Raw genomic sequence first — 57671 nt, forward strand, 5'->3', positions numbered from 1 at the left:
CGTGCCATCGGGATGACTGCACACTTCTGCACCCGAAGTTTAGATAGGAGATAAATTTATGACCCATCGATAGTGTGGGTGACCGGCGCCACAGCGTCAAGCTTTTGCCGGAAATGAGTCGTCATCTAAATTTATGTACTAAATTTAGAGAGATCGTTCTCTCATTCCGACGAACGTCCGAAGAGTTTGGAGTACCCGATGCTGACTGGGACTGCGCCATCAACACAGCTGGTACGCCGGGTCAACGCCAGTGCCGTGCTGAAGGCGATGCGCGGAGCCGGCATCCTCACCGGCACCGAGCTGATGGATGCCACCGGACTCTCGCGTGCCACAGTCATCTCGATCTGCGACGAACTCGTCCGGCTCGGATGGCTTCAGGAACTGGAGAACCAGCGCGGTACCGGAGATTACGTCAAGGGCAGGCCTGCGCGCCGTTTTGTCTTCGACGACGGTGCGGCCAGCGTGCTCGGTATCGACATTGGCGCAAACAAGATCACCACGATCGTGGCCAACATGGCCGGTGCATCGTTGTCCCAGGTCACCATGCCCTTCCGCACCTACAATGTCCCGGCTGACGAGCGCGCCGACGTGTTGGACCGCATCGCGGCTGACGCCTTAAAGAAGGCCGGCGTCCCGGCAGATTCCGTTCTCGCCGTATCCGTGGGAGTGGCCGCCCCCGTCAGCCGCGACGGCGAAGTCCTCACGGCCCAAGAGTTCTGGAAATCCTTCGATGTCCGGCGGATCGTGTCCGAGCGGCACGGCTGGCATGTGCTTCTGGAAAATGACGCCAATCTCGCAGCCCTCGCAGAGCGGTGGCAGGGAACCGCCCAAGGAGTGGACAACCTCGTGGTCATGCTGGCCGGCGATCGCCTGGGGTCGGGCATCCTTGAGTCCGGCCGCCTGCTCCATGGCCAGCTCGGCGGTTTTGGCGAATTGGGATATCTCGACAACGTCGACGGCGTGGGTGACACCTACGGCATCGCCCACTACGCCGCGCTGTGGGGCAGGGAAGCCATGGACAGCAACCCGGAAACGACACTGCGGACACTCTGTGGCGGAGATCCTGATGCCCTGACCGCTGAGATGGTCTTCACGGCGGCCGCGGACGGAGATGGCCCCGCCAAGTCTGCGCTGGAACGCCTTGCACGACGCATGGCACGCGTCATCGGCTCGGTCAGTACCTTGGTCAACCCTGAACTGGTGGTCATAGCGGGCGGTGTGGCAGCTTCGGCCCACGCCTTGATCCCAGGCATTGGGGAGCACATGACGGAGTTCACCTTCACTCCCCCACGCCTGGCAACCTCACCTTTGGGGGACGGCATCGTGTCCCTCGGCGCGATCCGCCACGCCCTTGATTACGTCGAGGAGCATGCCCTGGATCTGTACCCGGCTTCGTTGCCGAAGCACTAAGCTGCCGGCCATGCCCGGGACGGCCGACCCGGTCCCAGCCTGCCGGTCACGGGTTAATCCGGCATCGACATGGTGCGCAGGTCCAACTGCCTCAGGACGCGGTCTGCCACTTCCGGATCGGTTCCCAGCTCGTTGCGGGCAGCCACCACTTCCTGCCGTGCCGCGTCCAGGGCGATGGTCTGCACGGCGATGGACAGCTCCCGTCCCCGCTTCCGCTTTTCGGCAACAGATTCATTCTGCAACGTGCCGTCCAGCAGCTCCGCATGCAGCCGGCGCATCTTTTCCTTGACCAGCGCAACCTTCTCTGCAGGAAGTTCCTTCATCAGGTCATGGTCCTTCAGCGCGGCCACAGCAGCGGACTGGGCGCGCTTGGCCAGGACCTTCGCGGCGTCCTGCTCGTGGGAGCCGTCCTCGGTTGCCTTCAGGACCCGCATGAGCCACGGCAGGGTGAGGCCGGGAAGCACCAGTGTCGCCAGGAGGACGGCACAGGCGATCACCAGGATTTCGTGTCTCGCCGGGAAGTCGCTGCCGTCCGGCAACGTCAACGGAAGAGCCAGCGCAAGGGCCAGGGTGGCCAGGCCGCGCATGCCGCACCACGTCAGGATCAGCACTTCCTTGGGCGAGGTGGGCTGCAGCAGGTTCCTGCGTTTGCGGGCCGTCAAGGCAAGCAAACCCAGCCACAGGAAGCGCACCACGAACACCAGGATGCAGATCACTACGGCCATGCCGATCATCCCGAAAATCGCCGTCCCCTCGTCCCGGATGACGTGGCGGATTTCGAGTCCCACCAGGCCGAAGGCCAGCCCGGTGGCTAGCAGTTCCACCACATCCCAGAAAGCGGTTCTGGTGACCCGCTCGGCGGCGTCCTGCGGCCGCGTATGGCGCTGCAGTTCCAAGGCGGTCACGACGACGGCCACCACGCCTGAGGCGTGCAGCTCTTCGGCAAGGATGTAGGCCGCGAAAGGCACCACCAGGGTGACGGCACTGCGGGCCACCATGGACGTGACCAGCGTGGTGATGAACCTGGTCAGCCAACCCATCGCAATGCCAATCACCACCGCCAACGCGGCTCCGATGACAAACTGCGGGATGACTTCCGGGCCCACTTCCTTCCCGGACATGGTGGCCGCCACGGCAGCCTGGAAGATGACGATGGCTGCTGCGTCGTTGAAGAGCCCTTCACTCTGAAGGACCGTGGTGAGCCGGCGCGGCATCTGGACGCGGCCTGCCACCGACTCAACGGCCACCGGGTCGGGCGGTGCCACCATGGCGCCCAGGGCGATGGCGGCCGGGATCCCGATGCCCGGAATCATGAGCCAGGCAGCACCGGCCACCACAGCCGTGGACACCACCACCAGGGCCACAGCCAACAGGAGGAGGGTCCTCCATCTGACCCGGAAGACAGCCCAGGAACTCTTTTGGGCCGTGGCGAACAGCAGCGGCGGAAGGAAGATCGGCAGGATCAGTTCAGGCGAGATCTCAAACTCGGGAAAGCCGGGAATGAAGGTGAGGGCCACAGCCAGGAGCAGCATCAGGACCGGATACGGCAGCCGGAGCCTGTCCCCCAAGCCCACCGCCACTACCGTTGCGAGCAGCAACCCGACAATGAGCGCCAACTGATCCATTTCCCTGCTTCCCCAGATGTTGTAAGGACCTCCCCCGGGCGACGCCGAAAAAGTTCCCTACCAACATATCCCGGAGCGCCGGATCAGTCCTTCGTCAGGGCGTCAACGACGTCCTCGGTTCCATCCTTGAAAGCGATGGTCCGGTGGATGGTGCCAGGAAGTTCGAGGACGGCCGCGGCGACCAAGGCAACGTTGCCCCGTGAGGTCTGCGTGCCGTTGCCGGGGTTTTCAGGGTCAGTCTGGATCAACCCCGTTGCAGGTTCATCGGTCAGGGTTCCCGGGCCCAGGACGGTCCAGTCAAGGTCGGTGCTGCGCAGGTAGTCGTCTGCGGCCGCTTTCGCCTCTGCATAGGCGAAGAACGGGTTGTCCGAGGGAACGCCGTGGTCCTTCGCGGCGCCGATGTAGGACACCATCACGTAGCGGCCGACGCCGGCTTGGGCTGCGGCATCCATGGACCGGATGGCGGCGTCCCGGTCCACGGCATAGGTGCGGTCCGGGTTGCCCCCGCCGGCTCCGGCGGACCAAACCACTGCGTCGTGGCCCTCGAGCGCCTGGGCGAGGTCCGCCGTCGTCGAGTTTTCCACGTCCAGGACCTGGGCGTTGGCACCGGTTTCCGTGACATCCGGCACATGATCGGGATTTCGGATGAAGGACGTGACATCGTGACCTTCGCCACTGAGGATTCGGGACAGATGCAGGGCCACTTTCCCGTGGCCACCAATGATTGCGATTCGGCTCATGGACCCATTCTGTCCCACGGAATGAAAAAAGACCCCGCAGGCGAAAGCTGCGGGGTCTTGCTCTGTAGCGGTGGGGAGGCTCGATCTCCCGACCTCACGATTATGAGTCGTGCGCTGAATCCTTGTGTTATAGGCGTTGATTCATCATCCGGTAGCCATTTTGTAGCCACTCGGTTTGCGTTGCATCCAGGGTCATGCTTACACAACAGCCTTCCGCAGTCGCGCATCAACTGCCCTCGCGGAAGACTGCGCATCATCGGCGAAGAGTTGGGCGTACACATCGAGGGTGGTTACGGCGGAGCTATGCCCCGCGATCTGCTGAACTACCTTCACGTTGGCTCCGGCACTGATAGCCAGCGTGACAGCGGTACGGCGAAGGTCATGAAAGACCATGTCGGGAAAGGCGGCGTCCAACTCCCTGCATCGCTTCACCGCAGGCTGGAATACTCGACGTGAAAAGTTTGATGATCTTAACTCAGCACCTGACGGCGACGTAAAGACCAAGCTGTCAGAGGCGATCCCCCTGACGTGCTCCTCCAGCGCTTCCGCGACCGAGCCCGGAATAGGCACGGCGCGGGGTTTCCGCCCCTTCGTGGTCTCTCTAAACTCCAGACGCCCATCGACTGGGACGAGGGTTGTTCGCACGACAACCTGTGGATCGGCCCCGAACGTGAGCGCATCAACTCTTAGACCGGACACCTCCGACCACCTCAGTCCCGTTGTTCCAGCAAAAAGGATCAGGAGCCCGTAGGCCTCGTGGGATGCTCCCGTGTAGCGGCCACCCGAAGCCACCTCTTGTGCTAGCAACTGCAGCTGGGTCACCGTAAGGGCGGCCGGTTCCCGAGTGGGCGAAGGAGTGGGCACGTTGTTGATTGTCGCGTTGCGGGCCGGGTTGGTTGCAATGTAGCCGGAATCAACAGCAAATTGAAGCATCCGACCAAGCTGACGATACGCCCGCTGCCGGGCATCGTCAGTGGAGAACGACTTCAACCATTCATTGATTACCGTCAGGGTTACTGTCGCGAGAGTCCGATTCTCGAAATGTCCCCGCAGATGGGTTTCGTAAATCCGCCTGTAGCCTGCCACAGTCACAGGAGATGCGGGGCGTGCACCTCTCGCCCCTACTCGTTCAATGCGCCCCACCCATTCCTCGTAGAGGACGTGGAACCTGATCTTGCCACCCTTGCGGGTGTCCGTAAACGTCCCGCCCGCCTTGGCATTCTTAATCTCCAGATCACGGGCCAGCATTTCGGCCTTCGTCCGGAATGTCTCATACCGGCGCTTCCCATCTACGCGGTAGTCAAGCCGATACTTGCCGTTGGGAAGTTTGGTCCAAGCCATACCCCTACAATAGCCATCAAGTCGCAGGTTCGCGATCAACCATCGACCACACTCAGCCACCAGCACACTAACTCCGAGCCAGGGTCCGTTACACCCTCCGCTTCGTCGACTTTGACCTGTGGACGAGCGATGTACTGGTCCGTCTAATAGAAGAACTGCACGACGTTCTCGGATGATCCCCGGCGTATCTCGAGGGCGCTCCAAGGTCCAAAGCACCTTGATCGCCAGAGCCGCCTTCGCAGCCACATTCCACCGCGCCGCACTAGCGCATGCCCTTTTTCAATAAGGAGTTTGTTTGTCGAACAACAACCACAGCACCGTCGTTACCGTCGATAGGGCCTGGGAGCTGACCCAGTCGGCCTACATGGACCGGCGCACGACCGCGCAGTTCATGGGCGTGAGCGAGAAGTTCTTGGCCACCCATCTGACCGACGGTCCGAAGCACCTGCGCGTCGGCTCGAAGATCCTCTACCGCCTGTCGGATGTTGAGCGTTGGATGCAGCACCAGGAGGTCTCTCGGTAGCGGTCTTGATGAAGTGAAGTCTGATCCGCCTTCGCTCGGCTTCGGCGGAGCCCGGCATTTGCATACGGGCAGGTAGCGAACCCTCCCACCTAATAATGCAGAGGCACCGGTGGATCTCCGTTAGCAGCGTCGATCGCCGGCGCCAGAAGGCAGCAAGCTCACCCGTGCACCAAAACCGTCAGTAATTTCTTGGACACCACCGGGAGGATATCTGGGCAGACCCAAGACCCAGACTAAGTGCAAAATCCGAGACTGCAAGAACGATGCTCACAGCCGTCGGATGTGCTGGAAGCACTACAAACAATGGCAACGCAAACGGGGACATCTGCGATGCAACGCCCCGGATTGTCTCAACCACCAGGACGATGGCGGCAGGAGGATGAACGGACGGTTCTACTGCCGGCAACACGAAGACCTGCACCTCCGCGTGACCGCAGAGGCCGCTGAGCTCAACGTTCGGCGGCTCGGGCATAACCTGACCGGCGACGACAACGGTTGCTGGCTCTGGTACCTCTCCAGGAACGACGGCGGGTATGGCACTTTCATCCCCGAAGGCGCCAACGTTGCCGAGTGGCTTACCCATCGCGTCGTGTGGGACTTACTGATCGGCGGCCACAAGCCTGGCCTTGAGTTGGACCATCGGACCTGCAAACGGCCCAACTGCGCCAACCCACTGCACCTTGAGCCTGTCACACGGAGCGTCAACCAGCGCAGAAAGCGAAACGGCCCCGAGTGGAACTGGAGCAACCCCGACTCTGTCAACAACCTGGGTGTTATCAACTTCGCACAACTTTACGGCTTACCGCTCGGGTCAACGCCAAGGCCAGCAGCAACTCCACCCGTCATCGCCCGACGTCCACCTCGCAACATCCGTGACACGCAGCATTCATAACCAGATCAACCAAAGGAAACGTATGGCGAAATTCTCGGACCCGGAAACGCTGTCGCAGGCGCTCGAACATGGACGGAATATGGAGCACTACAAGAGGCTGGGTCTCTGCAACGGGTGCGCCGGCCAGGCCGCGTGGGGACACCAGAACGGCTTTTCTACCATTCACCCACCCTGCGACCCGTGCCAGCCCATCGTAGATACGTTCCCAATCGACGAGCCAGGGCCCTGGCGCAGCTACGGCCGCAGGCTCGGACGGGAGATGCCCTCCGCAATGCCCTCTCGGAAGCCGTAGAACGCGATTTAAGCGTGGAGGTCTTCAGCCAGCGGCCGCAAACCCCGCCCTCCTTCTAACCACGTTCATTTCCACGTTTTCCGTCTAGTCCGTTCCTGATGCTCCCGATACTCACAACAGGTCACCCCAGCGATTGGGGTGACCTGTTTTTGTCATACCCGGGAAGCAGGGAGAACGACCACGGCGGGCTGGCCAAGATACTCGTAATTGAGAATTAGTCTCAAACACGTACAGCTAGCTGACCGCTATCACGGGCGGGCAGGTGCCCGGAGGATCGAAGGGTATACCCCCACCCCCTTCGATCGCTAAGTAACGGACCAGACGACTCCGCGATGGGCAAATGGGGCAGCTCGAAACGTCTGGCCAGGGGAGCCCCCATCGCGGACGCCGTTCCCTTTTTGCAAAGGTCACAGGCATGTGTGCCAGCGACCTCATTCGGAGGGCAAGATCAACAATATGGCTGTCACTCCAAAGGCCATCCTCATGCCTCCTGCGCTTTGGTTGCTGCGGGCGTACTCTTTGGGCAAAGGGACACGGCGGTGAAAGGGGTGATCAGGACATGCTGCGCGCCGAGCAGGTACTGAGATTCTCAGGCTGGGCGTTGATCACAGTCGGCCTGCTTCTATTGGTGACCGGCGTGCTGAGCCCCTTCTGGGGCTCAGTGTGGGCCGTCAGCATCGCGGCTCTCTCGATTACCGAGTGGACGCTGCGGGACCGTGAGCAAGCCCGGCAGGAGCGGACGCGCCAACTGAACGTTGATTGATCCGACCAGCGGCGGAAGTCATCGGTTGGACTTCAGTACACTCGGCCAAGGTACGCGGCGCCCCCACGGTCGGATCCCTCGGGCGCCCTGGCGCAGGCGTGCTTTCCAGTGAGACTGGCACCCTGAGCCCTTCTACGAGGCAGCGTGAGCCAATATATTGACAACGGCCCGTTGACCGCCTTGCTCGGAGTGGCCGTCACCGGCAGCACCTCATTTTCAGGGCCGAGCAAACTTTCCTCTGAGGGCAGGCGTTTCCGTACTGGAGTGAGGGCGGAGCCGAAAGGCGGGGCCCGTCGCCCGCTACAAGACATCTGTACGCTTATCGTTCCCGGGTGAGAGACGCACGTGAGCTGGACCGCCGCCTTGGCGCCCAGCGATTCGTCCGACCCAGGAGACGCGTACGTATTCAGTTAGGCATTGCGCGCAGAGACGCAGGTGGATCAACTCCGCCTGCAGTGCTGATCAGTTCAGCAAATCAGTAGCGCCTGACGAACAGGTCAAGATTGCGGGAGAAGGATCAGTGCTGCGTCGTTGAGCACGACGTACTCTGCGGCGCGCATCAGTATGTCGGCGTCTTCTAGCAGAAGTCCAAGGCCTTTGTTGCAGGTCTGGCACAGGAGGCCACGGACACAGTGCCCACAGGAAACTGGTCCGGGGCAACATTTGTGATTGTGATCGACTTCGAGGGACGTCCCGTCTGATGGAAGTCGTTCGCAGAGTTTGCAACGCCCGTCTTGTGCAACTAAGAGGGCCGCGTAGTCATCAACGTCCAGGCCGTAGACCGATTTCCGCCTCTTGAGTGCGTGGCATGCGCGGCACACGTAATTGAGGCCATCCGCGGCTGCGGCCGTCCTGGAAAACTCATCTTCTGGCTTCCATTCCTCACAGCCAACGCAGCTTGTTGCCGTTTTCGTCTCGCTCCAGCACGGATTGCCCACGTTTGGATTTCCCCTCCAGGGGGGTTAGTGGCTGGCCGTTCTTGTACTGCCTCCAATGGTGGCGACAGTATCCCTCGCAACCGGGAGCGTCGTTGTACCGGCAACCAGGGTAGAGGCAGGACGCCACCTCGCCGCGCTTGCGAACCACTTTAAGTGGCCTTAGTTCCTTTCCTCGGTACTGCTGCGCGTAGTGACCGTGACATAGGCTGAGGCCCTTGTTCTCGATAGGGCGGCCGCAAGGGCTGTCGTCAGGTCCCGGGCCAATGCATTGGCCATCAGGGGTGTTGACTTTGCGTATCGGCTTGAGGACCCCGTTGTTCTTGATCTGCCTGTCATGCGGCGAGCACAGAAGCGTATCGCGGGCCTCGGACGGGCGACCACACAATTCCCGGCCATCTCGACCGGGGCCGTCGCAGGTACTCGTCAAAGGAGGCAAGCGCGGCGCAATGGGCCCCATAAATCCACGACGCTTCAGTTGATCGTAGTGCGTCTTGCAAACACCGCCATCCTGCCCAGGCTCGCGGAAGTACACCTGCCGCCCGCACAGACCCCCATCCTGACGGGGACCGCCGCAGGTCGACTTCTCTGTCCGCGTCCGAAGCGGCTTGAGGTTCCCTTGCCTCTGTTGCTGGTGGCTATGCGAACGGCACAGTTCTGACGTCTTAGTGTCAGTGGGCCTACCGCAATACTGAAGGCCGTTGCGTCCTGGGCCGATACACGTCCTCGGGACGGAACTTTCGGGCAAGGGCCTTCCAAGGCCAACTCGTTCCAAATCCTTTATTACATCACCTGTGATTACACCACTTGTGATGTTCGCCGGACCTGCGCCGCTATCCTCGGCTGCCACCATCATCGATTTTCCTTACAGACTTGCGTACCTATGTATCACTAGTGGAGCAGACAAGGCTGACATTATTGGTTGGCATTGATTCATGCCCACTCGTCCTCAGCAGTCAACCCCGGAGCAAACGCTCCGCTGGGGAGAACGGCGGGCAGTCGTGGGCGGGCGCACCAGGGAACTACGACTGGGACAAGGTCTATCGCAGGAGGCACTGGCCTTAGAATCAGGGCTCAGCCGAAACATGATCATTGGCATTGAATGGGGGCGGAAGAGCGTCGCCTATGAACGCTTGTGGGATATAGCTGACGTCCTGGGGTGCCCCATCCACGAATTGCTCGAAGAAGCAGAACGGGCGCCAGGCAGCTCTCCGTATCGGGGAGGGCGCCGGGCCATGCAACGACAGCCCGCGGCTGCGGAATAGACCGCTGGCCGGAGATAGCCTCATACCTCCGCGATATTCGCGGGTGAAGCTCCCCACGAAGAAGCACCCCCGGCGGGCAAATCGTGTTTCCAGGCCTCCCTCATACGGGAAGCCTTTGTGCGTGAACTAGAACGGGCTCTTCTCAGTAACATCCGCCAGGGCGTGGTATGAATACATTCGTGAGGCCAAATCAGCAAGAGTACCCGCAGATTCCTTTTCCAGATGGATGGACGCCCCCCGCGCCTCGCCTCCCAAGAGTTTCGCCCTACTCGCTGAAATCACTCAAGCTGACATCCTACGACGATGAAGGGGCCGAGAAGGGAATGACCGCCACAGGCTTCCTCGCGGAGCTCAATCAGTCGGGTGATCTCGTGCTGGTTACCAACTATCACGTTGTGACCTGGCGAGCCCTCGATGGAAGCTACGTCGAAAACTTTGAAAATCGGATACCAGCGACATTACGTATCGAGTTTCCCAACGAGCTTGAAGAAGCCGCCGAAGGCGGTGCCCATTGGGAGATTCCACTGCATCAGGAGACTGTCGATGGCCGGAAGCGAGCTTGGTTTCAGGATGGTTCGTGGTGGATGGAAGGGGATGGCCAGGAAGCTTTGACCGACGTGGCCATATTTCCCATTCCCCGCGAGCGGAAAGACGATCTGCTTACTTATGCATATCGATGGACTCAAGATCAATTCGGTTCACTCTCCATCACAGACGACCTCTTTGTCGTTGGCTACCCCAAGTCCGTAGGGAAATTCGTTTCCTCAACTCCCATTTGGACCCGAGGTTCTGTCGCGAGTGAGCCCCAGGTGGCCCCCGCTGACCGGTTTTTTATTGACAGTCGCACCCGCGGCGGCCAATCGGGGTCGCCTGTCATCGCTTACCAGGCGACTGCCGTTAGCGCGGCCGTTCCGGACGATGATACGGCTGGAGTGGCAGTCTTACATGGCGTGTACAGCGGACGCACGGACAAGGACTCCGATATCGGATCAGTATGGTCCATGGAAGTTGTGGAGCGCATTGCATTCCAAATACCCCTGCAGATGTACACGGCCGGAACAAGCCCATTTGGGAAGACGACGAGTCACCTGTAGGTTCGCGAACGTAGGCGGCCAGGAGTATCGCTCGGATACAACTGGGCTTGCAGATGTCAGGGTTGTGAAAGCAGTGTGGCCTTGGATCCTACGCCGTAGGTTAGCTGCCCTCGGATGATTGTGGAGAGCCAGCTGTGGTCTGGGCCCCCGTCCAGTCAAGTACCTAACAGGCCCCGCTGAAGCCATAGACTTTGATGCGTGACAAATCTTCCAGCGGATGCTGACTCCGACATCAGTCACAGCCAACGAATAATGCTGTCGTTCACCGAAGCGGCCCAAGTCGAAACGGCCCTGGCTCCACTCATAGAACCAGCCGAAAAATCTCGTCTGTGGTTGGACAATGAGCGGGCACCGCTCTACACCGTGTCCGCGTATGCCTTCAATCAAATGAACGTTGCATCAGGCTGTATTGCTTCCCTTGAACAGATGATGGTTCGAGAAACGGAACGCGAAGTAAGTCTCACAGCTAACCCATTCGGCGCATATACGTTGGTCAGAGGTGCCTTTGACGCTGCGGCAACGGCACTATGGCTGCTGGAACCAGAAAGTGGCACCTTGAGGATCAAGCGCAGAATTCAACTGGCGCGAGACGAGGCGGAGAAAAGGGAATCGTTTCTCGAAACGATGGGTAAGCCATCCGATAAAGACGAGCGAAAGGCTCGACTGAAGGATGCTGCGGAGCACGCGCGTTTGGGTAGTTGGAATCCCGAGCAGCATAAGCTCCCGTCCATGACCAGGATTCTCCAACAACTGGAGCGACTGCACGATGGCAGTGCAAACTTTCCTTGGCTTGCCGCATGGCAACTATCCAGCGGGCACACCCATGGCAAGCAATGGGCACAGATTTCCTCGCATGTAGTGCAGGAACTTGAAGGCACGCGAACAGAGTTGGGTGGAACTCATGCCCAACTGGGCCTCCATTACGGCTTATTCGCACTTGTGCTTTCGGAGGCAGTCCAGATGCTTGAAGAAGCGGCCGTCCGCTATGTTGTGTTAGCTGGCGGTCCACCCCAGACGTAAAGCATTTACGCTGATGTACGGCGTTTCTCGGGACACCGGCTCACTTTCAGTTCCCCGCGGACTCATAGAGAGCCCGTCAGCGAAGCCAGGCAGGAGGTCATCGGCGCTCACGGCGTACCAACTGGGCATCAATCATCAAGTGCCTTCATTAGGGCGTCTTGGGCGTCGTTGTAGAACAGAAACGAGACCTTGGTGGCCACCTCGTCGCTTACGTCAAGCAATTGTCGGCGAGCAGACACAGGAAGCAGGAGCGCCGACGCGCCCTTTTCCATTGCATGCTCGGCGAGGGCGGCCGCGTTGAGCACCGTCTCGATGCCACCGCCCAGGGAGAGATTACCGACCGCGATCAGCCCACCACGCACGGAGCGCTGAAGCATGGAGGAGGTGAGCGCGAGAAGGATCGGCAAGCCCAGGCCAGCCCCCGACTTCGCCGCATCCAATGCCCGCACTTGTGCCGTGAGATTGTGTTCGCGAGGATTGCGATCGCCGATCAAAGTGCGTGCTTGGGCTAGCAGGTTCTGCTCCGCGACTTTGAAACTCTCTCGAAGCGGAGCCGGGGCTGCCTGGTTGAGCAGTCCGGATGCCCCGGCACCTGGAGTGTCCGCCGCTTCGATGCGATAGAGGCCAGGCCCGACGCCTCCACCATCCTCGGCGATGGCCCATACCTGACCCGGAGGGAGTGGATCCAGGCCGATTGAATCCGGGCTCGCGAGCTCCGGGGTTGACACGAACTGCTCAACTCCTTCGCCGATCCGATAGCCGAACTGGGTGTTGCGGAACTCGGCCGTACCGATGCGTCGTTGCTGTTCCTTGACACGACGCCGACATTCGAGCGCGATACGGACTGCCCATTCCAGGTCTTCGTCGGGTATCTGCGCTTCGGCATCCGGATAGACCAGCTTCAGTAGACCATCAACTGTCTTGTTGACCGCAGACAGGTCCCGACCGGAGAGAGCATCAGAATAATTCATCCGTCCTTGGACCGATGCCAGCCGCGATTGGTCGCGGAGGCGCGACCAGCACTCGGAGAGAAAGTCGCTTACTAGACCGAAGTGGTGAGTGAAGTAGGACGGGTTGAGTTTCGGGACGTCCCATCCCGGGAGATATGCATGTATTCGGTCCATGAACGCCGTGTCATCCCGCATCTCCGGCGGAAGGGGGGATAGTAGATGGCCGATCCTTTGCTGGTGAGCAACATCCACGTCGAAGTTACCGACAAGAACAATCGATCCATCGGCTCGGATAGACTCCCGGCCGCGGGAGAACTCACCCGATTCCATGTAGCCCTTCATGATGTTGACGCCGTCCTTTTGGTCAAAGGAGACGCCCGAGACTTCGTCAAAGCAGACGACGTCGTACTGAGCAACCAGCCCGCGTTGGCCAGTCGCATTGTTGACGAACATGCGGGCTACAGTCGCTTTGCCACCGCTGATGAGATGGGCGTATGGCGAGACCTGCTGGAACAGGTGCGACTTACCGGTACCGCGCGGTCCCAGCTCAACCATGTTGTAGTTGCGCTGGACGAACGGGACCATTCGCAGCAGGAGAACGTCTTGCTCGCGCTCCGTGAGTTTCTCCGGTTCGAAACCCACAGACCGCAGTAAGAGGTGCTTCCACTGCTCAGTCGTGAAGCGTGAGCGGCCTTCAGCCAAGCGAGTCAGTGAATCACGGGTCGAGAGTTGTATCGGACGAAGTGCCCCGATAGCGAAAGGCTTGCCGTTGTTCTCATCGGCGATGACAGCATCGTAGTAGAGGTCCACCTCGGCGTAGAACCCACCAGTGAGCATGCGTTCATTGTCACGGACTACGGCGTCGTCGATGCGGACGTCCTTGAGACCGAGACTCGGTAACTCTGCCATGTACGCGTTGGATTTCGCGTCCAGCCGTGCTTTGACTATGTCGATGAGTTTTATCGTCATCCGTTCGCGCGCGCGAGACTTGAAAAGCTCCTCCTCCCCGGCCCTAACAGTGCGGTCCGCGAGCAGCCGGCGCACGATCTGCAGTCCTTCCTCAATCTCATCGGGATCCGTGGTGGCGCAATAGCGACCGATGAGGAACTCACCCACGTAGGTCGGTACCGGGTAGGCACCCTTGAACTGCTGAGCAAGGTCCTTGCGGACCACATAGCCCTCAAAAACCGCAGCCGCCAGTTCATCGATTACGTCGAGGACGATTGCTTCGGTCATTCGGAATCTCCCACCGTGGTCTGCCTCTGCGCCATGACAGTCCCCTCCGGCCCGATCAGCACAACGTACGCTGCAGTGCCATCAGCAGCCTGTTCCTCGTCGACGAGCACCTTGATCTCGCCCGGCTCAGACGGTTCCTTCGGGCCACCAACTGTGCTGCCTGGATCGGCTGGTGCAAGCCGAACCTCGGCCACGACATCTGCCTCCGCCGGCTCGAAATCAACTCGACAGCGCTGCCCGGTCCATCGAATTCCCTCGATCTGTACAGGCCCAGTTGCACCCTCTCGGGCGGAAACTTCGATGACCGGGATGACGCACTCCTGCGGGCTTAGTCCGCCGTGTTCGTAGTAGGATCCAGCCTCGAAGGCTGCGGCCCCGGGTGCGCTGATCATGTCGACTGAAGCATCCCAGGTCCACGGGATAATAGGGAAGTTTGGCCGCGCTGCCCCGACCTTCAGTCGGGCGACACGGGGTTTGCGGGCGGCGTCCCCTTCCGTCACTGCGAGGGGTAGTGTCACCTTCAGCGCAGGACCTGCTGGCAGGATGAATCCGTGGTCGGTTACGACGACGACACGTCGCCACCCAGCTGCGAGAAGGTTCTTGGTTCGCTCTGCAATACGATCTAGTTGCTGATCGACCATGTCGGACAGCGCATGTCCGTGATCGTGGCCAAGTGCATCAATGGTGTTGCTCTGGGTCCAACCGATGCCAACGGGATCTCCAGCCTCTGAAGACTTCCAGTCGAGGTATTGGACACCAGCGTCAGCCAGGGCGGCTCGGAAAACTTGCCCCTTTATCGAACGCCCCTGGGCATCTGCCGCATCGAACGCTTCACCTGCCCCGAATGAGGCTGTCACGGGCGCAACGGCCGGCTGGCCCGTCGGGGTAACGGTTGGGAACGCCGCAAGACGCGAAGAGATGGTGGTGTCAAGGGCAGAGAGCCGCTTCGCAAGCCGCTGTGCGAGGTCGAATCGAAGGGCATCAACGAAGACGACGCAAGTACCTGCTTGGGCGTCGAGACCAACTTCACCTTTGTAGCCGGAAGCCGCCGCAGCTTGAAACGCGCGAGCAACTTGTTCCAGCCAGGGGTCGTAAGTGACCTGGAGCGCCTTGCGTACCGCTCCACGGTCTGCCGCGGTCGGGGAGCTAGCGATGGCACGGAGCGCCAAATCATCGACCTTGTATCCATCAGCCACGTACCAAGACAACAGCGAGGGCACGTCGGTCCCTGACGCCCCCGCCGCAGTCAGCTCTACGAGCTCGGCCAACAAGCCTGCCGCACGCGCTAGCGGGGCTTGCCCGAGTTCGCCCCAGACGCTTTCTTCGCGGCCAAAGTGGACAGCGGCGAGCCCCCGCACCGACTCCTGTATCTGATCGGGACCGCTCCCGTCCGCCAGAGCAGCAAGGGACTTTCGGAGGCCATCCTCCTGTTCAAGGTTCCACGACGGCCAAGAGTCTGGATACGGATCGGTGCTGCCGAAGAGATCACCTTGAGGACGGGCCTGATCGAGCGTGGCGGGGATGTTGGGGTAGCGACGAGGGTTGTCTGCAAACCGAGCCCACGCATCGTTCCAAGCCCCTTCCCGAGTCCCAAGGCGTGCGGCCGCGGTGATCACACCATTCTTGGTTGGGTCAAAGTTGTATGTCGTGCGACACACTTCGATGAAGGCGTTCCACCGAGCTCCTTGAAGTGCGTTGCGAGTGCCGTCGGGATCGTCCAACCACTCCAGCAAAGTGCGGACGGTGTCAGACATGACCAGTGAGTGCAATCGTGTGGCATCGAGGCGCCCCACGCGGCGCAGCTCGTCGATGTCCTCGACGAATAGACGTTCGAGCACGCTTGTGAGCGCCGACCTCGTCTTTGCGTCACCAGCAAGATCCAGGCCGCCGCCGCCCTTTGAACCTAGGAAGGAATGTGGGCTCCACGGAGTCTGCCCGTGCGCGGACGGCCACCAGTTCGAGCGGAGTGCCACTTCAACGAGTGGCGACACCGCAGGGTCGGGACTAGTAGCGTCCGAGAGCGAACTTCGACCAAGACCCGGCAGATAGACCACCCAGGGGTTTTTGTCGCTGTAATCTGCCAAATGAGCTGGGAGCTCCACCGATTCTGGAGCTGCAAGGACTGAGCGTATCCAAATCGCGGGTCCTTTAGCTTTCGCGGGGTCGTAGTCGCCAAGCACGAGGATCGGTACGGCCTCCTGAAGAAGGCCGATAACCGGCTCCCACGCACGATCCGGATCGGGCCAGAACACGGCTGTGGGGGCCACACTCGAATCCGCGTTGTACTTTGCTGCATCGCGCAGGGCGTGCGCAACGACGGCGCGCACCACGGTCACAGTTCCACTCCTGCCGACTGACCGGTCCCACGACGCTCCTCCAGCGTCGGATGAAGATCGTTAATGCGCTCCGATCCGTCAGGGTTCGTACCCCGGTCTTTCTTCCAGCTCACTATGACCTTGGACCGCAGCACGCCTGCCGTAATGAAGGGGCGTATGTTGAGGCGCACACCGTCGTCAGGGTCGGGATTCCAGCCGACCGGTTGTTCGTGGATATGCTTCCAGCGCACGTACACATCGTATGGCGGCGAGCCTTCCAATATCAGCCTGAGACGATCCTGTAAGTTCTCGGCGGCGGCAAGACGGGCGTCGGCGCCGGCCCGCCCGGCGTCGGCCTCGTGCCTCTGCCGCTCGATCCACGCACCCAATGTAGTGAATGTGAGTTTCTCAAGCGTCCGGTGGTCGAGCCGGTGGTAATTAACGATGGCCGAAAAGCCATCCTTGCGGCCGTCCCAGACGTGCCATAGGAAGGGGCGGTTGTCGAAGACTTTGACGTGCTGCGCGAAGAAGCCATCGCGCAGCCAATCCTCGAGCCGACCGTTCTGGCCGCCCGCTTCGGTAACGAGCGTCCGTTCTTGGCTACTCGACCACCGATCGCCGTATGCGGCTGACAGCAGATCGCGCAACCTGGTAGCGAGATCAGGTTCGCCGGGAAGCGACTGAAGCGCGGCAATGCCATCGGTGTCAGCGAAGTCGTCGATGTCGTCTGCTTGCTGCTCGGGCCAACGGTAGCCCAGCAGCCTAGCGACGGCGACCTGCAGAGGTTGTGTGGCAGACACGATTTCACCCTTGAAGATCCACTGGGTCGGATCATTGGAATGGGGAGTCGGAAGCGGTCCTGCCTGCTCCGCGACCTTCTGCCACCGTTCGCGGTCATAGGCAATTTTTACCAATGTTGCATTGGTTACGTTCACCTTGTCGTCGATCTCTCGAACGGCTTCCGAATACTCAGGGGAGCACAAGAAATGCCAGATAGCTTTGAGATCCTTTGGATCATGCGGCACCACCGGTGATGCATTCGTATCAAAAAGCTCGCCTGTGTAGAGAGTCACAGGGAGCGTCCTGCTCATGAGACTTACCAAGACTCCAGTCTTGCCCCACGCGCCCCTGCCAACAATCCGGGATCCGCTGCTCTGAGCCATCTCACCTACCCCCTTGTCCCAGGCGACGACGTAGCTGCGGCCGCCATATGGAACGGAGGCGGGCACCGATGACAGGAAACGGCTCCACTTCTTCTGTTCGGAGTCGACGACCTCCCAGAAAAAACGACGGAAGCGCGGGTCGTCGCCCGTCTTTATTCCTTGAAGCCCGTCCGCATAGCGACGGAGCAGCGTGCCCGGCTCGATGTGCGTTAACGTGATTCGGCTGTCAGGATTTTGAAGTTGCACCGCTTGGCTCACGCTGAGCAGCGTGTCGCTGCGCAATACCTTTGCCTTCGCGTCGGCCCCGGCAGTTTCATTCGCCATCAAGCCAAGGAATGAGTGGCCCGCCGGTGGCTTAGAGGTGCTGATGACACTCAGTGCCACTTTCACCACTTCGCCTGAAATCTGTCGGAACGCGCCGGCGCCGAGGCGAGCAACGACCTCGAACCTAGTTTGGCCTAGGAGATGCTCCCGGAGGTCACCATAAGAAGTGAGAAGGAGCCACGCCTGAGGTGACACCACCGCCAGGCTGCCCCCTGGGTAGAGAAATGCAGCACATCTTTCGATGAACGCTGTCGCGAGGTCTGCCTTTGCCCTCGGGTGGTGTGAGTCGATGTAGCCTTGGAGGCGCGAATCCATTGACCCCCGCGTGAGGTATGGAGGATTGGTCGCCACCAGAGTGTACTGTCGCGCCAACAGGGCTGCAGCGTGGACGACGTCTTCCGCCGCGTGACCAAGAACCGTGCGATCCTGCTTCTCCTGCCGAAGGATTTGGCCAAGCGTGCCACGCACGGACTCCCAACTGGCTCCTACGCTCAGATCACGGCCGAAGAGCGTCTCGCCGACGTCAGTTGGGCGGGGCGCGATCAACGATCCGAGCGTGTCGGCGTGTTGAAAGAGGGTGTGCAGGCGTACGAGAACCTTGCGAAGCTCGTCGTCGTCTTTGGCGTAGGCTTCCCATTCAGCCCTTGTCGCTCGCACCGGAACTCCGGAGCACGCGATCTGGGGTGCCGGCAGGTCTCGGAAACCACCCTGTTTCCACGCTTCGAGCGCTATGTTAAACGCTGCAATCTGGGTACACCGAGGATCGAGCTCAAGCCCGTGAAGATTCTCTCGAAGCACAGCGTCCTGCGCGTCTGCTGGCGAAAGACCTTCTTCCTCAGCCCTCATCCGCCAGAGCATGCCGAACATCGCCACGAGGAAGTGTCCGGAACCGCAACACGGGTCCATGACCGTGATCTCCGCAGCCGTGGGCGGCCACTCGCCAAAGGCACCAGCAGCGAGTGTGCCGTCGTCGAGGCGCCGGAGGTACTCCCACGTGTCGACTAGCGGAGAGTGGGGATGTCGGGCAGCCCACCATGCTCCGAGGGAGTTCTCCAGCAGGAAACGGACCATGTAGTTCTCCGTGAACAACTGGGTCACTGGAGACAGGTCCGGGCCGGTGATCTTGGCGCCTGACGAATTGACTCGCTTTTTTTCGGCCGTCTGCCAGAACTGGTAAACCCACCCGAGAGAGTCCTCAGTGACGAGTGCGTCCGCGGGAACGCTGAGGAGAATCCGCTCCAATTCAAGCCGATGCTCGGTAGCGAATCGAATTTGGACTGCCGGATCATCCAACCTGAAGACACCGGGAAGAATCTCCGACGCAAAGCGAGCGGCGACTGACCAACCGTCAGGCTCGCCTAGGTCTCCCGCGAGCTCTGCACAGTCTCCGAGCGTGACGGACGTGTCGCGAAACTCTGGGTGACGGAGTAGGTTGTTTACTTCCAGAAAGCGTGCAAATAGGAGACGATGCCACTGCTCGTAGGCTACCTCGCGGACTAGGTTAGTTAAACTCGCGCCGGTTCGCGCGGTGTCATCGCCAAGTTGTCTTGCCTTCTCGCGGAGGGCCAGCCTTAGAGCGTTATCGTCGTCGCTCAGGTACGCCGGTCGGCTTGGCTCACCCACCGCGAGTTCGTGCAGTGCATCCTCGGCGGCCCTCTCGGCGGCCAATCGGGCTTGCTGCACCGCCGCATCGAGGTGACGACGTTGACCGGCATTGAGAACGTCGCCCATCAGCCCTTCACCACCACTGTGTTGTGGTCTTCGAGAGCCTTAGTGAGGCGTACGCGAAGGTCCGCGAGGTAGTCATCAATCTCGTCAGCGCTGCTAAGGCTAGCCGTAGGAAGAGTGACGGCACCAGCCGTAGGAGCGCTCAGTCGGACTGCCGCCTCGAGTGCCTTCGCTGCTCGGGCAGGTACCGCGTCAAGGACCGCGTCCCACGAGGGGAGCGGTCGCTGCCGAACTGCTTTCAGCACAGCCTGAGCGTCGTTGAGCTGTGGCGCCGCCTCGGGGGCAAGACTGTGCTCTGCTAGTAGTTGCTCCTGTTTGCCCGCCTCGAGTGCCGACCAAAGCGGCTGACAGACTAAACCGCCAACCGCCAGCTGTCGGGCCTGTTCCAAGTCCGCGGCTGCGTGGTGGACAGCGTCACGCACAGCGCCGGCGAGCTCGGTAACGAGCGGGTTGATCTGGTCGGTGTCTGCGAGTAGCTCCCGCGTGGTCTCGAAGGCCCCAAGTCGTGCGCGCGCCTCGGTTGCGCTCTCCAAGTCTCCCGCGGCGTCCGAGAGAGCTCGCGCAGTAGCCAGAGCTTCGAGCCGGGGCGCGCGACGCCGTTCCAGGGTGTCCAAACGCCCAGCGAATTCCACCAGTTCGTCCTTCGCTGCGAGCAACGCGTGTACACGGTCGTTCCCGGTAGTCCTCCGAACTGCCTCAAAGCCAGCAGGAAGAGCGATGTCAGGCAAGGGGGAAGGTCCCGAGAGGATGCTGGCGCGCCGTGCAAGGTCCATGACTGCTTGCTCGGCCGCCGAAACCAGCGTCTCGTTGCTAGCCTGCACCCCGAGCTTGCCTAGGAGACTCCGCGCTGCAATCTTCTCCGCCGCTTTGAGGACCGTCGACTCCCGCCTAAGGTGTACCGTGCCGAGTCGTGTTTGGGACAGGACTTGGCTGCTGGTCGCGTCAGAGCCATTGATCGTGGCCCTTATGAGGCCGTTGTCGAGCAGTACCCCGAGCGCTGCCATGAAGGCGTCACGCGGCCAGCCATAGGGTTCGGACAAGAGCTCCTTCTCTACAGCAGTGGCGGGTGTGCCAGCGCCCCCGATCCTGCCGAGGACCTCCTTCACGACTGCATGCTGCTCCGGGTCGGCGTCGTGACCGACTGCCTTGAGTGCGTCTGCGCCTGAACCCTTCTTGATTCGGTCGAGGACGTGCGGCCAGCGGGCGTCGTCGGCGACGTCGAACTTGCTAAACAGCCGGGTTGCCGCAGACATTGCGCCATTCTCAAAACGGTCGCGCAGGGCGATGCCCGCAGGGGCGGACCCACCTCCAAGCAAGACACCAGCCTTGCTGAGGATGTCTCGGACGTGTTCTCGGGACTGCGCTCGGGCGTGAGAGTGACGGGACTCCATCGCACGCCGAGCCTGTTTGCCCTCGTCGTCCTGCGGGAAGCCCTGCTGGTCGAGCGTTCGCTGAGCAGCCAACTGGCTACGCAAGGCAGAGGCAAATGCTGTGGCCTGAACCCTGGGCAAATGAACCAGTAAGATCGGAGAGCCAGAGCCGAGGCCTCGGGCGAGGTCCTCAAACTGCTTCGGGGTGGTACCGTCGTCCCACTCGGATCGCAGCCATACTGGAATAGTGGTACTGACAGATGGCTCGGAGGAGTCAGCGTGTAGGCTGATCTTTCGGGCCACTTTGGCCCTGCCTTGGGGAATCGAGACGGGCAGTGCCTTCTCCACCTCCGAGCGCAACATGGAGTCACGCTCCGTGCTGATCTCGCTGTCGGTCAATTGGGCTGAGTGTCGGCGGAACGCCTCATCCCAGGTTCTGCCGGCTGCGGTCTGGAGTCGGTATTCGTTGCCGTCGCGCTGGAGGACTCCCTCCTCGGACAGCGCATCAAGTGCAGCGGGGACCTCCTGACGGAGCCGTGCCCCATCCTTTGCCAGGTCCTCAACAAGGAGATCGACGAGGTGGTCTGCCGTGGCACGGACACCGATGTCAGCGTGCCCGGAGGTCGGAAGCAGACTGACGAGGTGAATCAATCCGAGGATGCGTCCGCGAAGGTGCTCTTTCTGTCCCTGCTCTTGAATTAAGCGCTGGGTCTCCTTAAGGAGCAGTCCAGCCCCGTTGAGGTCTTCATGCTTCGCTGAATACAGGTAATCCGCCCCGACCACCGTCCCGACCGTCTGGGGTGCAGCCAGGCGATTTGCGTCATGCACAATGCGAAGCTGGGACCTGAGCTGACCAGCCCTGCCGGCGTCAGCTTGACGAAGAACGCTTTCCCAGAAACGTCGGCGGCTGGGAAGGAGCGGGTAGTCCTCCAAAAGATCCTGATTGTCCTCTGCGGTGTGTTGAATCTTGCTGCCGACGAGCTGTCGAGAAATTGGGCCTGCGGCGTCGGTCAGAGCCTTCTCGAGCTCGTGTCGCTTGGCTGGCTCTTTATTGAGTAGCACACGCCGAACGACGGCATCAACGTCCTGGTTCTTAAGAACAACCTTGACCGTGAAACGATCCTGGATCTTCTGCAGCGTCGCGTCGGCGGTGAGCTCTTGCTGACCGGTGGCGACGAAGAGTACGCGTCCATCGATCTCGCGAGATACCGACTCGACGAGGTTCTGCACCTCCATCGCACGACCGCCATCGCCGTTGACGTACTGCTGCACCTCATCAAGCACAATCAGCGTTGGCGGGATGACGCCACTGCCGACATACTCGAGGACCTTCCGAAGCAGTGTGATCGTCTCGTCAGTGGACAGTGAGCGTGCATCGGGCAGAAATTGACTGCGGAGGGCCTTACGCACCTCTGCTCCGGTTGCAGCGAATTCGGGATCAACAGCGAGGATGGCATCGGCAAGTCGGGTACTCAGGTTGTACTCGCTAAGTTCCTCGATGAAGTCGCCGCCACCGGTTTCGACGTGTGAGCGAACCGACTCAAGGGCGCCTTTTCCAGCAAGCCACAGAGCTACCTGTGCTGGTGCGACCCGGGTCGGCAGGCCCGCGGCACCGAGCACGATTGATAAAAAGACCGCGTTCAGTGTGTCGCCGCTGCGGTCGAGCGCACCAGCTGCTGACCAAGGTTTGGCCCCGTCACGCTTGCCGATGGTGGAAAGTTCGATGAGCTGACTCCGGATGCTCTCCGGCAGATTAGCCAATCCTTGGGCTGAGGCGCCGTTTGGGAAGGGGGTGTCGGCCCACAGGTGCTGGAGCACCCGGACGAGGTGCGACTTGCCGCTGCCGTAGAAGCCGGAAACCCACACAGCCGGCTGGGTGGAGCTGCCCCGGTGGCGGATGTAGGAGTCAAGGATGCGCTGCAGGCCGTGTTCGTACTCGCCTTGACAAACGAAGCTTGTGAGCTCGTACTCGAGGACCTTCCACTGATTCGAGTCGTCGGGCCTGTCCACATTGGTGACTCCGTCGTTCGGGATCTCGAAATCGAGCGGGCGGCGGGTGAAGAGCTCGTTGTTGATGGTCATGTGATGGCCTTCTGGGGGTCGATGACTCGGGCGCGATAGTTGAATCCGTCGCGAGCATCCAGCAAGCGAAAGGAATGTGTCTCTGGGTCGTGGAGACCCGGAAAGAGTACGAGGAGTCGCCCGCTGACGGCATCGTCGATCGCTTTGATGACGCTGGATGCGCGGAGGAACGGGAAAATCGAGCCGATCCCCACAAGAATGGCCACGTCGTCTGTTGAGGCTGCCTTGAGCCGCTCGCGAACATCGGAGACGAGACTGGACTCGAACTGGTCGATGATGGCAGGTGTGAGATCGTTCGGATCCTCGAAGAACGCACCGGAGTAGCGGTGTCCGGCGAGCCAGCGACCGAAGCTGTCAGTGACATCGATTTGGTGCCAGCCGTGGCCGGATTCGCCAGTTGCCAGTTCGAATCGAGGAAGGGCCGAACGCATGGAACGCTCCATGTCAGGCGGGTAGACGAGCATCCAGACACGTTCGCCTCCGGAAAGTCCAGCCCGCCACGGGACGGCCAATTCGGAAACATACGCATCAAGCAGATCAGAGACGCGACTCATCCGCGAGCCCCATCCAAGAGGGGAAAGCTGACGTCGACCACGTTGCCAGCGACAAGGAGGTCGATCAGGCCCTGTTTGTGAGCTGTCCGCAGAGCGTCCAACCCGGTTCCAAGTGGAAGGTCAAGTAACGCCGCCCAAGGCGTGTCGAGAACGCTCGCGCCACGGTTACCTGAAAGGTGACCCAGGAACGCCGCGAACGAGACGGCTGCCGGGAACGGCTCCACCGTCTGTCGTACTTTGTTCGTCCTACCGGACAAATGACCGGTCTGCGTCCAGCATGCGCCGGTGTTTCGCCCTGTCTTGCTCAGGGTCTCCGCGGAGAGATCCGCCCCGTAGACGACACTGACTGCGGCCGCTAAATCGCCGGAGGTGACAATCGAGCCGACAGGAGCTTGTTGGATCGCTGGAAATGAAGCGCGCAGGATGCCATCGCGCGTGAATGCGAGGATTCCTGCCAGTAGTGGCCTAGCTTCTGGGTCGACGTCCCACAAGCGACGCATCGCGGCGAACTCGGGCCGCGCCGGGTCCAGAAAATAGACCTCCCGCAGATGGCGGAACGAACGCTGGCGGCCGGTATGCGTGGGGCGTCCCAGCACGTTCTCGTCGACGACTGCCTCCCGGTAGCGCTGATGGGGAGCGTCCGCTGGAACGACGCGCAGGAGTTCGACCAGGTGCGGGACGCCGATCGTATGGCTCGCGGTCGTACGCAGTGACCCCTGGGCAAAGTTGCCCTCGTGAGCATCTGAAAGGGTCATGCGAAAGTGAACTCCGTGTCCTATGGGTTGCTGCGGGAGACCTCACACCACCGAACGCGATCGTGTGTGGTTACATCCCTAAGGTTAGTGGAGTCCGCCGTCGATTTCTGAACGGCACTATGGAGCCGTGATGAACCTGTTACGGCGACCGGACCAGGCGGCAGAAATGACAGCGCCGTGCGGCCCCAATGCGGTCCGCCGTCTGGAGGGATCGCTGCCAACGGAGGTCCCTCAATCCGCCTCTCGAAACATCCATTTTGTAGCCACCCCGAGGAGAATATGGGGCCGACTCGGGGAACATGAGAGATACATCTCGCTTGGACGTCGGTCAAAGGCATGGAAAAACCCCCGAGATCGCGCGGATTTCGGGGGTTTATCTGGTAGCGGTGGGGAGGCTCGATCTCCCGACCTCACGATTATGAGTCGTGCGCTCTAACCAACTGAGCTACACCGCCACGAATGAGAAAAACCTGTGCCAAGCCGGTCAAAACCGCCTTGACACAGGCCCTCATTCAGAGCCCCCCACCGGAATCGATCCGGTGACCTCGTTCTTACCAAGAACGCGCTCTACCACTGAGCTAGGGGGGCAACGAGTAAATACTCTACCGGACGTTTTCAGAAGCTACAAATCGGCGAAACAACGCGGAAAAACGGCGCCGACACAATTTGCGAAGGCGTGGTTTTGCTGATCTATTTTCGGCTCCGGTGGGGATCACTGTCAGGGCAGACGAAGCACCTGCCCGGGGTAGATCCGGTCCGGATTGGGAACTGTATCGGCGTTGGTGGCGATCAAGGCGCCAAGGTCCACCCCGAACTGGGCAGCGATCCCGCTCATGGTGTCTCCTTGCTCCACCACCACCTCCGTAACCCGCGGGGCCACCGGTCCAGGCTGCCCCGCCCCTGCGGCGGCTTCAGAGGCTGCCTCCTGCGCCTGGGGCCGGACTTCCGGAGCCTCCGGCTCCAACCCCTCCTGATGGGCTTCCTGGGCCGCTGCGGCGTCTGCTGCTGCCTGTTGTTGGGCGGCCTGGGCTGCGGCTGCCTCGGCGGCGGACTGATCGGCCGCTGAAACCTCGACAGCGGCAGCATCCTCTGCGGCCTGGCTTACGGCGGTCCGGTCTGCTGGATCCGCCGGTGCCGCTTCGGGGGCCGCTTCGTGTGCCACGGGTCTAGCTTCGTCCCTGCGATCCCTGTCGTCATGGCCCTTATCGCCAAGGCCAAGGTTCTTCTTCAAGTTATCCAGCAATCCCATGGAGCACCCTCCCGCGTTCTGCTTGTGGCCGGTCGGCCGGCACCTCGATCGTACGGCCGGGTACCGCCCCAGGGAAGCAGCTCGCTTCAGTTCTCCCCACTGCACAACACCCTGGATGCCCGACAAGCACCGGCACGGAGCTTAAATGCGTCAGGGGGCCGGCTCGAAAGCCGACCCCCTGACGGGAACTACTTAGGGTTTACCACTTGCCCTTGCGGTTGAAGTCGCGGTGTCCGCCTTCGCCGCCACTGCGGGGCTTGCGGGCGCCGTCACCGTGACCACCGAAGCGGGAGCCGCTGGCCTGGCCGCGGTCGCGGTCACCGAAGCTGCCCGCGGTGCGCTCGGAGCGGTCACTGTAGGAACGGCCACCACGGTCAGCGGAGGTGCGCTCGCCGCCTTCGGACTTGCGGAAGTCCTTCTTGAAACCGCCGCTGCCCTTGAAGTTGCCGCCGCCACGGTTTTCGCGGTCGCCATAGCCACCACGTCCGCCGGCGCCGCCGCCCTGGTAACCGCCACGCTCGCTGTTGGGCCTGCGGCCGTTATCGAGTTCGAGGTGGATCAATTCGCCACCGATGCGGGTGCGGGACAGTGCGCGCAGCTGCTCAGGGCTAAGGTCGGCCGGCAACTCAACCAGGGAATGGTCCGAACGGATGTCGATGCCACCGATCTGCGCGGAAGAGATGCCACCTTCGTTGGCAATGGCGCCCACGATGGAACCCGGCATGACGCGCTGACGGCGTCCGACGGCGATCCGGTAGGTAGCGTTGCCCTCGGTGAGTGCACGGGTCGGGCCACGGGAACCGAAGCCGTCCTTGGAGCGCTCACGCTTCTGGTACTCGGGAGCTGCAGGCAGTTCCTTGACCAGCAACGGCTGTCCACCCTGGGCCATGACGGCCAGCGCGGCAGCGATCTCGGCTGCGGGAACGTTGTGCTCTTCCTCGTAGGAGGAGATGAGGTCGCGGAACGCTGCGACATCCTCGGACGCGAGGGTCTCGGTGATGCGCTCGGCGAACTTGCCCAGACGCAGCGTGTTCACGGTCTCAGCGGTGGGCAGGTGCATCTGCTCCACCGGCTGGCGGGTGGCCTTCTCGATGGAACGCAGCAGGTACTTCTCACGCGGCGTCATGAAGAGGATGGCGTCACCGCTGCGGCCCGCGCGGCCTGTACGGCCGATGCGGTGCACGTAGGACTCGGTGTCATGCGGGATGTCGTAGTTGATGACATGGCTGATGCGCTCCACGTCCAAGCCACGGGCAGCGACGTCGGTGGCCACGAGGATGTCGATGCGGCCTTCCTTCAGCGCGTCAACAGTGCGCTCACGCTGCTGCTGCGGGATGTCGCCGTTGATGGCGGCAGCCTGGAAACCGCGGGACTTCAGCTTGTCGGCGAGGTCCTCCGTAGCCATCTTGGTGCGCACGAAGGCGATAACGCCGTCGAACTCTTCAACTTCGAGGATGCGGGTCAGCGCGTCCAGCTTGTGCGGGCCCATGACCTGGAGGTACCGCTGCTTGGTGTTGGCACCGGTGGTGGTCTTGGACTTCACCGAGATCTCAGCAGGGTTGTTCAGGTACTGCTTGGACATGCGGCGGATCTGGCCCGGCATGGTGGCCGAGAACAGCGCAACCTGACGGGTTTCCGGAGTCTGCTGGAAGATCTGCTCGACGTCATCGGCAAAGCCCATGCGCAGCATTTCGTCAGCTTCGTCCAGCACCAGGTACTGGAGTTCCGAGAGGTCCAGTGAACCCTTGGCGATGTGGTCGATCACGCGGCCGGGAGTACCGACAACAACCTGGGCACCGCGGCGCAGGCCGGCCAGCTGCGGGCCGTAAGCCGAGCCACCATAGACCGGAAGGACCGTGAAGTCGTCAATGTGCTTGGCGTAGGAGGTGAACGCCTCGGCAACCTGGAGTGCCAGTTCACGCGTCGGGGCCAGGACCAGTGCCTGGGTCTTGCGTGAGGGTCCGTTGAGGTCGTGGAGTTCAGCCAGGCGGGACAGGGCCGGAACCGCGAAAGCTGCGGTCTTGCCGGTACCGGTCTGGGCGAGGCCGACGACATCGCGGCCTTCCAGGAGCAGCGGGATGGTGGCTGCCTGGATGGGGGACGGCTTTTCGTAGCCGACATCCTGCAGGGCGGCCAGAACGCGGCCGTCGATGCCAAGATCGACGAAGCGGACGCCTTCTTCTTCCTCTTCTTCTGCCTTGGGGGCGGGAGCTTCGGTGAAGGCGGGGGCTGCAGACACGGCTGCAGCATTCTCGACGGGGGCAGCGGCGGCAGCCGGTGCTTCAGCTTCGGCGGACGCGGTGGTGGTCTCTGCTGCGTCGACGGACTCAGCGGACTCTGCGGTCTGGGCGTCGAAGGTTTCGTTGAGATTTTCGGTCATAGGGGGAAATTCCTCATCCATAGGGCAGTCGGCGCGGCCCGGTTGGGCTTGGCCGCAGTACTCGTCGCGAAGGCAGGCAAAGTGCCCTGCTTTCGCAAGAAGTCCGGCGCTATCGCAATCCCATGGCAGGACTTCCCGCTGCATCTCTTGGCTGCTATCCCAGCAGTCTGTACAGCGTTTTCTTTAGCCGGCTCTCCCTATGAAAATGCCCGCACACAATTGCGGGCCCCAACACTTACCAGTCCTGCCTCAAGAATTGGGCAGGATAAAGGGATTTCCGGAGTGGGGGATATTTCAAGTGTAGGGCACGGAGCGGTGTCACCGCGACTTAAGTCCCGATGATGGCCGGTGAGCTTGTTCACACCTTGCTGTCAGCGCCGCTTCTTAGCTACTGCAGGCCGTGACGGCGCAGGACTTTCTCGAACGTGGAGTGGTAGTCGTCCTGCAGCCGGATCTCCCCGTCGGCCTGCGCATCGAGCAACTCCTGGACAAGGTCCGGCGTCGGCTCGCTGAACCACTGGCCCACCGTGATGCCATGCTTCGGGACGAACGTCCGGTGAATATGGTCGCCTGCGGACAACGTCCCGGTTTTGATCACCCGGAGGTACGTGCCCACACGTCCGGCCTGCGTGAACCGCTTCACCCACTGCGGCTCGTCCAGGACACGCTGGAACGTAGCGCAAGGAACCCGCGGGGACGTCACTTCGACCTCCACCTCCAGGCCTATCCGCCACCGTTCGCCGATGACGGCACCGGTAGTTTCGATGCCGGCCACCCGCAGGTTCTCGCCGAAGAGACCGGCCGGTACCTCCCGTTGAAGCTCGCCTGCCCAGTAATCGGCATCCGCCTGTGAATAGGCGTACAGCGCCTGGTCTTCTCCACCATGGTCGATGCGGTTCGCCTGCACATCCCCGTGGACGCCCAGTTTATGAACCTTGACAGGTCCTTCGACGGGGCGCTTGTCCAGGGCTGTGACTCCCACACTGCCGGAGTCAGGCAACAGCTGGTGGACACGGCAGACGGCCAGGAGGGAAGCAGTGTTCATGGGATCAGTCTACGGACGGTCCGGGGCGGGGTTAAGGATCAAAACGGTAGCCCATGCCCGCTTCCGTGTGCAGGTGGCGCGGCTCGGCCGGATCCCGTTCCAGCTTCCGGCGCAACTGGGCGATGTACACCCGCAGGTATTGGGTTTCCTTGGCGTAGGCCTGGCCCCATACCTGGGTGAGGATCTGTTGCTGGCTCACCAACTTCCCCTTATTGCGGACCAGCAGTTCCAGGATGTTCCATTCCGTCGGCGTCAGCCGGACCTCCGCGCCGTCCTTCACGATCTTCTTGCCGGCCAGGTCCACCATGAAGTCGGCGGTGGCAAGCGTTGGTTCCTCATGCCCGGTGACCACACGGCGGGAGGCGACCCGAAGCCTGGCAAGCAGCTCATCCAAACCGAAAGGCTTGGTCACGTAGTCGTCCGCACCGGCGTCGAGCGCTTCCACCTTGTCCTCCGATGCGTGACGGGCAGACAGCACGATGACTGGCATGCTGCTCCAGCCCCGGATGCGGCGGATCACCTCCACGCCGTCCATGTCCGGAAGCCCGAGGTCCAGCACCACGATCTCCACGGGCTGTTGCGCGGCGGCCTGCAGGGCTTCCGCCCCGGTGCCGACCGACAGCGCCTGGTAGCCGTGGGCCTGGAGGGTTATTTGCATGGCGCGGGCAATCCGGGCCTCGTCCTCGACGATAAGAACCAGTGTCATTGCGCGTCACCAGTCCACAGCGGGAGGGTGACCACCATGGTCAAGCCACCGCCCGGCGTCGGCTCCGCCGCGAGCCTGCCACCCATCGCCTCGCTGAAGCCCTTGGCCACGGCGAGGCCCAAACCGATCCCTCCCCCGGCGCTGTGCCCTGGCGCCGGGGAGTCACCGAATCGTTGGAACGGCTGGAACATGGTGAGGACTTCCTCGCGGCCCATTCCCCTGCCATGATCCACAATCCGCAGTTCGCCGGCGGGCCGGTCCCCCAGCGTGATGCCGGCACCGGTGCGGGCCGTCAGGACAACATCGGATTCCGGCGCGTACTTCACGGCGTTCTCCACGATGTTGGCCACTACACGCTCCAGCATGCCTGCGTCCGCCTGTACCGGCGGAAGGTTGGGTGGCAGTTCGTTGCGCAGGTGCCCCGCCGGAACTCCCCGCAGGGCCTGCGGCAGCACCTCAGCCCACATGATGCCGGTCAGCAACGGATTGACGGCGTCAGCCGTGATGCGGGACATGTCCAGGAGGTTGTCCACCAAGTGATCCAGGCGGTCGGCATACTCCTCGATGGTCTCCAGCAACTCCCGCTCCACCTCCGGCGGGAAGTCCACATCCTCCTGGCGCAGGCTGCTGACGGCAAGCTTGATGCCGGCCAACGGTGTCCGCAGGTCATGCGAGACGGCCCGCAGAATGGAGGTCCGCATTTTGTTGCCCTCCGACAACCGGACATTGTCGCGACGACTCTTCACCAACTGTTGCCGCTCCCGCACAGCCACTACAAAGGCCCCGAACGCGGCAAGCAGCCGCTGTCGTTGCGCGGACATCGGGCCGCCGCGCAGCAGCAACGTGTACTGGGGATCGACGACGGCGGCATGGTCGGCGGCGGCATGCGTCACCGGCGGATTGGGGCCGGCGCTCGCCAGCACCTGCCAGGCGGGGGCCGCCCCGGGCATGGCGGACGTGCCGGGGGCCACGGAGCCCAGCAAGGTCACCGCTTCCATCCCCAGGTTCCCGCGGACCTTCTCAAGGAACGTTTCCAGGCTCCCGTCCGAGCTCAGGATGCGCAGGGCCAACTCGCTCAACGCGGTGGCTTCGGCTTCTGACCGCGCTGCCTCCTGGGCCCGCCGGCTGGCCAGGCCCACCGCGAGCGCGACGCCGCACGCCACGGCAAGGAACACCACCAGGGTGAACAAAGTGGTGGGATCGGCAATGGAGAGTGAGCCGACCGGGTCGGCAGAGAAATAGTTCAGCAGGAAGCTGCCGAGCACGGCGGCCACCACTGCGGGCCACAAACCGCCGATGGCGGCAACGGCCACTGCCACCGCCAGTTGCAGCAGCATGATCATGGCGAAGTTGCGGAAATTGAGGACCGTCGCGAGGAATTCGACGGCGGGTGGCAGCAGGAGCGCCAGGACCAGGCCCGTGACTACCCGCCCCTTACCGATGCCGCGAACCGGTGGGAGCCGCAACAGCACGGCGTCCTCGCCGTTGCTGTCTGCCACCGGTGCCGCCATGGCTCCATCCTTACACGCTTCCCGTCGTGGGGAGTTCTCCCCATTTACGGCCGTCATCCGTGCCAGCACCGCCGGCAAGGACTAGGCTTGCTCTGAGCATTCTGGTCCGGCGTGGCGCCGGACACATCAACGGTCTATCCAGGGGGATATACATGGGCCCGAAAGACAGCCCTGACGCAGCCGGCAACAACGGCGGCAGCAGGGACAACAACGCCGACTTCGGAGCGGGCAACAACCCGCCAAAGCCCCCACCGTGGCAGGTGCCCAAGCCCGAACTCCATCCTGAGCTGTTCACACCTGTTGAGCCGGACCAGGGCACGGCGAAGGAAAAGACCAAGAAGGTGCCTGCCGGTGCAGCGCAAGGCGGGGCTGGGACTCCCCTGCCCGGACAGCCGCTCCCCGTGGTGGACCCTTTCGCCAAGGAACGCGAACGCAACGAGGCCGAGGCAGCAAAGAAGAAGAAGCGTTCGCACCGCCGCACTTTGGTGGTGGGCCTGGGCGTAACAGCGCTCCTGGCCGGAACCATCACCGCGATCGTGGCCAGCAACGAGCAGGAAGCTGACTACGCGCAGGTCTGTTTCAACGAGGAAACCGGCGAGCGCGTAGACGACAACCAGTGTGACAACAGCAGCTCGGCCGGCCGCAGCTCCGGTGTGTACGCCTGGTACTTCTACTCCCGTGGCGCCAGCGTGCCTGCTGTCGGCCAGAACCGCAGCGCCTACCCGAGCTACACCAAGAACGTCCCCTCGGGGGCCAAGTCCTCTACCGGTTACAGCACCAAGGGCGGCACGGTCAGCCGCGGCGGCTTCGGCAGCAGCTCCAAAAGCGGCGGAAGCTCGGGAGGCTAGGAATGCGTCGACTGCCCTCCCAGCCCAGGCCGGACTGGAAGCAAAAGATCGAAGAGCAGGGCCTGGTGTTTTCCACCACCACCATGCCCGATGGTCGCAAAATCGAATACTGGAACGAATCGGCGTTTTACGAATTCAACGAGGACGAGGTGGAAACCCTCGAGAAGACCGCCGAAGACATGCACCTTATGTGCCTGGAGGCCGCGAAGTACCTGGCCACCGGAGCCATGGGCGACATCGGCATCGGGCAACAGGCACTGGAACTTGCCGGCGAGTCATTGCTGGCTGCCGACATGGATATCTACGGTCGCTTCGACTTCATCTATGACGGCAAGGGCGGCCCGGCCAAGATGCTGGAGTACAACGCCGATACACCCACCGGGCTGATCGAAGCCGCCGTCGCCCAGTGGTTCTGGCTTCAGGACGTCTTCCCGGAAAAGGACCAGTGGAACGGAATCCATGAGGCCCTGATCCGGCAATGGAAGAAGCTTCAGTTCCGCACGGGCATGAGCACGCTCCACGTGGCCCATTCTGAAGCGGAGGAATCTGGCGAAGACTGGATGACGGCCGCCTACATGCGGGACGTCGCGAGCCAGGGTGGCTGGACCACCATCGGCATCAACATGTCCGACATCGGCTGGGACCCCAACCTGAACCGGTTCGTGGACCTGGACAACTTCATGATCAGCACCATGTTCAAGCTGTACCCGTGGGAATTAATGATGAAGGAACCGTTCGGGCAGCGGCTCCTCCAGCGTGCCCACAACCCCCGATGGGTTGAGCCGGCATGGAAGATGCTGTTGTCCAACAAAGCACTGCTCGCGGCCTTGTGGCATCTCTACCCCAACCACGAGAACCTGCTGCCCGCCTACCTCGGGGACCCTGGGCCGCTCAAGGAATGGGTGGCCAAACCGCTGCACGGACGCGAGGGCGACAACATCCGCATCCACGCTCCCGGTATCGAGATCCAGCAGCCTGGCGGGTATGGCCGCGAAGGCTGGTGCTTCCAGCAGTACCACTCCCTGCCCGACTTCGATGGCAATCATCCGGTCCTGGGACTCTGGGTAGTGGATGGCGAATCCGTGGGCTGCGGTATCCGCGAATCCGACGGCCCCATCACCGACTACTTCTGCCGCTTTGTTCCCAATACCATCGACGCCCCGGCGCCTGCCGCGCCCACTGCTACTTCCTACGGAGCTGCGCTATGAGCACTGAAACCTCGACGACGGGTGGCGGCCCAGCGGGCGGCGACCGTACCGCCGTCGTCCCTCCCAAAGGCCTCCACGCCGGGATCCTTGACCTTGGCGACTCCGTCATGCTGGGCCTGGCCTCCACCGCTCCCGTCTATTCGCTCGCGGCGACGCTGGGATTGATCGTGGCCGTCAACGGCAACTACACGCCGCTGATCCTGATCCTTGGCTTCATCCCGGTCCTGTTCATCGCCTATGCGTTCCGTGAGCTCAACAGCGCAATGCCCGACTGCGGCACGACGTTCTTTTGGGCCCGCAAAGCCTTCGGTCCGTGGGCCGGATGGTTGGGCGGCTGGGGCGTTGCCCTTGCCGGAATTGTGGTTCTCGCCAACTTGGCGCAGATCGCGGGCAAGTACCTGTGGCTGCTGATCGGCGATGGTTCCCTGGCCGACAACACATGGCTGGTGACGGCAACCGGCGTGCTGTTCATCGTGTTCATGACATATGTGAACCACCGCGGCATCCGGCTGGGCGAGCACGTCCAGCGCACCCTGACCTACATCCAGTACATCTCGCTGGGCATCTTCGCTGTGGCCATCATCGTCCGGATCGCCGGCGGGGCTCCCGAAGGACAGGCTTTCGACTTCGAATGGTTCAACCCGGCAGGCGCTTTCGCGGACCCCGGCGCCGTGGTCCACGGAGTCCTGCTTGCACTGTTCATCTATTGGGGCTGGGACACGTGCCTGGCGCTCAATGAAGAAACCGAGAACCCGGCCAAGACTCCCGGCCGTGGCGCGGTCATCTCTGCCTCCGTCCTGGTAGCGATCTACGTTTCCGTAGCCCTGCTGGTGATGATGTACGCCACGATCGGTACCGACGGCATCGGCCTGGGTAACGAGGCCAACCAGGATGACGTCTTCCTGGCCATGAAGGACGTCGTGCTGGGTCCGTGGGGCTGGCTGATCATCGTGGCCGTGCTGGCCTCTGTCCTGTCCTCCACGCAGACCACCATCCTGCCCACGGCCCGCGGGACACTGTCCATGGGCGTGCATGGCGCCCTGCCGGCCCGGTTCGGCAAGGTCCACGAGCGTTTCATGACCCCCGGCTTCTCCACCCAGGTCATGGGCGCGGTGGCCGTGGTCTACTACGTGGCCATGAGCTTCCTCAGTGAAAACCTGTTGTCGGATTCCATCAGCGCCATCAGCTTGTTCATCGCGTTCTACTACGCCCTGACCGGGTTCTCCTGCGTGTGGTTTTTCCGCTCCACGCTCCGGGAGTCCGCCCGCAATCTGTGGTTCCGCGGCATCCTGCCACTGCTGGGAGCCCTGTCCCTGACCGCAGCGTTCTTCATCTCGGCCGTCCAGATGTGGGATCCGGCCTATGGCGATACGCAGATCTTCGGGATTGGCGGGGCTTTTGTCAGCGGTGTGCTGCTGCTGGCCCTGGGTGTGGTGCTTGCTGTTGTCTGCCGCTTCGCTCCGTCCACGCGCGGCTACTTCACCGGTGACCGCGCAGCGGCCGGCGTGGTCCGCGGCGACTAACCTTGCCGGCGGCTAGCCTTGCCGTGCGGCCCACCGGCGCAGGCGGGTGGGCACATCCGGGGTGTCCTCGATCCGGATGGAGTGGCGTCGCAGGGCCACGAGCCAGCACACGAGGATCGAGGCGGCGCAGAACACTCCCGCACTGGACGCCATGATCCAAAGACCCGGCGTCTGGACATTCAGGTCCGGGGAACCCAAGGCCAGGCCGATGGTCTTGGGTGAGAAGAAGAACACCACCGTGGAAACCGCAAGCACAGCACCCATCACCACGCGCTGCGCCCGGTAACGGCGTGGCGTTTCCTTGATGGTCCAGGCGCATGCCGGCAGGACCACGGCCATCCAGACCCAGTGGTGGGACCACGAAACCGGGCTGATGAGCAGCATGGCGAGTGCCGTCGTCGAGATGGCAATGACGCGTGCGCCTTGCGCGCTGGCCGCCCTGATGAGCAAAGCTGCTACGACAATGGTGGCCAGGCTCAGGGCAAGCCAGGGCAGCGTCACGGCGTCGTGCGGGACACCAAAGTGCAGGAGCGTGCCCTTGATGGAGAGGTTGTCCACATAGCCGGCACCGCCGATCCGGGACGTATCGGGAAGGATGTCCAGCCAGAACTGCAGGGATTCCGTGGGCCGCAGCAACCAGCCCAGCAGCACCGTGGCGGCAAAGCCGATGGACATGGTCGCGAGTCCACGCCAATCCTTGCGCATCAGGAAATACAACCCGAAAACCAAAGGCGTCAGCTTGATACCCGCGGCAACACCCACCAGGAAGCCGGTGGCCCAAAAGCCCCGCCGCTTGGACATCCCGCCCAAGAGGTCGATCACCATCAAGCCCATGAGAATGATGTTGACCTGCCCGAACGCCAGGGTTTCGCGCCATGGCCCCAGGAGCAGGACAGCAAGGAACAAGCCGGCGGCGATCCAGCAGCTGGTGGCTGAGGCGAGTGCACTGCGCAGATCGGGCTTGGCGGACCAGTATCGGACGATTGTGACAGCCACCCACGCTGCCAGGGCCACACCCGCTACGTTGAACAGCATGAGTGCCGACACTTGCGGCAGCCGCGCCAGCAACCCAAAGACCAAGGCCGCGAACGGCGGGTAGGTGAACGGGAGCTGTGGGCCACCCGCCGATGCTACGGTGGGGCCGTAAAGGTCCGACGGCGACGTCCCGGCCTCGTTGAGGATGCTTCCGCCGAACCAGTAGACACTGAAGTCCAGGCCTTGCTTGGCCCAGTCCGCGAGCATCATCCACACGGGCACTGCTACTGCGGCAAGGGGCAGCAACCGAAGTGCCGGTGATAATCGGGAGGCCGGTGTGGGCGGTGCCGTGGCCTCCGCCGTGGTCCTTGAATCGACGTCAGGCAGTGCCATGCAAAATCCCCCAGTTAGCCAAATCGCAGCGGGGGACGTGCGCGACCCCCGGCTCCATACTACTGAAGGGGATCCCCTCCCCTGCCGTGCGCAGGGTCCGGCGCCGCGGCGCCCGCAGGGGCCGGCGCCGCGGCACCCGGGTCCCTTCCCTGCGTTCCAGCGGCCTAGGATGCTGGAATGAGCGATTCAACGACGAACACCTCCGACGTCCTGGCCCTCGATTCCCTGCTGACGCCGGACGAGCTGGCCCTCCGCGAGAAGGTCCGTGACTACACTGCCCAGCGCATTCGTCCGAACATCGCGCGGTGGTACGAGGATGCCCTCTTCCCGCGGGAGATCGCCCCGGAGTTGGGTGAGCTGGGCCTTTTGGGCATGCATCTGGAGGGTTATGGCTGTCCCGGCCGTTCCGCCGTCGAATATGGCTTGGCCGCCATGGAACTGGAGGCCGGCGACTCCGGCATCCGCACATTCGTTTCGGTCCAGGGCTCCCTCGCCATGACGGCCATCCACCGCTGGGGTTCGGAGACCCAGAAGGAGCAGTGGCTTCCGCAGATGGCAGCCGGCGAACTGATCGGGTGCTTCGCGCTGACCGAACCGACCGCAGGTTCGGACCCGTCCGCCATGACCACGTTCGCCCGTGAGACGGCCGATGGCTGGGTCCTTAACGGCGCCAAGCGTTGGATCGGACTCGCCTCGATCGCCGACGTCATGGTGGTGTGGGCAAATACCGAGGATGGCATCCGCGGCTTCCTCGTCCCTGCCGGGACGCCGGGAGTGGCTGCGACGCCCATCGAGCCGAAGCTCTCCATGCGTGCCTCCGTCCAGTGCGATGTGACGTTCGACAACGTGCGGCTGGGTCAGGATGCTATCCTCCCCGGTGCCGCCGGCCTTCGAGGACCGTTTACCTGCCTGAACGAGGCCCGGTACGGCATCGCATGGGGTGCCATGGGAGCAGCGCGCGATTCCTACGAGGCCGCTCTCGAATATGCCGGGACCCGGCTGCAGTTCGGCCGGCCGCTGGCGGGCTACCAACTGACCCAGGAGAAATTGGTGAACATGCTGGTGGAGATCCAGAAGGGCACCATGCTGGCCCTGCACCTGGGCCGGTTGAAGGACGCCGGCCATCTTCAACCACAGCAGATATCCCTGGGCAAGCTGAACAACGTCCGCGAGGCCATCAAGATCGCCCGGGAAGCCCGCACCATCCTCGGTGGAAACGGTGTGACCCTGGACTACTCCCCGCTGCGGCATGCCAACAACCTGGAGTCCGTGCGGACCTACGAGGGCACGGACGAAGTCCACACCCTGATTCTGGGGCAGCACATCACCGGCATCGGAGCCTTCCGCGGCTAGGGGTCAGGCTGGGCCAACAAAGTAGCACCACCCGTTGCGGGGCCCGCTCTGCACGCTTCCGGACAGGAATGGCCTGCAGAGCGGGCCCCACAACACCATCAGGCAACCGCGACGGGTTCCTTCCTGGCCGCATCCTTGCGAATGGTTGCGCTGATGACCGCGGCCACGGTGCACATGGCGGCCGCGCCCAGCCAGGCGTAGTTGTAGTGGCCTGTGGCGTCGCGAATGAACCCGGCGGCGAGTGCGGCAGCCGCCGCGCCGAGTTGGTGCGCGGCGAACACCCAACCGAACACCACTGAGCCGTCGGCCCCAAACACCGAGCGGCAGATGGCGGCCGTTGGCGGCACGGTGGCCACCCAGTCGAGCCCGTAGACCACCACGAAGATGATCATGCTCGGTTCCACCGACGAGCCCAGGAGCAGCGGCAGCACCAGCAAGCCAATTCCCCGGAATTGGTAGTACACGGCCAGCAGGACTTTGGGATTGAAGCGGTCAGTCAACCAGCCGGAGGCAATGGTGCCCACGATGTCGAAGATTCCGACGACGGCCAGCAAGCCTGCCGCCGTGGTTTCGGGCATGCCGTGATCGTGAGCGGACGGAATGAAGTGCGTGCCGATCAATCCATTGGTCGTCGCCCCACAGATCGCGAACCCCGCTGCCAGGGCCCAGAACGTACGGACCTTGGTGGCCCGCTTGAGGACCTGCAAGGCACGGACAGCCGCATTGGCGGAGTCCTTCGGCGCCACAGTTCCCGGCGACGCGACCACAGCGCCCGGCTTGCCGTCCGGCGTCGCGGTTGATCCGGCGTCGACGACTTGAGCGGCAGGTTCTTCGGCACCGTACGGCAGGACCCCGACGTCGGCCGGCGAGTTCCGCAGCCAGCGCAGCACCAGCGGGACGACAGCCAGCGCACCGGCCGCGATGAGCAGCGACGCTCCACGCCACCCCGGGTTCTGGGCGAGCGCGGCGATGAAGGGAAGGAACACCAGCTGGCCGGCGGCACTTCCGGCAGTCAGGATCCCAATGACCAGTCCACGGCTCTTGGCGAACCATGTGTTGGCAATAGTTGCCGCGAAGACCAGGGCCATGGAGCCAGTGCCCAGGCCGATCAGCAGCCCCCAGGTCAGCAGGATCTGCCAGGACTGGTTCACAAACACAGTGAGTGCCGATCCAAGGCCGATGAGGCACAGCGCGAGCGAGGTGACCTTGCGGATGCCGAAGCGTTCCATGAGCGCCGCAGCGAAAGGTGCCGTCAAGCCGAACAGGACCAGGTTGATGCTGACAGCCAGCGACAACACCGTGGTTGACCAGCCGAATTCCTCCTGCAACGGCACCATGAGCACACCCGGTGCCGCACGGAACCCGGCAGCTCCCACCAGTGCCAGGAATGCCACTGCTGCCACGATCCACGCAGGGTGGAGCCGGCGGCGCTTGCCTGTGGGGACACCGGCCGTTTCCGGTGGCGTTCCTGTGACATCGGGAGCGGTCATGCGGGGATCTCCGTTTCGGGGGAAGCTGATGCGCGGGTTTCTGCGGGCGCGACGGCCAGCGGCTGTGGATGGTCGCTGCGTTTGAAGCTGTGCCAGCTGGTGTTGGCCGCGGTCAGTCCTGTGCCGCAATGGGTGCAGGTGTCGGCCGACGACATGGCCTGTCCGCAGTCGGTGTGGATGACTTTCATATGGGAGACCTCGTCGGGTGCGTCAAGGTTCTTCTCGGCCCAAATGATGATGGCATTGAGCACTGGCAGTGCGTCCTCGCCTTTGGGTGTGAGGACATATTCCTGCCGCGTGCGGCTCCCGTCCTGATAAGGCCTTTGGGACAGCAGGCCCGCCTCAACCAGCCAGCCGAGGCGCTTGCTGAGTACATTGTCGGCAACCTCGAGGCGATGCTTGATGGCCTCGTACCGGCCGTTGCCGAAGAAGACCTCACGCAGGACCAGGCTTCCCCAGGGATCGCCGAGAACATCGAGGCCACGGGCGAGGCTGCAAGTGCGGGCAGACCAGTCTGAGCGGAGGGGCATGAGGTCAAATTAGCTGACTTTCCTAAAGAAAGCCAGAGTTGGCGTGAACGTGACGGCGCCAATACTCGCCATCCTCCTTTGAAGCCAAGTGTGATCTACGCGACACACCCCGCCGGTTTGCCTCGCTTTCATCGGAGGTTTACCCGGGCTGATTAGGCTTGCCCGGTCTACTCTGACCACGAAAGGCACCCTGAATGTCCTCGAATACCCCCGAAATGGTTAATCGTTCAACCGATGCGGCCGGGATTTCCCGCCGTGGCTTCCTCGGTACCGCTGCCGCAGCGACGGCCCTCGCGGCCGCCGGGTCCCTCCTGCCGCCTTCGGTGCAGGCAGCCATGGCCAAGCCCGTCCCGCCGGGAAGCCTGAAGTCCATCAAGCATGTAATTGTGTTGATGCAGGAAAACCGATCATTCGATCACTACTTCGGATCGCTGCGTGGCGTCCGCGGCTACGGAGACAAAGCCGTTTCCCGACTGCGCAACGGCAAGTCCATGTTCGAGCAGCCGCGCGCTACGGGCGGGACCGTGCTCCCGTTCTCCCTGCGCAAGGCCGCCGAACTCGCCGGCAGGCCAGGCACCGACATCCAGTATCTGGGCGACTTGGACCACTCCTTCAACGGCACCACTACGGCGTGGAACAACGGCTGGTGCGACCAGTGGATTCCGGCCAAGAGCGCGTCCACCATGACCTTCTACGAACGCCAGGACATCCCGCTGCAATACGAACTCGCGGACACCTTCACCATCTGCGACGCTTACCACTGCTCCGTCAACGGCTCCACCAACCCCAACCGCAACTACCTCTGGAGCGGCACCACGGGCAACGAACCCGGAACCACCAAACGCGCCGTCACCAACGCGGCCTACGGCTACGACCACGGCGGCTACGACTGGACCACCTACCCCGAGCGGCTGGAGCAAGCCGGCATTTCGTGGCGGATCTACCAGGATTGGGACAACTTCACGGACAACGCCGTGGAGTATTTCCAGACGTTCAAGGCGATCGGACACAAGATGCTCGCCTCAGTAGAAGGAAATTTCCGGACCACCGAGGAGTTCTACGACACGGTCAAGGGCAAGACGGCCGCCGAACAGGACCGTCTCCTGGCCCAACTGGACCAGGCCCGCGCCGCCCTCACGGACGCCGAGAAGGCACTGTTCGATAAGGCCATGTGGCGTGGACGACCCGACACCCTCCTGGAACGCCTGGGCGCGGACATCAAGGGCGGAACCTTGCCACAGGTCAGCTGGCTGGTGCCCTCCGCAGCCGACTCCGAGCATCCCGGCGCTTCCACCCCGGTGGGGAGCGCAAACTTCGTCTACCGCCTGCTGGACACGGTAGCCAGCAACCCTGAGACGTGGGACAGCACCGCCATCTTCCTGAACTTCGATGAGAACGATGGCTACTTTGACCACGTCCCACCGCCCGTCCAGCCACGTCCTGCATCGGGCGAGTCCACGGACTGGACCACGGCCAGGCCGATCGGCCTTGGCCCGCGCGTCCCCATGACAGTGGTTTCGCCATGGACCATCGGCGGCTACGTCAGCTCCGAAATCTTCGACCACACCTCCGTGCTGCGCTTCCTGGAACGCTGGACGGGTGTGGAGGAACCAAACATCTCGCCTTGGCGCCGCGAGGTTTGCGGTGACCTGACCGGCGTCTTCAACTTCGCCTCCCCGGGCACGCCCCCGGTCCTTGACCACCCCGGTGCCGTGCCGGCAAAGATCAGCCGTTGGCGCCCGAATCCGCCGGCAATCCAAGTGGCTCCGATCCAGGAAACCGGCAGCCGGCCAGCCCGGCCACTCCCCTACCGGCCACAGGTCTCGGCCGCAGTCCAGCCCGGCAGGATCACCGTGTCCTTGACGAACAAGGGAAACCGTTCCACCCACTTCGCCGTGTACGGCTACGCCGGCGAGGTCACCGAACCCCGGCACGTGGACGTCCTCGGCACCCAGGACGTGGAACTGCCGCTTGCCTCGGGAGCCTTCGACGTCGTCGTCACCGGCCCCAACCGCTACCAGTACGAACTGAAAGGCACGACGGCGGGCGCCGCGTCCGGCGTCGACGTCACCGTGACCGGGGGCCGCGGCAGGAAAGCCGTGGAACTGGAACTAAGAAACAACGGCAGTGCCAGCGTGACCCTGAAGCTCGAGTCCCTGAACTACGCGCAGACCAGCCAGACCGTGAAGCTCAAAGCGGGGCACACCAAGAAGGTCGGCTGGGACACCCTTGGGGGCTGGTACGACCTTCAGCTCACGACGGCAGAGGACGCGTCGTTCCGGAGGCGCTTGACCGGACGTGAGGAAGACGGACAGGAAGGCATCTCAGGCTAGGCGGCTCACGGATCCGGCCCTCGCGGCCGGGTCCGTGCGGCCTATTTCCTGGTCCGCGAGGGGTGGTAGGCCACTGCCCAATAGACCAGCATGGCAATTCCGCACACCACGCCAAGGGACGAAATCATGAGCTGCCACTGGGTCTGCGGGTCCTTGCCCCACTCCGCAGCTCCGGCCCAGACGGCCAGGTTCTTGGGTGTCATGAAGAAGGCAACCGTGGAGCAGGCCGCGATGATCCATCCGGCGGTGCGCATCCGGCCGGATCGCGAGGGTACCCGGTGCATGGCAAACGCCATGCTGGGCAGGGCAACGGCAACCCACACCCAGTGGTGCGACCAGGAAACCGGGCTGATCAGGAGCATCAGGATGGCGGTGGCCGAAACGGCGATGAAGTTCTCGTCGGCGTCCACGGCCCACTTGATGATGAGTCCGGCAAGGATCACCAAACCAAGGGAAAGGACCATCCACACGACGTTGGTGAGCGAAGAGTCCGGCATGCCGAAGTGCAGCAACAGCCCCTTGACGGAGAGGTTGTCCACATACGCGGGTCCGCCAATGCGGCCGGTGTCGGGCAGGATCCTGGTCCAAAAGTCCAGGGAAGCCTGCGGCAGGACTGCCCAGGCCGCCGCGATGGAGCCGAAGAAGCCCACGGCCATCCAGCCAAGGGCCTTGAAGTCGCGGCGCACCAGGAAGTACAGACCAAACGCCAGCGGGGTGAGCTTCACACCGGCTGCCAGCCCGATCAGGAGGCCTGCGGGCCAACGGATGGCACCGGCGCGGACCTTTCCGTACAGGGCGAAATCAGTGAGGATCACGCCCATCAGGATGATGTTGATCTGCCCGAAGACAAAGGTGTCCCGCCAAGGCCCCAGGAGCAGGATGGCCCCGGTTCCCACCAAAGCCGTGGTCCTGAAACGGTAATCGGCAAACGCCTCCCGCCAGGTGGTTAACGCGAAGTAATGCCTAGCCAGCCAGGCCGCCACCACAGCGGCACCTGCCAAGGCAACGAGGATGAACACCAGACTGCTCGCGAAGAAACCCATGGCTGCCAGGCCGGTAAAAAGCAGGGCGGCAAAGGGCGGGTAGGTGAACGGCAAGCCCTCCCGGACGGCGTAGAGGTCACCGCCTTCGAGGACCTTGCCGCCGCCGTAGAAGTAGACCTCGAAGTCGTTCAGCGCGGGCTGGTAGTCGGTGTAGAGGAACCACACTGCAACGGCGAGGGTCAACGCGCCGGCTGCCGTGAGGATCCAGCCCCGTTGGGTGGTGGAAGCCACCGTTTGTGAAGGAGAGACCACAGCGTCAGCCGTTGCTGATCTTGGCAAAGGCCTGTTCAAGGTCGGCAATCAGGTCCTCCGCTTCCTCGATCCCGCAGGAAAGGCGCAGGAGGTTGACGGGAACGGCCAACTCGGTGCCCTTCACCGAGGCGTGGGTCATCTCCGAGGGGTAGTTCATCAGTGATTCAATGCCGCCCAGGGATTCAGCAAGCGTGAAGACCGACGTGGATTCGGCAACCGTGCGGGCAGCGGCCTCACCGCCCTTGAACTGTACGGAGACCATGCCGCCGAACTTCTTCATCTGCTTGGCAGCCAGCTCGTGGCCGGGGTGGTCAGGGAGACCCGGGTAGAGCACTGCTTCCACCTCCGGGCGCTGCAGCAACCACTCAGCCACCGCTTGTCCATTGTCGCTGTGACGGTCCATGCGGACACCAAGGGTCTTGAGGCCGCGGGTGGTGAGGAAGGCATCCATGGGCCCGGAGACGGCACCGACGGCGAACTGGATGAAACCGATCTTCCCAGCGAGTTCAGCGTCCTTGACCACAATCGCGCCACCGACGACGTCGGAGTGGCCACCGATGTACTTGGTGGTGGAGTGGACCACCACGTCCGCACCCAGGGCGAGCGGTGTCTGCAAGTAGGGAGACGCGAAGGTGTTGTCGACCACCAGGAGGGCACCGGCGTCGTGGGCTACAGCAGCGAGCGCCTCGATGTCGGTGATCTTCATCATCGGGTTGGACGGAGTCTCCACCCACACAATGCGGGTCTTGTTCGCAGCGACGGCAGCAGATACGGCGTCGAGGTCGGACATGTCCACAGGGGTGTTGCCGATGCCCCAGTCGCCCAGGACGCGGTTGATGAGGCGGTACGTGCCACCATAGGCGTCGTTGCCGAGCACGATGTGGTCACCGGGGCGGGCGAGCGCGCGGATCAGCGAATCCTCGGCGGCGAGGCCGGAACCGAACGAGAACGCTGCGGTGCCGCCTTCCAGGGCGGCAAGCTGTTCCTGGAGGGCGTCGCGCGTCGGGTTGCCGCCACGGCCGTACTCGTATCCGGAGCGCAGGTTGCCGATGCCGTCCTGGGCGTAGGTGGAGCTGAAGTGCAGCGGCGGCACCACGGCACCGGTCCGCGGTTCGAAAGCCTGTCCGGCGTGGACGGCGCGCGTGTTGAAGCCGGCGTTGTTGGTGGCAGACATGGAAGCTCCTCTTGGTTCGTTGGACGGTTGGTTCAAGGGCCGGGAGGGACCCAGCGCCGGCGTCTAGTTGCTCAGGTATGCCAGCAGGTCGTGGCGTGTCAGGATGCCCACCGGGGCGCCCACGAAGGTGACCATGACGGTGTCGACGTCGGACAGCAGCTCACGCGCTGCGGAAATGGTTTCCAGGGAGCCGATCACGGGCAGGCGTTCACCCATGTGTTCGGAGATTTTATCCGTCAGCTTCGCTTCGCCGCGGAACAGTTTGCTGGTGAGGCTGCGTTCATCCACGGCGCCCATGACTTCGCCCATGACGACAGGCGGTTCCTGTGAGAGCACAGGGATGTGGGAGACGCCGAACTCGTTCATGATGTTGATGACGTCGCGGACGGTCTCGTTCGGGTGGATGTGGACCAGGTCCGGCATCTCGCCCGTCTTGGACTTGAGGACCTCGCCCACGGAAGACTCTTCGCCGCCGGAGAGGAATCCGTAGGAGCGCATCCACTGGTCGTTGAAGATCTTGGCCAAATAGCCGCGGCCGGAATCGGGGAGGATCACCACCACCACAGCGGACTCGTCCAGGTCCTTGGCAGCCTGCAGGGCAGCCACCACCGCCATGCCCGATGAGCCGCCCACCAGGAGGCCCTCTTCGCGGGCAAGGCGGCGGGTCATGGCGAACGAGTCGGCATCAGAGACGGCAATGACATCGTCCGGCACGGAAGGGTCGTAGTTTGCGGGCCACATGTCCTCGCCCACGCCCTCCACAAAATAAGGCCGGCCGGTTCCGCCCGAGTAGACCGAGCCTTCCGGGTCGGCCCCGATAATCTTGACCCGGCCGCCGTCGGACTCTGCACGGTCAGCCGAAACCTCCTTCAGGAAGCGTCCGGTGCCGGTGATGGTGCCGCCGGTTCCGGCGCCAATGACCACGTGGGTGACCCGCCCGTCGGTGTCCCGCCAGATTTCCGGGCCCGTGGACTCGAAGTGGCTGCCGGGGGCGGCGGGGTTGGAGAACTGGTCCGGCTTGAAGGCGCCCGGAATCTCCTTGACGAGCCGATCGGACACGCCGTAATAGCTTTGCGGGCTGTCGGGGGCCACGGCCGTGGGGGTCACTACGACCTCGGCGCCATAAGCCTGCAGGACGGCGCGCTTGTCCTCGCCCACCTTGTCCGGCACCACGAAAACGCACTTGTAACCCTTTTGCTGGGCCACCAGCGCCAAACCCACTCCCGTGTTGCCCGACGTCGGCTCAACGATGGTTCCGCCCGGCTTGAGCCTGCCGTCCTTTTCCGCATCCTCGATCATCTTCACGGCGATCCGGTCTTTGATGGATCCGCCGGGATTGACGTATTCAAGCTTCACCAGGACGGTGGCTTTGATGCCGTCGGTGACGTGGTTGAGCTTGATGAGGGGCGTATTGCCGATGAGGTCCAACACGGACTGGGCGTACTTCATAGGTACAAAGTTACCGCCTGCCCGGCGTGCGGCTTGCTTCGGCCCCGCCGCTACGTGCCTGCGGAGGTGTCGGTCTGCCATACGCCCAGAACGTTGCCCTCGGTGTCCTTGAAGTAGGCATACCAGCCCATGGTGGGGACGGCGTCCTTGGCTTGGACCACGCTGCCACCGGCGGATTCCACCTGTTGGAGGGCGGCATCGATGTCCTCGACATCAAGGGTGAGGATGGGCGTCTTCAGCGTTTCCGTCCGTGGAAACAGTGCACCATTGATGGCTCCGGGCTCCTTGGGTGCGCCCGTCTGCTCATCGGAGGGTGCCGTGATGGCGATGGTGTAGTCCATCCCTTGCATGGGGCTCAGGTTCCAGCCGAAAGCACTTTCATAGAAAGTATTGGCCCGTTCTTTGTTGTCCGTGGGAATCTCGAAATGCACAATGGCAGCCATGGCTCGCGCTCCTTGTTCCTGGGATATGGCGCGGCCCACCCACGCCACATCACGGAGTCTAGCCCCGGCCGGATGCTGCCGTAAGGGGCTTCCCGCAGCATATTGTCCGCTGGGCGTGGGAGCATAAAAACATGACCATCGCAGACGCCCCGCCCGTTGTTGCGGCCGCGGCAGATGCGGCCGTCCGGTGGCATCCGGGCGGTTCCTTCCGCTTGGACCAGACCATGTTCCCGCTGATGCGCGGCAACGCCGATCCTTCCTTCGCCGCCCACACCAACGGTTTCTGGATGGCCTTCACCGCTGCGTCGGGGCCGGTCACAATGCGGCTTTCTGCGGGTGGGGTGGGCACCGGCTCCTTCGTGGACGCCCAAGCCTGGGGACCGGGGGCGGAGGACGCCGTTGGGGGAGTGCCCAGGTTGCTGGGAGCCGATGATGATTGGTCCGCGTTCGACGAGCCCGCATTCCATGCCACCCTCCCCCGCCTTGTCACTGAAGCACGACGCCGGAACCTGGCTCTGCGGCTGCCCTCCACCGGGCGGATGGTTGACTCCCTGGTGCCCACCATTTTGGAGCAAAAAGTCACCACTCTGGAGGCACGGCGCGGGTACCGGTATTTGATGTACCGCTACGGAACACCCGCCCCAGGCAAGGCTCCCACCGGGCTGCTCGTCCCTCCTACCGCCCGGCAGTGGTTGGCCATTCCGTCGTGGGAGTGGCACAAGGCCGGGGTTGGACCACAACGCTCGGCAACGGTCATGCGGGCGCTGCAGTCCGCCGTCGCGCTTGAACGGTTGGCAAACCTGGACTCGGCGCAGGCCAGTGCCAGGATGCAGACCATCCCCGGGATCGGCATCTGGACCGCGGCCGAAGTGGTCCAGCGGACCCATGGCTGCCCGGATTCAATCTCCGTGGGCGACTACCATCTGGCGTCATACGTGGGCTACGCGCTGACCGGCCGCAAGACCGATGACGCCGGCATGCTGGAGCTCTTGAAGCCCTGGACCGGGCAAAGGCAGCGGCTGGTGCGGATGCTGTATGCGAGCGGCTTCCGTAAACCCACTTTCGGGCCGCGGATGACGGTTCAGGATCACCGCCGGCACTGATGTTTTAGCGACCCCGCGTTCACGTTAGAGGTGCAGGCGGGAGACCGCCTCCTGCCTCATGTCGACTTTCCGTACCTTGCCCGAGACCGTCATGGGGAAACTCTCACGGACGTCCACATAGCGCGGAATCTTGTAGTGGGCCAGCTTCCCGCGGCAGTACTCCACCAGGTCCTCAGCGCTGAGCTCCGCTGCGCCAGGTTTGAGGATGATGCAGGCCATGAGCTCCTCCCCATACTTCGGATCAGGCACGCCGATTACCTGGACATCCTGGATGGACGGGTGCAGGTACAGGAATTCCTCGATTTCCCGTGGATAGATATTCTCGCCACCACGGATCACCATGTCCTTGATGCGGCCCTCGATCACCAGGTACCCGTCGTCATCCATGCGGGCAAGGTCGCCGGTGTGCATCCAGCCCTCACCGTCAATGGCCTCGGCAGTCTTGTCCGGCTGGCCCCAATAGCCATTCATGACGGCGTACCCGCGGGTGCAGAGCTCGCCGATCACGCCCCGCTCCACCACCTCGCCCGTCCCTGGATCCACAATCCGGCTCTCCAGGTGCGGCATGGTCCGCCCCACGGTGCTGGTGCGCTGTTCCAGGGTGTCCCCTGCACGGGTCATGGTCGAAACGGGTGAGGTCTCCGTCATGCCGTAGCAAATGGCCACATCCACCATGTGCATCTCGTCGATGACGCGGCGCATCACTTCGATGGGACACAGCGAGCCCGCCATCACTCCGGTCCGCAGGGTGGAGAGGTCGTAGGAAGCAAAATCCTCCAGCGCGAGCTCGGCGATGAACATGGTGGGCACCCCGTAGAGCGAGGTCCCACCGAAGTCCTGGACCGCTTCCAAGGCAGCAGAGGGGTTGAAGCCACGGCCGGGGATGATGGTGGCGGCGCCGAAGCTCAGCGCGTTCAGGTTCCCGATCACCATGCCGAAGCAGTGGTAGAACGGCACCGGGATCACCACGCGGTCGTGTTCGGTGTAGTTCAGCAGCCTGCCGATCGAGTGCCCGTTGTTGAGGATGTTGTGGTGCGTCAGCGTGGCGCCCTTGGGAAATCCCGTGGTACCCGAGGTGTACTGCAGGTTGATGGCATCGTGCGGATCGAGTTCTGCCATCCGGTCCCGGATCGCTGAAGGCCCGACGCCGTCAGCCCGGGTCAGGAGCTCGGCGTACGTGAGTTCGTGGTTGGCTTCCGGTTCGCCAACCTTCAGCCCAAGAGCAGCGTCTCCCGGGAGGAAGACGATTTCCCGCAGTTCCGGACAGCTGCCGGCCGCATTCCTGGCCATGCCGACATAGTCGCTGTTCTTGTCCGAGGGCGCAGTCACCAGCATCCGCATGCCGTTCTGCTTCACCACGAACTCAAGCTCGTGGCTCCTGTACGCGGGGTTCACGTTGACCAGGACAGCCCCGATCTTGGCGGTGGCGTACTGCAGGATGGTCCACTCGGCACAGTTGGGACTCCAGATGCCGATCCGTTCGCCCTTGTCCACCCCCGTGGCGAGCAGCGCCCGGGCGAGGCGATTGACGTCGTCGTTCAGTTTTTCGTAGCTCCAGCGCCGGGCGTCACCGCCGGGCGTCGCGGCCGCTTCGATCAGGGCGTCCCGCAAGGGAAACTGTGCAGCGATGCGCTCAAAATTGGCGCCGATGGTCTCTTCGAGCAGCGGGACGTCAGTGTCTCCGGCAGTGTAGGACAACATGACGGAACGCTACCAAGGGACTGCCCGCAACAGAACCGTAACCACCTCCAGTGGGGCCGTGTCCTGCCGGTAGGGTTGGATCCATGAGTGCACCCATTGACCTGCAGGCCACGTTCATCCCCAACGACGGCGAATTCTTCCGCGTGAAGCTCGCCCTGGAAATCGCCATTGACGAGGTCGTGAATGAGCCCGGCTGCATCCGTTACGAACTGACCGAAGCCACCGAGGAAAAGCTCGTCCTCACGGAACGCTGGGAATCAGAAGAACTCCTCGAGAAGCACTCCAAGGGCATCGCCGTCCAGGACCTGAACGAGTCCCTTAGCGCGCTGCTGGCTGAGCCCGTCAAGCTCGAACGGCTCCAGTAGCTTTCCCGCAGTACAGCGAGAACGCCTTAAAGAATCGAGGTCGCCGGAATTTTCCGGCGACCTCGATGCGTTTCCGGCGGTCTCGATATTCCGAGCCGCCGCGTGGTTCTAGTTTTCCTGGGCCTCGGCACGCGCTTTGGCAACGTGGGCATGGACTTCATCCATATCCAGGCCTTTCACGGCCTCGATGACCTGCTCAAGCTGCGGACCGTTGAGGGCGCCCGGCTGCGAGAAGACGAGGACCTTTTCGCGGAAAGCCATGAGGGTGGGGATGGACGTGATCCCCGCTTCGGCGGCCAGCTGCTGCTCGGCCTCCGTGTCCACCTTCGCGAACACGACGTCGGTGTGCTTCTCCGACGCCGCCCCGTAGGTGGGCGCAAACTGGCGGCAAGGACTGCACCAGGCAGCCCAGAAATCCACCAGGACAATGTCGTTGTCCTCGATGGTCGATGCGAACTGTTCTCCAGTGATGTCAACTGTAGCCATGCTTCCACGGTACGCGACCCGGCCTGCTAAGTCCCGTGGAGGGGACCCCTGTTCGCTTCCCGCGTTACCGGGAATAAAGCCGTCAAGCCCCTACTTACCCAGCACGTACCTCAGCGCCGATGCGTAGAGTGGCGCCACTTTGTTGTGGCCGGTCTGGTTCATGTGGGCACCATCAAGGTAGTCGCCGGCCGCCCCTGCGATGGTTGCCGTACCGGCCATCGAGATGCGCGGCCAGCCCCGAAGTGCCGCTTCGCGGGTCACGAGGCCGTCCACCCAGCGCCGTTGGGCGTGGCTGGCGTCATACCGTGAGAGAACCCCATTGATGAGGATGGTGCTGCGGGGGTATTTGCGGCGGAGTTCATCCCAGAGCCGGTTGGCTTGGGACAGGATGGCCGCGTCGGTGGCACCGATCCTGGCGTCGTTGCCGCCAAGGGTTACCACCACCAGGCCGGGATTTCCCTGCGGCAGGAGAATACGGTCCTGCGTCAGGGCGTCAGTTGCGGAGCCACCACCGACGGCGGGACTTCCCGAAACATAACCGATCCCGCCGATGCTGCGGACTACTTGGCGCGGGTAGCCGGCCGCCCGCGCACCTTGCTCGCCCCAGGAATCCAGGTCCAGCTGCGAGTCACCCAGGAAGACCACCGTTGAGGCGTCCACGGCTTCGGCAGAGTAGAGCTCCCCCGTGGCGTCGTTCCAAATTGTTTCCAGTTTCTGGAAAGCTACGTGGGTGCCCCGGCTGTCCGCCCAAGTGTCGCGCACGGGCCAACCGAACTCGCCTGGATTGATGGACCACACCTTGTACGTGGGGTGGCCCACGATCCGGGTACCGGTGGAAGGCCCCCAGACCAACCAGCCATTGGCGAACTGCTGAACGAGTCCTCCTGCGCGCGGAAGTTTGTCCGTGAGCGGCAGTCCCATCTGGCCTGCCGCTCCGCCCAGGGAGTTGTAGCGGTTGTGGACATCCCCGTGGGTGGTCGAGTGCGCGCCCGTTGCCGCTGACCAGTAGACCGTGCCGCCTTGGAAGAGCTGGTAGACGAAATTGTTTTGCCGCACTTCCTCGCCCACTGGGTACCCGAGCGCGCCGTTCTGGCCGCCCGTGGCCGACCAGTAGGTTCGGATGGCCCCGGTCAAGGCCCGCGCACCCGTGGAGGGGGACCACACGATGGTTCCGCGCTGGTATTGCTGGGACGAACCACCATTCTTCAAGCCCAGGGCTTCGTCCGTGGCGGGGTAGCCCAGTTCACCTTCCTCCATCCCGGATTGCCGCCAGCGCGCACGAATGGCTCCCATGGAAGGGTGGGCACCGGTGGCCGGCGACCACACCACAAAGCCGCGCTCAAAAGCCTGCCAGGCACCGCCGTCGCGCAGTCCCGTGCTTTCCCCGGTGACCGGGTAGCCCAGGAAACCGGCCTCGAATCCGGAGCGGCCCCATGCCAGGTGAATTGATCCGCTGGTCCGCTGGGCTCCCGTTGCCGGTGAGTAGGTGATGACACCACGTTCGAACGCTTGCTTGGAGCCGTCGTTGCGCAGGCCGCTGACGGTATCTGTTGTGGGATAGCCATGGAATCCGGAGGGGCCACCCGCATCCCACCACGCGGTGCGGACGGGTCCGTTGACCACCACCTTCGCGCCCGTGCGGGCCGACCAGGCGATGTCGCCGCCCGCGAACCGCTGCACGCAGCCGCTGGTGCTTCCGCTTCCGGAGCATTCCTCGCCGTTGGTGGGGCGGAGGAGCACGCTGCGTGCCCACGCGCTGGTGTTGTAAAGGTTGCCGATGGCGCCTGTGAGGGCCGGCGTCGAGGTCTCCGATGGGACGGTCAACGGAACCGAAGCCCAGGAAGCAGAGGCTTGGGCAGGAAGCGCCGCACCGGGCGCCAAGGAAACCACCAGCAGCAGTGCCACCACACCCGGAATCCAACGCCGAACCGGCCCCGCCGTCGTCATTTTCAAACCCACTTCGCCAATTCCCAACTACTGCCCCCATCACAACACTGAGGCAAGTATCTTCGACGCCGGCCCTCCCACCATGGGCGACCCAGCCACTGGTGCCACATTGTTATATCCCGGCATCTTGATCCGGATTGAACAGCTGTTTAGTGTTTGAAACATGCGTTCAAGCGCAGAAGATTTGACCACCCGGGCCCGCATCCGCGACGCCGCCATCGGACTCTTCGGCCGCGATGGTTTCTCCCGTGCCACAGTCCGCGCAGTAGCCGCCTTGGCGGGCGTCAGTCCGGGCCTGGTCATCCACCATTTCGGGAGCAAGGAAGGTCTTCGGGCGGCCTGCGACCACCACGTCCTGGCGCAGACGGCCACGCAGGGCCGGGAAAAGACGGACCCCGGATCCACCCGTCAGCTGATCCAGGACTACCTGAACCACCCGGACCAATACGCCAGCGAGATCGCCTACATCCGCCAAGCGCTCAGCGACGAGTCGGATGCGGGCGATGCCTTTTTCGACGCTGTCGTGAGGCAGACACAAGACATCATCAACGCCGGGATCGCCGCAGGCACCATCCGGAGGTTCGACGACGTCCGGTCCACCGCCGTCGTGATCGCCTCCAACAGCTTGTCGATCCTCATGCTGGGCAGGCACCTCTCCCGAACGCTGGGGGCCGCCACTTCCGAACCCCACGGCATCGGACCGGAGCTGCTGCGGCAACTCACCCTGCCTGCCCTGGAAATCTACACCCACGGTTTCTACACAGATTCGCGGTTCCTGGACGCGGCCCGCGACGCCCTGCAGCACCACACCACAAACCACGGAAGGGAGCATGCCCCGTGACCCAGGCAATCGTCGTCGAGGGGTTGCGCAAGAAGTTCGGCCACCGCGAGGTCCTGCATGGACTGGACTTCGCAGTGGAGCCCGGGACGGTGTTCGGCGTCATCGGACCGAACGGTGCGGGCAAGACCACCACCATGCGCTGCCTGCTGGACATCATCCGGCCCAGCGGCGGCACCATCTCGGTGCTCGGACAGGACCCGCGGCGTGCGGGAACGTCCCTCCGCCGCAAAATCGGATACCTCCCCGGAGAGCTGCACCTGGAAAACCGCACCACAGGACGCCGCGTGCTGGAGCATTTCGCCGCCATCAGCGGCCCCGTGGACCCGCGGCATGTCAACGACCTCGCGGATCGGCTGGACCTTGACCTGGATCGCCAGACCCGGAAGCTCTCCAAAGGCAACAAGCAGAAACTGGGCCTGCTCCAGGCCTTCATGCATCAACCCGAGCTCCTGGTGCTCGACGAACCAACCAGCGGCCTGGACCCGCTGGTGCAGCAGGTTTTCCACGCCTTGGTCCGCGAAGCAGTCCACGGCGGTGCCACAGTGTTCCTCAGCTCGCACGTCCTCAGCGAGGTCCAGCAAGCTGCCGACGCCGTCGCCATTCTCCGCGACGGCGAAATAGTCACAGTGTCCACGGTGGAGGCCCTGAGGACGGCAGCCGTGCGGCAGCTTCGGTTCAACAGCACCGGGACGGAAGCGCACGACGTCGGAGCGCTGCTGGCCCGGGTGCCGGGCGTCGCCAATGTGGCGGTGCGCGAGCTCCCGGCCGACGGACACGCGGCCGGAACAGTAGTGGGTACGGCGACGCTTTCCGGGCCGGTCCAGCCGTTGGTCCAGGAGCTGGCGACGCTGAACCTGACGGATCTTGTGCTGGAGGAGCCAGATCTGGAAGAAGCCGTCCTGACCCTCTACACGGGACCTGCCGCTTCGACCGGAAACGAGACCGCACCGGCCCGCCGCCCGGAAGGAGCGCACCGTGCCTAGGATCCTGCCCCTGTTCACCAAGGCCCTGACCGACTCCTGGCGCTCCACGCTGGCCTGGGCGGTGGGGCTGACAGCCGCGATCATGCTGTATTTGCCCCTGTATCCGTCCATCGGCGGTAACTCTCAGATGCAGGACCTGATCAACGCGCTTCCCCCTGAGATGACCAAGGCCCTGAATTACGACCAGATCGCGTCCGGCCCCGGCTACACCCAAGCCACCCTGTTCGGACTGATCGGCTTCCTGCTGATGTCCATGGCCTCAGTAAGCTGGGGCGCTGCCGCAGTTGGCGGAGACGAAGAATCCGGGCTGTTGGAGCTGACGCTGGCTCACAGCGTTACCCGCGTGCAGGTGGTGCTGGAACGCGCCCTCGCAATCCTGGTGCGCATCGCTTTCCTGTCCGTCCTCGTCTTCGTGCTGGTGCTGGGACTGAACGGGCCGGCGCAACTCAGCATCGACGTCGGGCATCTGGCCGGAGCGGTCCTGTTGTTCGGCGCCCTTGCCTTGCTCAGTGGAACTGCTGCCCTGTTCGCAGGCGCACTCAGCGGACGGAAGATCTATGCGGTTGCCGCGGGTGCCGCCGTCGCGGTCCTGGGGTATGTGTTCAACGCTGTGGGCAGGCAGAGTCCCGACGTCGAATGGCTCCTGAATCTGTCCCCATACCACTGGGCCTATGGGAATTCTCCTGTGACCAATGGTGCCGACTGGGGAGCCGTCGCCGGGTTGCTGGGTATTTCCGCTGCCCTGATCGCACTCGGTGCCGTGGCCCTGCAACGCCGTGATGTTGGCGTCTAGCTCCAGACGTGCGGGGCGGGGCGACGCGCACCCGGGAGTGCGTTGTTCTCACGCCACTCATGGATCCACTCCGGCAGTTCAAGGTCAGCCGGCGGTGCACCGAACTCTGCGATGATCTCGTCCTGCGTCACCGGCTTGCCCTTGGACACCAAGCGGGTGGCGATGTGGGCGCGGGCGTAGATTTCGCCGTCCACCACCATGCGCTGTTCGAAATAGATGGCCTTGGTGTCCAGGCCGATGATGCGGGTTTCGATGGTGTAGCGCTGCCAGAGCTGCAGGGACTTGCGGAAGGCGATGGTTTCTCCCGCAGCCACCGGGCTCCACCCCCTTTTGCGCATTTTGTTCCAGATGCCGCTGCGGACCATGAGGTCAAAACGTCCGAGGTCCATCAGTGAGAAGTACATGCCGTTGTTGACGTGCATAGCGATGTCGATGTCCGTGGGCAGCACCTTCAGGGGCAGCGAGGACTCTTCCCAGACACCGAGCGGGGAACGCTTGGACGAGGTGAACAGCAGCATGAGGGTACGAAGAAGCAGATGCATGCCCTCCATGTTACCCGTGAGTAACTTTGCGGGGAAGACATCGGCCGCAGAGTGGACACAGGGCTAACGCATGACCTGCTTTATGTCCAACGTTTGCACTAACGTTTACCGCCGGTTCATCAAAGCCATGCAGAATATCTGAAACCCGTATTGATGAACGACCCTACGAGGGGGACCTTTGAGCACGTTGCAAACCACCAGGCCGCAGGGCCAGGTCTGGCCGGAACTCTCCCGTCACCAGAACGTTGTCCTTCAGGATGCCCGCGGCAATCGCATCGAGGGAACCATCGACGGCATGACCGATGACCGCAGCACGCTGTGGATCCAACTCAAAGGCGGACTGGGCCGGCAGCTCATCCACCACCTCGACGGTTACTGGCTGGAAACTCCTGCCGCCTGACCCGGGTCAGGCCGTGGTCCCTGTGGCTAGTATTCCCCTATGACTCAAGCGCGATACCGGGACCTCGTGGAGTGGCCCCTCATGGCCACGGCACTGATCTTTCTCACTGCGTACGCGTGGCAGGTGATCGGCAGGGTGGACGGCGCCGCTGCGGCGCCTTTCGAGGTCGTTCTCTGGATGACCTGGGGTATCTTCGCCTTGGACTATTTCGTCAACCTCTGGCTCGCCGAAGACCGTGGGCGGTGGTTCCTGTGGAACCTGCACGAACTCCTGATCGTGGTGCTTCCCTTCTTCAGGCCCCTTCGCCTGCTGCGCCTGGTCACGCTCCTGTCCGTTCTCCAACGCACCGTCGGCGAAACATTGCGGGGCAGGGTGGCCACCTATGTTGCCGGAGCGGCCGCCATGCTCATCCTCATCGGCGCACTGGCCGTGCTGGATGTCGAGCAGAACGCCCCTGACGCCAAGATCGTGAACTTCGGCGACGCAGCCTGGTGGGCCGTCACCACCATCACCACCGTTGGATACGGAGACCTGTACCCCGTGACCCCCATCGGCAGGATCGTCGCTGCGGCCCTCATGATGAGCGGCATCGCGGTGCTCGGTATTGTGACGGCATCCATCGCTTCCTGGCTCGTTCAGCGGATCGAGGAAAACGCCGAGGGCGTGGCAGCAGGCGTGGCAGCAGCAGCCGAAGAGAAGGCCGTCGCCGCCGAGGAGCCGGTGCGCGCCGAAATGGCCGACCTGGTGACCGAGATCGCGGCCCTGCGGATGGAGATCGCCGAACTCAGGAAAATCTCCGAACGGAACTAACCGGGCCCTTCACATGGCCCGCTTTCAGCCTCGGGCCGGGGGGCACCACCTGGTTTGAGAACCCGGATGCCACGACATGCCGCTGCTGCGGCGCGCCTTCCTGCTCCCGGCGTCAAAGTGGGTGGTGGCGGCACATCGCACTTCCGGTATCCACAGCAGGCGGCACACAAAAAAATCCCCGGAACCAGTGGTTCCGGGGATTTTCTTTGGGTGGCAGATGAGGGATTCGAACCCCCGTAGGCGTTGCCAGCTGATTTACAGTCAGCCCCCTTTGGCCGCTCGGGTAATCTGCCGAACTTCAAAAGAAGATCACTTCCGGAGACCGTTTCTTTTCGATCCGGTAACCGAAGGCAGAGACAACCTTACAGAACTTTCTGCGAAGAATCTAATCGGGGGAAGACGCCCGGGATTCAGCGGTATTTCACGCTTCCCCAAGGATCCGGCCAGCCAGTTTCGCTTCGAACTTCTCGGCCTGCTCGGCAGTGATCTGGTTGAGCTGCACAGCCCGCAGCAGATCCGCGTGCACTCCGTCCATGCGGGCCGCAGCATCCGGTACCGGGCTCAGGACAATCGAGGCCGCCACTGCCGCGGCCGCCACTGCACTCGCCGCGGCAACCGCAGCCGTGCCAAGGGAACCGGCTGCTGCGGAAGCAGATTTGGTGATGGACTGGACGGCCTTGTTGCTCATGCTGATCCTTGCGACGATGTGGTCTTCCAACAGGTACAACTCTCAACCGGCAGCCTCAGTTCCAACCTTGCATGTGCTGTGAGCGAACTGTGAAAGGCATCCACAGCCCCAAGCCGCAGCTTCCGTACTAGGCTGGATGCCAGACCAATCCGCCCTCACAGGGCCCCCAACCTAAGGAGAGTCATGGCAGGCGAATCCACATTCGACGTCGTCAGCAAGGTAGACAAGCAAGAGGTCGCCAACGCGCTCAACCAGTCCCAGAAGGAAATCGCGCAGCGATACGACTTCAAGGGCGTCGGCGCAGAGATCGACTTCAGCGGCGAGAAGATCCTCATGAAGGCCAACTCCGAGGACCGCGTCCTTGCCGTCCTGGATGTCTTCCAGTCCAAGCTCATCAAGCGCGGCATCTCCCTGAAGTCCCTGGACCAGGGCGAGCCCTTCCCCTCCGGCAAGGAATTCCGCCTGGAGTGCACCATCAAGGAAGGCATTGCCCAGGACATCGCCAAGAAGATCAACAAGATCATCCGCGATGAAGCCCCCAAGTCCGTCAAGTCCCAGATCCAGGGCGACGAGCTCCGAGTGACCTCCAAGTCCCGCGACGACCTCCAGGAGACCATGAACATCCTGAAGAAGTTCGAAGAGGCCGACCTTCAGTTCGTGAACTTCCGCAGCTAGCCGAGCGCGCGGCAGTCTCCGCGCCCCAATTGCCAAGCCGGGATGCGGGGCCAAT

General features: G+C 62.9%; 47 protein-coding genes and 3 tRNA genes. 20 read left to right on the forward strand and 30 right to left on the reverse strand.

Going from position 1 to position 57671, the window contains the following annotated elements; genetic code table 11:
• The first annotated feature begins 198 nt into the window (after nt 1–198).
• A complete protein-coding gene (locus QF015_RS07150) occupies nt 199–1410 on the forward strand; it encodes an ROK family protein (RefSeq protein ID WP_310206170.1) in 1212 nt (403 codons plus the stop codon).
• Nucleotides 1411–1463: 53 nt separating this feature from the next.
• On the opposite strand, the gene QF015_RS07155 is transcribed toward QF015_RS07150, so the two are convergent.
• The 3 genes from QF015_RS07155 to QF015_RS07165 all read right to left on the reverse strand — a co-directional run bounded on the left by QF015_RS07155 (nt 1464) and on the right by QF015_RS07165 (nt 5116).
• Complete coding sequence (locus QF015_RS07155; RefSeq protein ID WP_429387987.1) at nt 1464–3035, reverse strand: Na+/H+ antiporter; 1572 nt, start codon at nt 3033–3035, stop codon at nt 1464–1466.
• A gap of 83 nt (nt 3036–3118) precedes the next feature.
• The gene (locus tag QF015_RS07160; protein ID WP_310206176.1) at nt 3119–3775 is read right to left on the reverse strand and encodes an NAD(P)-dependent oxidoreductase; all 657 of its coding nucleotides are present in this window, start codon (nt 3773–3775) and stop codon (nt 3119–3121) included.
• Between the two features lie 198 nt (nt 3776–3973).
• On the reverse strand, nt 3974–5116 hold the full coding sequence (locus QF015_RS07165) for a tyrosine-type recombinase/integrase (RefSeq protein ID WP_429387990.1): 1143 nt from the start codon (nt 5114–5116) through the stop codon (nt 3974–3976).
• Between the two features lie 295 nt (nt 5117–5411).
• On the opposite strand from QF015_RS07165, the gene QF015_RS07170 reads away from it, so the two are divergent.
• The 3 genes from QF015_RS07170 to QF015_RS07180 all read left to right on the forward strand — a co-directional run bounded on the left by QF015_RS07170 (nt 5412) and on the right by QF015_RS07180 (nt 7586).
• The gene (locus tag QF015_RS07170) at nt 5412–5639 is read left to right on the forward strand and encodes a helix-turn-helix transcriptional regulator (RefSeq protein WP_429387992.1); all 228 of its coding nucleotides are present in this window, start codon (nt 5412–5414) and stop codon (nt 5637–5639) included.
• Between the two features lie 379 nt (nt 5640–6018).
• A complete protein-coding gene (locus QF015_RS07175; RefSeq protein ID WP_429387993.1) occupies nt 6019–6531 on the forward strand; it encodes a hypothetical protein in 513 nt (170 codons plus the stop codon).
• Between the two features lie 851 nt (nt 6532–7382).
• Entirely contained in the window at nt 7383–7586 is a 204-nt protein-coding gene (locus tag QF015_RS07180; protein ID WP_429387996.1) for a hypothetical protein, read from the forward strand.
• Between the two features lie 497 nt (nt 7587–8083).
• Here the strand turns inward: QF015_RS07180 and QF015_RS07185 are convergent, their stop codons facing one another.
• A complete protein-coding gene (locus QF015_RS07185) occupies nt 8084–8524 on the reverse strand; it encodes an endonuclease domain-containing protein (RefSeq protein ID WP_429387999.1) in 441 nt (146 codons plus the stop codon).
• A 932-nt stretch (nt 8525–9456) separates the two neighbouring features.
• Between QF015_RS07185 and QF015_RS07190 the strand changes: the two genes are divergently transcribed.
• From QF015_RS07190 to QF015_RS07200, 3 genes are all read left to right on the forward strand, one after another.
• Complete coding sequence (locus QF015_RS07190; protein ID WP_429388001.1) at nt 9457–9786, forward strand: helix-turn-helix domain-containing protein; 330 nt, start codon at nt 9457–9459, stop codon at nt 9784–9786.
• 167 nt (nt 9787–9953) lie between these two features.
• Nucleotides 9954–10880: a trypsin-like peptidase domain-containing protein gene (locus tag QF015_RS07195; protein ID WP_429388003.1), complete on the forward strand. Its 927-nt coding sequence runs from the start codon at nt 9954–9956 to the stop codon at nt 10878–10880.
• Between the two features lie 198 nt (nt 10881–11078).
• On the forward strand, nt 11079–11900 hold the full coding sequence (locus QF015_RS07200; protein WP_429388006.1) for a hypothetical protein: 822 nt from the start codon (nt 11079–11081) through the stop codon (nt 11898–11900).
• Nucleotides 11901–12028: 128 nt separating this feature from the next.
• Here QF015_RS07200 and brxL read toward each other — a convergent pair whose 3' ends face one another.
• From brxL to QF015_RS07265, 13 genes are all read right to left on the reverse strand, one after another.
• Nucleotides 12029–14086 (reverse strand): protease Lon-related BREX system protein BrxL, encoded by a 2058-nt coding sequence (brxL, locus tag QF015_RS07205; protein WP_429388008.1) that lies wholly within the window; start codon nt 14084–14086, stop codon nt 12029–12031.
• Nucleotides 14083–16422: a BREX-1 system phosphatase PglZ type B gene (pglZ, locus tag QF015_RS07210; protein WP_429388010.1), complete on the reverse strand. Its 2340-nt coding sequence runs from the start codon at nt 16420–16422 to the stop codon at nt 14083–14085. The genes brxL and pglZ overlap by 4 nt, the downstream gene beginning before the upstream one ends.
• Nucleotides 16419–19619 carry an Eco57I restriction-modification methylase domain-containing protein gene (locus QF015_RS07215; protein ID WP_429388011.1) on the reverse strand — a complete coding sequence of 1067 codons (3201 nt, stop codon included), beginning with the start codon at nt 19617–19619 and terminating at the stop codon, nt 16419–16421. The genes pglZ and QF015_RS07215 overlap by 4 nt, the downstream gene beginning before the upstream one ends.
• A complete protein-coding gene (gene brxC / locus QF015_RS07220) occupies nt 19619–23068 on the reverse strand; it encodes a BREX system P-loop protein BrxC (RefSeq protein WP_429388014.1) in 3450 nt (1149 codons plus the stop codon). The genes QF015_RS07215 and brxC overlap by 1 nt, the downstream gene beginning before the upstream one ends.
• The gene (locus QF015_RS07225; RefSeq protein ID WP_429388016.1) at nt 23065–23622 is read right to left on the reverse strand and encodes a BREX protein BrxB domain-containing protein; all 558 of its coding nucleotides are present in this window, start codon (nt 23620–23622) and stop codon (nt 23065–23067) included. The genes brxC and QF015_RS07225 overlap by 4 nt, the downstream gene beginning before the upstream one ends.
• On the reverse strand, nt 23619–24377 hold the full coding sequence (locus tag QF015_RS07230) for a hypothetical protein (RefSeq protein ID WP_429388019.1): 759 nt from the start codon (nt 24375–24377) through the stop codon (nt 23619–23621). The genes QF015_RS07225 and QF015_RS07230 overlap by 4 nt, the downstream gene beginning before the upstream one ends.
• Nucleotides 24378–24755: 378 nt before the next feature.
• Nucleotides 24756–24832: transfer RNA gene (locus tag QF015_RS07235), tRNA-Met, on the reverse strand.
• A 61-nt stretch (nt 24833–24893) separates the two neighbouring features.
• Nucleotides 24894–24965: transfer RNA gene (locus tag QF015_RS07240), tRNA-Thr, on the reverse strand.
• A gap of 130 nt (nt 24966–25095) precedes the next feature.
• Nucleotides 25096–25626, reverse strand: coding sequence for a LysM peptidoglycan-binding domain-containing protein (locus QF015_RS07245; RefSeq protein WP_429388021.1), 531 nt, complete (start codon nt 25624–25626; stop codon nt 25096–25098).
• Between the two features lie 199 nt (nt 25627–25825).
• The gene (locus QF015_RS07250) at nt 25826–28006 is read right to left on the reverse strand and encodes a DEAD/DEAH box helicase (RefSeq protein WP_310206180.1); all 2181 of its coding nucleotides are present in this window, start codon (nt 28004–28006) and stop codon (nt 25826–25828) included.
• Between the two features lie 388 nt (nt 28007–28394).
• Nucleotides 28395–29051, reverse strand: a complete 657-nt coding sequence (locus QF015_RS07255; RefSeq protein WP_429388024.1) for an MOSC domain-containing protein — start codon at nt 29049–29051, stop codon at nt 28395–28397.
• Between the two features lie 31 nt (nt 29052–29082).
• Complete coding sequence (locus tag QF015_RS07260; protein WP_310206183.1) at nt 29083–29757, reverse strand: response regulator; 675 nt, start codon at nt 29755–29757, stop codon at nt 29083–29085.
• On the reverse strand, nt 29754–31268 hold the full coding sequence (locus QF015_RS07265) for a sensor histidine kinase (RefSeq protein WP_429388027.1): 1515 nt from the start codon (nt 31266–31268) through the stop codon (nt 29754–29756). Before QF015_RS07265 ends, QF015_RS07260 begins: the two co-directional genes overlap by 4 nt.
• Before the next feature lie 152 nt (nt 31269–31420).
• Here QF015_RS07265 and QF015_RS07270 point away from each other — a divergent pair, with 152 nt between their 5' ends.
• Genes QF015_RS07270 through QF015_RS07280 form a run of 3 tightly spaced genes read left to right on the forward strand, consistent with a single transcriptional unit; the run spans nt 31421 to nt 34847 of the window.
• A complete protein-coding gene (locus QF015_RS07270; RefSeq protein ID WP_429388030.1) occupies nt 31421–32116 on the forward strand; it encodes a Tat pathway signal protein in 696 nt (231 codons plus the stop codon).
• Nucleotides 32117–32118: 2 nt separating this feature from the next.
• Nucleotides 32119–33324 carry a glutathionylspermidine synthase family protein gene (locus QF015_RS07275; protein WP_429388033.1) on the forward strand — a complete coding sequence of 402 codons (1206 nt, stop codon included), beginning with the start codon at nt 32119–32121 and terminating at the stop codon, nt 33322–33324.
• Nucleotides 33321–34847 carry an APC family permease gene (locus QF015_RS07280; protein ID WP_429388035.1) on the forward strand — a complete coding sequence of 509 codons (1527 nt, stop codon included), beginning with the start codon at nt 33321–33323 and terminating at the stop codon, nt 34845–34847. The genes QF015_RS07275 and QF015_RS07280 overlap by 4 nt, the downstream gene beginning before the upstream one ends.
• Before the next feature lie 12 nt (nt 34848–34859).
• On the opposite strand, the gene QF015_RS07285 is transcribed toward QF015_RS07280, so the two are convergent.
• Nucleotides 34860–36215, reverse strand: a complete 1356-nt coding sequence (locus tag QF015_RS07285) for a glycosyltransferase 87 family protein (protein WP_429388038.1) — start codon at nt 36213–36215, stop codon at nt 34860–34862.
• Nucleotides 36216–36392: 177 nt separating this feature from the next.
• Here QF015_RS07285 and QF015_RS07290 point away from each other — a divergent pair, with 177 nt between their 5' ends.
• Nucleotides 36393–37568, forward strand: coding sequence for an acyl-CoA dehydrogenase family protein (locus QF015_RS07290; protein WP_310206203.1), 1176 nt, complete (start codon nt 36393–36395; stop codon nt 37566–37568).
• Nucleotides 37569–37666: 98 nt separating this feature from the next.
• On the opposite strand, the gene QF015_RS07295 is transcribed toward QF015_RS07290, so the two are convergent.
• Nucleotides 37667–39058 carry an MFS transporter gene (locus QF015_RS07295; protein ID WP_429388042.1) on the reverse strand — a complete coding sequence of 464 codons (1392 nt, stop codon included), beginning with the start codon at nt 39056–39058 and terminating at the stop codon, nt 37667–37669.
• The gene (locus QF015_RS07300; protein WP_429388044.1) at nt 39055–39588 is read right to left on the reverse strand and encodes a winged helix-turn-helix transcriptional regulator; all 534 of its coding nucleotides are present in this window, start codon (nt 39586–39588) and stop codon (nt 39055–39057) included. Before QF015_RS07300 ends, QF015_RS07295 begins: the two co-directional genes overlap by 4 nt.
• Before the next feature lie 194 nt (nt 39589–39782).
• Here QF015_RS07300 and QF015_RS07305 point away from each other — a divergent pair, with 194 nt between their 5' ends.
• The gene (locus tag QF015_RS07305) at nt 39783–41921 is read left to right on the forward strand and encodes a phosphocholine-specific phospholipase C (RefSeq protein ID WP_310206213.1); all 2139 of its coding nucleotides are present in this window, start codon (nt 39783–39785) and stop codon (nt 41919–41921) included.
• Nucleotides 41922–41962: 41 nt separating this feature from the next.
• Here QF015_RS07305 and QF015_RS07310 read toward each other — a convergent pair whose 3' ends face one another.
• From QF015_RS07310 to QF015_RS07325, 4 genes are all read right to left on the reverse strand, one after another.
• Nucleotides 41963–43216: a glycosyltransferase 87 family protein gene (locus QF015_RS07310; protein WP_310206216.1), complete on the reverse strand. Its 1254-nt coding sequence runs from the start codon at nt 43214–43216 to the stop codon at nt 41963–41965.
• Between the two features lie 4 nt (nt 43217–43220).
• Nucleotides 43221–44390: a cystathionine gamma-synthase gene (locus QF015_RS07315; RefSeq protein WP_310206219.1), complete on the reverse strand. Its 1170-nt coding sequence runs from the start codon at nt 44388–44390 to the stop codon at nt 43221–43223.
• A gap of 63 nt (nt 44391–44453) precedes the next feature.
• Nucleotides 44454–45839, reverse strand: a complete 1386-nt coding sequence (locus QF015_RS07320; protein WP_310206222.1) for a cystathionine beta-synthase — start codon at nt 45837–45839, stop codon at nt 44454–44456.
• Between the two features lie 50 nt (nt 45840–45889).
• On the reverse strand, nt 45890–46282 hold the full coding sequence (locus tag QF015_RS07325) for a VOC family protein (protein ID WP_310206225.1): 393 nt from the start codon (nt 46280–46282) through the stop codon (nt 45890–45892).
• A 131-nt stretch (nt 46283–46413) separates the two neighbouring features.
• Here QF015_RS07325 and QF015_RS07330 point away from each other — a divergent pair, with 131 nt between their 5' ends.
• Nucleotides 46414–47385 carry a DNA-3-methyladenine glycosylase family protein gene (locus tag QF015_RS07330; protein ID WP_310206228.1) on the forward strand — a complete coding sequence of 324 codons (972 nt, stop codon included), beginning with the start codon at nt 46414–46416 and terminating at the stop codon, nt 47383–47385.
• Nucleotides 47386–47409: 24 nt separating this feature from the next.
• Here the strand turns inward: QF015_RS07330 and QF015_RS07335 are convergent, their stop codons facing one another.
• Complete coding sequence (locus QF015_RS07335) at nt 47410–49086, reverse strand: AMP-binding protein (protein WP_429388048.1); 1677 nt, start codon at nt 49084–49086, stop codon at nt 47410–47412.
• 83 nt (nt 49087–49169) lie between these two features.
• Between QF015_RS07335 and QF015_RS07340 the strand changes: the two genes are divergently transcribed.
• A complete protein-coding gene (locus tag QF015_RS07340; protein ID WP_310206234.1) occupies nt 49170–49451 on the forward strand; it encodes a putative quinol monooxygenase in 282 nt (93 codons plus the stop codon).
• 108 nt (nt 49452–49559) lie between these two features.
• Here the strand turns inward: QF015_RS07340 and QF015_RS07345 are convergent, their stop codons facing one another.
• Both QF015_RS07345 and QF015_RS07350 read right to left on the reverse strand, forming a co-directional pair.
• Nucleotides 49560–49937, reverse strand: coding sequence for a thioredoxin family protein (locus QF015_RS07345; RefSeq protein ID WP_310206238.1), 378 nt, complete (start codon nt 49935–49937; stop codon nt 49560–49562).
• A gap of 90 nt (nt 49938–50027) precedes the next feature.
• Nucleotides 50028–51884 carry a GDSL-type esterase/lipase family protein gene (locus QF015_RS07350; RefSeq protein ID WP_429388051.1) on the reverse strand — a complete coding sequence of 619 codons (1857 nt, stop codon included), beginning with the start codon at nt 51882–51884 and terminating at the stop codon, nt 50028–50030.
• A gap of 163 nt (nt 51885–52047) precedes the next feature.
• On the opposite strand from QF015_RS07350, the gene QF015_RS07355 reads away from it, so the two are divergent.
• From QF015_RS07355 to QF015_RS07365, 3 genes are read left to right on the forward strand one after another with little or no spacing between them, the layout of a single operon-like run.
• Nucleotides 52048–52725, forward strand: coding sequence for a TetR family transcriptional regulator (locus QF015_RS07355; RefSeq protein ID WP_310206244.1), 678 nt, complete (start codon nt 52048–52050; stop codon nt 52723–52725).
• Nucleotides 52722–53708, forward strand: coding sequence for an ABC transporter ATP-binding protein (locus QF015_RS07360; protein ID WP_310206246.1), 987 nt, complete (start codon nt 52722–52724; stop codon nt 53706–53708). The genes QF015_RS07355 and QF015_RS07360 overlap by 4 nt, the downstream gene beginning before the upstream one ends.
• Complete coding sequence (locus QF015_RS07365; RefSeq protein ID WP_310206249.1) at nt 53701–54501, forward strand: ABC transporter permease subunit; 801 nt, start codon at nt 53701–53703, stop codon at nt 54499–54501. Before QF015_RS07360 ends, QF015_RS07365 begins: the two co-directional genes overlap by 8 nt.
• Here QF015_RS07365 and QF015_RS07370 read toward each other — a convergent pair.
• Nucleotides 54498–55043, reverse strand: coding sequence for an acyl-CoA thioesterase (locus tag QF015_RS07370; protein WP_429388055.1), 546 nt, complete (start codon nt 55041–55043; stop codon nt 54498–54500). The two genes, QF015_RS07365 and QF015_RS07370, sit on opposite strands and share 4 nt — an antisense overlap.
• A gap of 178 nt (nt 55044–55221) precedes the next feature.
• On the opposite strand from QF015_RS07370, the gene QF015_RS07375 reads away from it, so the two are divergent.
• Entirely contained in the window at nt 55222–55443 is a 222-nt protein-coding gene (locus QF015_RS07375; RefSeq protein WP_310206254.1) for a hypothetical protein, read from the forward strand.
• A gap of 39 nt (nt 55444–55482) precedes the next feature.
• Nucleotides 55483–56253: a potassium channel family protein gene (locus tag QF015_RS07380; protein WP_429388058.1), complete on the forward strand. Its 771-nt coding sequence runs from the start codon at nt 55483–55485 to the stop codon at nt 56251–56253.
• Between the two features lie 211 nt (nt 56254–56464).
• On the opposite strand, the gene QF015_RS07385 is transcribed toward QF015_RS07380, so the two are convergent.
• Both QF015_RS07385 and QF015_RS07390 read right to left on the reverse strand, forming a co-directional pair.
• Nucleotides 56465–56546, reverse strand: a tRNA-Tyr gene (locus QF015_RS07385).
• A 128-nt stretch (nt 56547–56674) separates the two neighbouring features.
• Complete coding sequence (locus tag QF015_RS07390) at nt 56675–56941, reverse strand: hypothetical protein (RefSeq protein WP_310206260.1); 267 nt, start codon at nt 56939–56941, stop codon at nt 56675–56677.
• 183 nt (nt 56942–57124) lie between these two features.
• On the opposite strand from QF015_RS07390, the gene QF015_RS07395 reads away from it, so the two are divergent.
• On the forward strand, nt 57125–57616 hold the full coding sequence (locus QF015_RS07395) for a YajQ family cyclic di-GMP-binding protein (protein ID WP_017200185.1): 492 nt from the start codon (nt 57125–57127) through the stop codon (nt 57614–57616).
• Nucleotides 57617–57671 lie beyond the last annotated feature (55 nt).

Origin of the sequence: Paenarthrobacter sp. TE4293 (assembly GCF_050435325.1) — a bacterium.
GTDB classification, from domain to species: Bacteria; Actinomycetota; Actinomycetes; order Actinomycetales; family Micrococcaceae; genus Arthrobacter; species Arthrobacter nitroguajacolicus_C.

Excerpts from the sequence above, each read along its gene's own strand:
- QF015_RS07150 (WP_310206170.1), top strand. The coding sequence starts at position 199 with ATGCTGACTGGGACTGCGCCATCAACACAGCTGGTACGCCGGGTCAAC.
- QF015_RS07155 (WP_429387987.1), bottom strand. The coding sequence starts at position 3,035 with ATGGATCAGTTGGCGCTCATTGTCGGGTTGCTGCTCGCAACGGTAGTG.
- QF015_RS07160 (WP_310206176.1), bottom strand. The coding sequence starts at position 3,775 with ATGAGCCGAATCGCAATCATTGGTGGCCACGGGAAAGTGGCCCTGCAT.
- QF015_RS07165 (WP_429387990.1), bottom strand. The coding sequence starts at position 5,116 with ATGGCTTGGACCAAACTTCCCAACGGCAAGTATCGGCTTGACTACCGC.
- QF015_RS07175 (WP_429387993.1), top strand. The coding sequence starts at position 6,019 with ATGAACGGACGGTTCTACTGCCGGCAACACGAAGACCTGCACCTCCGC.
- QF015_RS07180 (WP_429387996.1), top strand. The coding sequence starts at position 7,383 with ATGCTGCGCGCCGAGCAGGTACTGAGATTCTCAGGCTGGGCGTTGATC.
- QF015_RS07190 (WP_429388001.1), top strand. The coding sequence starts at position 9,457 with ATGCCCACTCGTCCTCAGCAGTCAACCCCGGAGCAAACGCTCCGCTGG.
- QF015_RS07195 (WP_429388003.1), top strand. The coding sequence starts at position 9,954 with ATGAATACATTCGTGAGGCCAAATCAGCAAGAGTACCCGCAGATTCCT.
- brxL (WP_429388008.1), bottom strand. The coding sequence starts at position 14,086 with ATGACCGAAGCAATCGTCCTCGACGTAATCGATGAACTGGCGGCTGCG.
- QF015_RS07215 (WP_429388011.1), bottom strand. The coding sequence starts at position 19,619 with ATGGGCGACGTTCTCAATGCCGGTCAACGTCGTCACCTCGATGCGGCG.
- brxC (WP_429388014.1), bottom strand. The coding sequence starts at position 23,068 with ATGACCATCAACAACGAGCTCTTCACCCGCCGCCCGCTCGATTTCGAG.
- QF015_RS07225 (WP_429388016.1), bottom strand. The coding sequence starts at position 23,622 with ATGAGTCGCGTCTCTGATCTGCTTGATGCGTATGTTTCCGAATTGGCC.
- QF015_RS07230 (WP_429388019.1), bottom strand. The coding sequence starts at position 24,377 with ATGACCCTTTCAGATGCTCACGAGGGCAACTTTGCCCAGGGGTCACTG.
- QF015_RS07245 (WP_429388021.1), bottom strand. The coding sequence starts at position 25,626 with ATGGGATTGCTGGATAACTTGAAGAAGAACCTTGGCCTTGGCGATAAG.
- QF015_RS07250 (WP_310206180.1), bottom strand. The coding sequence starts at position 28,006 with ATGACCGAAAATCTCAACGAAACCTTCGACGCCCAGACCGCAGAGTCC.
- QF015_RS07255 (WP_429388024.1), bottom strand. The coding sequence starts at position 29,051 with ATGAACACTGCTTCCCTCCTGGCCGTCTGCCGTGTCCACCAGCTGTTG.
- QF015_RS07260 (WP_310206183.1), bottom strand. The coding sequence starts at position 29,757 with ATGACACTGGTTCTTATCGTCGAGGACGAGGCCCGGATTGCCCGCGCC.
- QF015_RS07265 (WP_429388027.1), bottom strand. The coding sequence starts at position 31,268 with ATGGCGGCACCGGTGGCAGACAGCAACGGCGAGGACGCCGTGCTGTTG.
- QF015_RS07270 (WP_429388030.1), top strand. The coding sequence starts at position 31,421 with ATGGGCCCGAAAGACAGCCCTGACGCAGCCGGCAACAACGGCGGCAGC.
- QF015_RS07275 (WP_429388033.1), top strand. The coding sequence starts at position 32,119 with ATGCGTCGACTGCCCTCCCAGCCCAGGCCGGACTGGAAGCAAAAGATC.
- QF015_RS07280 (WP_429388035.1), top strand. The coding sequence starts at position 33,321 with ATGAGCACTGAAACCTCGACGACGGGTGGCGGCCCAGCGGGCGGCGAC.
- QF015_RS07285 (WP_429388038.1), bottom strand. The coding sequence starts at position 36,215 with ATGGCACTGCCTGACGTCGATTCAAGGACCACGGCGGAGGCCACGGCA.
- QF015_RS07290 (WP_310206203.1), top strand. The coding sequence starts at position 36,393 with ATGAGCGATTCAACGACGAACACCTCCGACGTCCTGGCCCTCGATTCC.
- QF015_RS07295 (WP_429388042.1), bottom strand. The coding sequence starts at position 39,058 with ATGACCGCTCCCGATGTCACAGGAACGCCACCGGAAACGGCCGGTGTC.
- QF015_RS07300 (WP_429388044.1), bottom strand. The coding sequence starts at position 39,588 with ATGCCCCTCCGCTCAGACTGGTCTGCCCGCACTTGCAGCCTCGCCCGT.
- QF015_RS07305 (WP_310206213.1), top strand. The coding sequence starts at position 39,783 with ATGTCCTCGAATACCCCCGAAATGGTTAATCGTTCAACCGATGCGGCC.
- QF015_RS07315 (WP_310206219.1), bottom strand. The coding sequence starts at position 44,390 with ATGTCTGCCACCAACAACGCCGGCTTCAACACGCGCGCCGTCCACGCC.
- QF015_RS07320 (WP_310206222.1), bottom strand. The coding sequence starts at position 45,839 with ATGAAGTACGCCCAGTCCGTGTTGGACCTCATCGGCAATACGCCCCTC.
- QF015_RS07325 (WP_310206225.1), bottom strand. The coding sequence starts at position 46,282 with ATGGCTGCCATTGTGCATTTCGAGATTCCCACGGACAACAAAGAACGG.
- QF015_RS07330 (WP_310206228.1), top strand. The coding sequence starts at position 46,414 with ATGACCATCGCAGACGCCCCGCCCGTTGTTGCGGCCGCGGCAGATGCG.
- QF015_RS07335 (WP_429388048.1), bottom strand. The coding sequence starts at position 49,086 with ATGTTGTCCTACACTGCCGGAGACACTGACGTCCCGCTGCTCGAAGAG.
- QF015_RS07340 (WP_310206234.1), top strand. The coding sequence starts at position 49,170 with ATGAGTGCACCCATTGACCTGCAGGCCACGTTCATCCCCAACGACGGC.
- QF015_RS07345 (WP_310206238.1), bottom strand. The coding sequence starts at position 49,937 with ATGGCTACAGTTGACATCACTGGAGAACAGTTCGCATCGACCATCGAG.
- QF015_RS07350 (WP_429388051.1), bottom strand. The coding sequence starts at position 51,884 with ATGACGACGGCGGGGCCGGTTCGGCGTTGGATTCCGGGTGTGGTGGCA.
- QF015_RS07355 (WP_310206244.1), top strand. The coding sequence starts at position 52,048 with ATGCGTTCAAGCGCAGAAGATTTGACCACCCGGGCCCGCATCCGCGAC.
- QF015_RS07370 (WP_429388055.1), bottom strand. The coding sequence starts at position 55,043 with ATGCATCTGCTTCTTCGTACCCTCATGCTGCTGTTCACCTCGTCCAAG.
- QF015_RS07380 (WP_429388058.1), top strand. The coding sequence starts at position 55,483 with ATGACTCAAGCGCGATACCGGGACCTCGTGGAGTGGCCCCTCATGGCC.
- QF015_RS07390 (WP_310206260.1), bottom strand. The coding sequence starts at position 56,941 with ATGAGCAACAAGGCCGTCCAGTCCATCACCAAATCTGCTTCCGCAGCA.
- QF015_RS07395 (WP_017200185.1), top strand. The coding sequence starts at position 57,125 with ATGGCAGGCGAATCCACATTCGACGTCGTCAGCAAGGTAGACAAGCAA.